The 55672-nt window shown below is 55.7% G+C and carries 57 protein-coding genes and 1 tRNA gene; 30 read left to right on the top strand and 28 right to left on the bottom strand.

What is annotated here, in order from left to right; all coding sequences use genetic code 11:
• The first annotated feature begins 134 nt into the window (after positions 1-134).
• Entirely contained in the window at positions 135-2723 is a 2589-nt protein-coding gene (locus MVB78_RS00975) for a C1 family peptidase (protein ID WP_297486861.1), read from the top strand.
• A 48-nt stretch (positions 2724-2771) separates the two neighbouring features.
• On the opposite strand, the gene MVB78_RS00970 is transcribed toward MVB78_RS00975, so the two are convergent.
• The gene (locus tag MVB78_RS00970) at positions 2772-3920 is read right to left on the bottom strand and encodes an inositol-3-phosphate synthase (RefSeq protein ID WP_297486858.1); all 1149 of its coding nucleotides are present in this window, start codon (positions 3918-3920) and stop codon (positions 2772-2774) included.
• 40 nt (positions 3921-3960) lie between these two features.
• A complete protein-coding gene (locus tag MVB78_RS00965) occupies positions 3961-5259 on the bottom strand; it encodes a bifunctional L-myo-inositol-1-phosphate cytidylyltransferase/CDP-L-myo-inositol myo-inositolphosphotransferase (protein WP_297486967.1) in 1299 nt (432 codons plus the stop codon).
• Positions 5260-5357: 98 nt separating this feature from the next.
• Between MVB78_RS00965 and MVB78_RS00960 the strand changes: the two genes are divergently transcribed.
• Positions 5358-6044, top strand: a complete 687-nt coding sequence (locus MVB78_RS00960) for a TIGR00289 family protein (RefSeq protein ID WP_297486965.1) — start codon at positions 5358-5360, stop codon at positions 6042-6044.
• Between the two features lie 30 nt (positions 6045-6074).
• Positions 6075-6641, top strand: coding sequence for a DUF998 domain-containing protein (locus MVB78_RS00955; protein WP_297486855.1), 567 nt, complete (start codon positions 6075-6077; stop codon positions 6639-6641).
• Positions 6642-6674: 33 nt separating this feature from the next.
• On the opposite strand, the gene MVB78_RS00950 is transcribed toward MVB78_RS00955, so the two are convergent.
• The 3 genes from MVB78_RS00950 to MVB78_RS00940 form a co-directional block, all read right to left on the bottom strand.
• Positions 6675-6762 (bottom strand) — tRNA-Leu (locus tag MVB78_RS00950).
• A gap of 34 nt (positions 6763-6796) precedes the next feature.
• Positions 6797-7483, bottom strand: a complete 687-nt coding sequence (rpiA, locus tag MVB78_RS00945) for a ribose-5-phosphate isomerase RpiA (protein WP_297486852.1) — start codon at positions 7481-7483, stop codon at positions 6797-6799.
• A 4-nt stretch (positions 7484-7487) separates the two neighbouring features.
• Positions 7488-7850, bottom strand: coding sequence for a hypothetical protein (locus MVB78_RS00940; RefSeq protein WP_297486848.1), 363 nt, complete (start codon positions 7848-7850; stop codon positions 7488-7490).
• 151 nt (positions 7851-8001) lie between these two features.
• Between MVB78_RS00940 and minD (MVB78_RS00935) the strand changes: the two genes are divergently transcribed.
• The 4 genes from minD (MVB78_RS00935) to MVB78_RS00920 all read left to right on the top strand — a co-directional run bounded on the left by minD (MVB78_RS00935) (position 8002) and on the right by MVB78_RS00920 (position 10937).
• On the top strand, positions 8002-8781 hold the full coding sequence (minD, locus tag MVB78_RS00935; RefSeq protein ID WP_297486846.1) for a cell division ATPase MinD: 780 nt from the start codon (positions 8002-8004) through the stop codon (positions 8779-8781).
• Complete coding sequence (locus MVB78_RS00930) at positions 8781-9035, top strand: hypothetical protein (RefSeq protein ID WP_297486843.1); 255 nt, start codon at positions 8781-8783, stop codon at positions 9033-9035. The genes minD (MVB78_RS00935) and MVB78_RS00930 overlap by 1 nt, the downstream gene beginning before the upstream one ends.
• A 52-nt stretch (positions 9036-9087) precedes the next feature.
• Positions 9088-9327, top strand: a complete 240-nt coding sequence (locus tag MVB78_RS00925; protein ID WP_297486962.1) for a hypothetical protein — start codon at positions 9088-9090, stop codon at positions 9325-9327.
• Positions 9328-9425: 98 nt separating this feature from the next.
• Positions 9426-10937 carry an AMP phosphorylase gene (locus tag MVB78_RS00920; protein ID WP_297486959.1) on the top strand — a complete coding sequence of 504 codons (1512 nt, stop codon included), beginning with the start codon at positions 9426-9428 and terminating at the stop codon, positions 10935-10937.
• A 23-nt stretch (positions 10938-10960) separates the two neighbouring features.
• Here MVB78_RS00920 and MVB78_RS00915 read toward each other — a convergent pair whose 3' ends face one another.
• Positions 10961-11320 carry a hypothetical protein gene (locus MVB78_RS00915; RefSeq protein ID WP_297486840.1) on the bottom strand — a complete coding sequence of 120 codons (360 nt, stop codon included), beginning with the start codon at positions 11318-11320 and terminating at the stop codon, positions 10961-10963.
• A gap of 39 nt (positions 11321-11359) precedes the next feature.
• On the bottom strand, positions 11360-14950 hold the full coding sequence (locus tag MVB78_RS00910) for an LAGLIDADG family homing endonuclease (RefSeq protein WP_297486954.1): 3591 nt from the start codon (positions 14948-14950) through the stop codon (positions 11360-11362).
• A gap of 69 nt (positions 14951-15019) precedes the next feature.
• On the opposite strand from MVB78_RS00910, the gene minD (MVB78_RS00905) reads away from it, so the two are divergent.
• The 3 genes from minD (MVB78_RS00905) to gcvPB all read left to right on the top strand — a co-directional run bounded on the left by minD (MVB78_RS00905) (position 15020) and on the right by gcvPB (position 18781).
• Positions 15020-15757, top strand: a complete 738-nt coding sequence (gene minD, locus MVB78_RS00905) for a cell division ATPase MinD (protein ID WP_297486835.1) — start codon at positions 15020-15022, stop codon at positions 15755-15757.
• Positions 15758-15900: 143 nt separating this feature from the next.
• Positions 15901-17262, top strand: coding sequence for an aminomethyl-transferring glycine dehydrogenase subunit GcvPA (gene gcvPA / locus MVB78_RS00900; protein WP_297486832.1), 1362 nt, complete (start codon positions 15901-15903; stop codon positions 17260-17262).
• Positions 17263-17272: 10 nt separating this feature from the next.
• Complete coding sequence (gcvPB, locus tag MVB78_RS00895) at positions 17273-18781, top strand: aminomethyl-transferring glycine dehydrogenase subunit GcvPB (protein WP_297486951.1); 1509 nt, start codon at positions 17273-17275, stop codon at positions 18779-18781.
• A 178-nt stretch (positions 18782-18959) separates the two neighbouring features.
• Here the strand turns inward: gcvPB and MVB78_RS00890 are convergent, their stop codons facing one another.
• The gene (locus MVB78_RS00890; protein ID WP_297486829.1) at positions 18960-19283 is read right to left on the bottom strand and encodes a hypothetical protein; all 324 of its coding nucleotides are present in this window, start codon (positions 19281-19283) and stop codon (positions 18960-18962) included.
• A gap of 161 nt (positions 19284-19444) precedes the next feature.
• Between MVB78_RS00890 and MVB78_RS00885 the strand changes: the two genes are divergently transcribed.
• Positions 19445-20332, top strand: coding sequence for an ABC transporter ATP-binding protein (locus tag MVB78_RS00885; protein ID WP_297486949.1), 888 nt, complete (start codon positions 19445-19447; stop codon positions 20330-20332).
• On the top strand, positions 20329-21558 hold the full coding sequence (locus MVB78_RS00880) for an ABC transporter permease (RefSeq protein WP_297486828.1): 1230 nt from the start codon (positions 20329-20331) through the stop codon (positions 21556-21558). Before MVB78_RS00885 ends, MVB78_RS00880 begins: the two co-directional genes overlap by 4 nt.
• Positions 21559-21620: 62 nt before the next feature.
• On the opposite strand, the gene MVB78_RS00875 is transcribed toward MVB78_RS00880, so the two are convergent.
• The 4 genes from MVB78_RS00875 to MVB78_RS00860 are packed head-to-tail and all read right to left on the bottom strand — an operon-like array spanning position 21621 to position 24341.
• On the bottom strand, positions 21621-22484 hold the full coding sequence (locus MVB78_RS00875) for an alpha/beta fold hydrolase (protein ID WP_297486825.1): 864 nt from the start codon (positions 22482-22484) through the stop codon (positions 21621-21623).
• Positions 22481-22699, bottom strand: a complete 219-nt coding sequence (locus tag MVB78_RS00870) for a HepT-like ribonuclease domain-containing protein (protein WP_297486823.1) — start codon at positions 22697-22699, stop codon at positions 22481-22483. Before MVB78_RS00870 ends, MVB78_RS00875 begins: the two co-directional genes overlap by 4 nt.
• Entirely contained in the window at positions 22696-22998 is a 303-nt protein-coding gene (locus MVB78_RS00865; RefSeq protein ID WP_297486821.1) for a nucleotidyltransferase family protein, read from the bottom strand. Before MVB78_RS00865 ends, MVB78_RS00870 begins: the two co-directional genes overlap by 4 nt.
• Positions 22999-23024: 26 nt before the next feature.
• Positions 23025-24341 (bottom strand): MFS transporter, encoded by a 1317-nt coding sequence (locus MVB78_RS00860; protein WP_297486819.1) that lies wholly within the window; start codon positions 24339-24341, stop codon positions 23025-23027.
• A gap of 91 nt (positions 24342-24432) precedes the next feature.
• Between MVB78_RS00860 and MVB78_RS00855 the strand changes: the two genes are divergently transcribed.
• From MVB78_RS00855 to MVB78_RS00830, 6 genes are all read left to right on the top strand, one after another.
• Positions 24433-25224, top strand: a complete 792-nt coding sequence (locus MVB78_RS00855) for a glycerophosphodiester phosphodiesterase family protein (RefSeq protein ID WP_297486817.1) — start codon at positions 24433-24435, stop codon at positions 25222-25224.
• Positions 25169-25909, top strand: coding sequence for a glycerophosphodiester phosphodiesterase family protein (locus tag MVB78_RS00850; RefSeq protein ID WP_297486946.1), 741 nt, complete (start codon positions 25169-25171; stop codon positions 25907-25909). The genes MVB78_RS00855 and MVB78_RS00850 overlap by 56 nt, the downstream gene beginning before the upstream one ends.
• 50 nt (positions 25910-25959) lie before the next feature.
• Positions 25960-27441 carry a glycerol kinase GlpK gene (glpK, locus tag MVB78_RS00845; RefSeq protein WP_297486815.1) on the top strand — a complete coding sequence of 494 codons (1482 nt, stop codon included), beginning with the start codon at positions 25960-25962 and terminating at the stop codon, positions 27439-27441.
• A gap of 180 nt (positions 27442-27621) precedes the next feature.
• On the top strand, positions 27622-29112 hold the full coding sequence (locus MVB78_RS00840; protein ID WP_297486812.1) for an NAD(P)/FAD-dependent oxidoreductase: 1491 nt from the start codon (positions 27622-27624) through the stop codon (positions 29110-29112).
• A complete protein-coding gene (locus tag MVB78_RS00835) occupies positions 29112-30374 on the top strand; it encodes an NAD(P)/FAD-dependent oxidoreductase (RefSeq protein ID WP_297486943.1) in 1263 nt (420 codons plus the stop codon). The genes MVB78_RS00840 and MVB78_RS00835 overlap by 1 nt, the downstream gene beginning before the upstream one ends.
• On the top strand, positions 30371-30721 hold the full coding sequence (locus MVB78_RS00830; protein WP_297486809.1) for a DUF1667 domain-containing protein: 351 nt from the start codon (positions 30371-30373) through the stop codon (positions 30719-30721). The genes MVB78_RS00835 and MVB78_RS00830 overlap by 4 nt, the downstream gene beginning before the upstream one ends.
• Before the next feature lie 4 nt (positions 30722-30725).
• On the opposite strand, the gene MVB78_RS00825 is transcribed toward MVB78_RS00830, so the two are convergent.
• The 4 genes from MVB78_RS00825 to MVB78_RS00810 form a co-directional block, all read right to left on the bottom strand.
• The gene (locus tag MVB78_RS00825) at positions 30726-31532 is read right to left on the bottom strand and encodes a hypothetical protein (RefSeq protein ID WP_297486806.1); all 807 of its coding nucleotides are present in this window, start codon (positions 31530-31532) and stop codon (positions 30726-30728) included.
• A gap of 199 nt (positions 31533-31731) precedes the next feature.
• Positions 31732-33258, bottom strand: coding sequence for a hypothetical protein (locus MVB78_RS00820; protein WP_297486803.1), 1527 nt, complete (start codon positions 33256-33258; stop codon positions 31732-31734).
• A gap of 120 nt (positions 33259-33378) precedes the next feature.
• A complete protein-coding gene (locus MVB78_RS00815; protein ID WP_297486801.1) occupies positions 33379-33603 on the bottom strand; it encodes a hypothetical protein in 225 nt (74 codons plus the stop codon).
• Positions 33604-33636: 33 nt separating this feature from the next.
• Positions 33637-34341: a PrsW family glutamic-type intramembrane protease gene (locus tag MVB78_RS00810; RefSeq protein WP_297486799.1), complete on the bottom strand. Its 705-nt coding sequence runs from the start codon at positions 34339-34341 to the stop codon at positions 33637-33639.
• An 89-nt stretch (positions 34342-34430) separates the two neighbouring features.
• Here MVB78_RS00810 and MVB78_RS00805 point away from each other — a divergent pair, with 89 nt between their 5' ends.
• The 9 genes from MVB78_RS00805 to MVB78_RS00765 all read left to right on the top strand — a co-directional run bounded on the left by MVB78_RS00805 (position 34431) and on the right by MVB78_RS00765 (position 41240).
• Positions 34431-35006, top strand: a complete 576-nt coding sequence (locus tag MVB78_RS00805; RefSeq protein WP_297486797.1) for a hypothetical protein — start codon at positions 34431-34433, stop codon at positions 35004-35006.
• Positions 35007-35097: 91 nt separating this feature from the next.
• A complete protein-coding gene (locus tag MVB78_RS00800) occupies positions 35098-35682 on the top strand; it encodes a 50S ribosomal protein L15e (RefSeq protein WP_297486795.1) in 585 nt (194 codons plus the stop codon).
• A gap of 254 nt (positions 35683-35936) precedes the next feature.
• Positions 35937-36284 carry a 6-carboxytetrahydropterin synthase gene (locus MVB78_RS00795; RefSeq protein WP_297486792.1) on the top strand — a complete coding sequence of 116 codons (348 nt, stop codon included), beginning with the start codon at positions 35937-35939 and terminating at the stop codon, positions 36282-36284.
• A 165-nt stretch (positions 36285-36449) separates the two neighbouring features.
• Positions 36450-37502 (top strand): ATPase, encoded by a 1053-nt coding sequence (locus MVB78_RS00790; RefSeq protein ID WP_297486789.1) that lies wholly within the window; start codon positions 36450-36452, stop codon positions 37500-37502.
• An 83-nt stretch (positions 37503-37585) separates the two neighbouring features.
• Positions 37586-37885, top strand: coding sequence for a type VII toxin-antitoxin system antitoxin protein adenylyltransferase MntA (mntA, locus tag MVB78_RS00785; protein ID WP_297486785.1), 300 nt, complete (start codon positions 37586-37588; stop codon positions 37883-37885).
• Positions 37882-38208 (top strand): DUF86 domain-containing protein, encoded by a 327-nt coding sequence (locus MVB78_RS00780; protein WP_297486782.1) that lies wholly within the window; start codon positions 37882-37884, stop codon positions 38206-38208. The genes mntA and MVB78_RS00780 overlap by 4 nt, the downstream gene beginning before the upstream one ends.
• Positions 38209-38283: 75 nt before the next feature.
• Positions 38284-39891, top strand: a complete 1608-nt coding sequence (locus tag MVB78_RS00775) for a hypothetical protein (RefSeq protein ID WP_297486779.1) — start codon at positions 38284-38286, stop codon at positions 39889-39891.
• Positions 39892-40356: 465 nt separating this feature from the next.
• A complete protein-coding gene (locus MVB78_RS00770) occupies positions 40357-40566 on the top strand; it encodes a hypothetical protein (protein ID WP_297486776.1) in 210 nt (69 codons plus the stop codon).
• A gap of 71 nt (positions 40567-40637) precedes the next feature.
• On the top strand, positions 40638-41240 hold the full coding sequence (locus tag MVB78_RS00765) for a hypothetical protein (RefSeq protein WP_297486773.1): 603 nt from the start codon (positions 40638-40640) through the stop codon (positions 41238-41240).
• A 67-nt stretch (positions 41241-41307) separates the two neighbouring features.
• Here the strand turns inward: MVB78_RS00765 and MVB78_RS00760 are convergent, their stop codons facing one another.
• The 8 genes from MVB78_RS00760 to MVB78_RS00725 form a co-directional block, all read right to left on the bottom strand.
• Positions 41308-41634, bottom strand: coding sequence for a hypothetical protein (locus MVB78_RS00760; protein WP_297486771.1), 327 nt, complete (start codon positions 41632-41634; stop codon positions 41308-41310).
• A gap of 64 nt (positions 41635-41698) precedes the next feature.
• The gene (gene lysA, locus MVB78_RS00755) at positions 41699-42916 is read right to left on the bottom strand and encodes a diaminopimelate decarboxylase (RefSeq protein ID WP_297486769.1); all 1218 of its coding nucleotides are present in this window, start codon (positions 42914-42916) and stop codon (positions 41699-41701) included.
• Between the two features lie 14 nt (positions 42917-42930).
• Entirely contained in the window at positions 42931-43554 is a 624-nt protein-coding gene (locus MVB78_RS00750) for a hypothetical protein (protein ID WP_297486767.1), read from the bottom strand.
• A 45-nt stretch (positions 43555-43599) separates the two neighbouring features.
• Positions 43600-43920, bottom strand: coding sequence for a hypothetical protein (locus MVB78_RS00745; RefSeq protein ID WP_297486763.1), 321 nt, complete (start codon positions 43918-43920; stop codon positions 43600-43602).
• Positions 43921-43929: 9 nt separating this feature from the next.
• Positions 43930-44217, bottom strand: a complete 288-nt coding sequence (locus MVB78_RS00740) for a hypothetical protein (protein WP_297486761.1) — start codon at positions 44215-44217, stop codon at positions 43930-43932.
• A 97-nt stretch (positions 44218-44314) separates the two neighbouring features.
• Entirely contained in the window at positions 44315-44740 is a 426-nt protein-coding gene (locus MVB78_RS00735; protein WP_297486758.1) for a UPF0179 family protein, read from the bottom strand.
• Positions 44741-44767: 27 nt separating this feature from the next.
• On the bottom strand, positions 44768-45808 hold the full coding sequence (locus MVB78_RS00730) for an NAD(P)-dependent glycerol-1-phosphate dehydrogenase (RefSeq protein WP_297486755.1): 1041 nt from the start codon (positions 45806-45808) through the stop codon (positions 44768-44770).
• Positions 45809-45813: 5 nt separating this feature from the next.
• Positions 45814-47202 carry an ATP-binding protein gene (locus MVB78_RS00725; protein ID WP_297486752.1) on the bottom strand — a complete coding sequence of 463 codons (1389 nt, stop codon included), beginning with the start codon at positions 47200-47202 and terminating at the stop codon, positions 45814-45816.
• A gap of 134 nt (positions 47203-47336) precedes the next feature.
• On the opposite strand from MVB78_RS00725, the gene MVB78_RS00720 reads away from it, so the two are divergent.
• The gene (locus tag MVB78_RS00720) at positions 47337-50774 is read left to right on the top strand and encodes a protein kinase (protein ID WP_367270972.1); all 3438 of its coding nucleotides are present in this window, start codon (positions 47337-47339) and stop codon (positions 50772-50774) included.
• Positions 50775-50798: 24 nt separating this feature from the next.
• On the opposite strand, the gene MVB78_RS00715 is transcribed toward MVB78_RS00720, so the two are convergent.
• Genes MVB78_RS00715 through MVB78_RS00710 form a run of 3 tightly spaced genes read right to left on the bottom strand, consistent with a single transcriptional unit; the run spans position 50799 to position 52964 of the window.
• Positions 50799-51500 carry an ATP-binding protein gene (locus MVB78_RS00715; RefSeq protein ID WP_367270971.1) on the bottom strand — a complete coding sequence of 234 codons (702 nt, stop codon included), beginning with the start codon at positions 51498-51500 and terminating at the stop codon, positions 50799-50801.
• Complete coding sequence (locus MVB78_RS11310; protein ID WP_366940171.1) at positions 51478-51873, bottom strand: hypothetical protein; 396 nt, start codon at positions 51871-51873, stop codon at positions 51478-51480. The genes MVB78_RS00715 and MVB78_RS11310 overlap by 23 nt, the downstream gene beginning before the upstream one ends.
• A 38-nt stretch (positions 51874-51911) precedes the next feature.
• A complete protein-coding gene (locus MVB78_RS00710; RefSeq protein ID WP_297486938.1) occupies positions 51912-52964 on the bottom strand; it encodes a M20/M25/M40 family metallo-hydrolase in 1053 nt (350 codons plus the stop codon).
• A gap of 105 nt (positions 52965-53069) precedes the next feature.
• Between MVB78_RS00710 and MVB78_RS00705 the strand changes: the two genes are divergently transcribed.
• Positions 53070-54473: a hypothetical protein gene (locus tag MVB78_RS00705; protein WP_297486750.1), complete on the top strand. Its 1404-nt coding sequence runs from the start codon at positions 53070-53072 to the stop codon at positions 54471-54473.
• Positions 54474-54489: 16 nt separating this feature from the next.
• Here MVB78_RS00705 and MVB78_RS00700 read toward each other — a convergent pair whose 3' ends face one another.
• Entirely contained in the window at positions 54490-55191 is a 702-nt protein-coding gene (locus MVB78_RS00700; protein WP_297486747.1) for a 6-hydroxymethylpterin diphosphokinase MptE-like protein, read from the bottom strand.
• 222 nt (positions 55192-55413) lie between these two features.
• On the opposite strand from MVB78_RS00700, the gene MVB78_RS00695 reads away from it, so the two are divergent.
• On the top strand, positions 55414-55672 hold a 259-nt coding region (locus MVB78_RS00695), incomplete at its 3' end, for a hypothetical protein (RefSeq protein WP_297486743.1).

Raw genomic sequence — 55672 nt, 5'->3', positions numbered from 1 at the left:
TAAACCTTATTGGGGTGCATCCGCGGGGCCCAGGGAGAGCGCGGCGGGATTTCCACCTTCAAGTTGAGAAAGCCTTTTAAATTTTGGAGTGTAAGTGGGTGCTCAGAGGCAGTCCTTGAGGGTTAAGGTGGTTGATGGAGATGAGAAGAGAAGTCATCCCCCTGCTGATCCTGCTGCTCTTATCCGGGGCGGCCTATTCCTCGGCGCAACCTGCCTTTAGTACCGGTGCCGTTGACGTACCCCCCGAGCAGTACTCTGCAATAACGAACTTCCATTTCAAGCCCCTGACCGCGGATAACTACCTTCAACTGATCGAGGCGGCCCCTTCTTACAGTTCCCTGCCGCCGATCCTGAAGGGTGCGCTAATCGCGCTCGCACGGAATGGCCCAAGTGCCTCCCCCTCCATTCCATCCTCGGTCAACAACAGCCTCTACCTGCCTCCAGTAGGCAACCAAGGCTTTATAGGCTCGTGCAACGCTTGGGCATCAACTTATTACGTATGGACGTACATGCTGAGCTGGTTCCGCGGCGAGGAACACCCCAACACCCCCTGGACCGTTATGAACCCAACCTTCACCTACAACCTGATAAACGACGGCCGGGCGACCGACGTCAACGGGGACGGGAGGCTTGACACCTCAGGCACAATAATCGAAGACGCGATGAACCTCATCTCGACAGTTGGGGCCATACCTTACGGGGCCTTCAGGGTTTACAACGGCATTCAGAACGGCAGCTGGGATGGGCCCTGGAACCAGACGTTGGTGAACTGGTACTACAACAACGTCTCCGCCTACAACGACTGGATCCTCAGCGCGATTTCCGTTTGGCCCGGGGAGAGGCAGTGGGCACTTGCACCGGGAAACCGCGGTGACGCCGACATGTACTACTCGGCCTCCCTCGGCGGAAGCCCCCGCTCGGGAGTCGTTTACGTCATCAACATGACGAACGAGACCCAGTTCTCCTACTTGAAGGGACTGCTCGCCACCGGGTACGTGGCAGAGACGTCAATAACGGTCTACGACGACTTCAGAAATTTCAACGGGACGAACGACGTCTACGCCCTCAACGGGAACCACACAGGGAATCCAGGCGGGCATGCGGTGACGATAGTTGGCTACGACGACAACATCACAACCCCCGATGGAAAAGGCGCCCTCCTGATGGTCAACTCCTGGGGGCGCCGCTGGGGGGCAGGGGGCTACTGGTGGCTCACCTACCAGGCCGCAACCGATCCGAACCACAGGCTCTCATCTGGAAGGGCCTACGTCTTCCTCCCGCTGAAGCACCAGCCCTACGAGCCGAGGCTTCTCGCCCTCCTTAGAATCGAGCACCCGAAGAGGGGGGAGGTCATAGGGGGCCTTCTCCCGTTCGACTGCCCCTCTGGCTCCTTCTGCTATCCGCCGCGGGTGAAGGCAGGCTTCGAGGTCGGAAGCGGGAGCTTAGACTCCCCCATCTGGGTCAGGGACTTTTTCAACCTCTACATCGCCTACCACTCCACCCAGTCCGAACTTGGTGAGTACCAGGCCCACCCCTTCCCCGACGAGCCGATAACCCTCGACCTCACGGACAGCCTGAGCGCCCTCTCAAACTCCTCTAAGGTTGACTCTCAGTACGTCCCCTTCTACATCAGGATCGCCGATAAGGATCAGGATGGGGTTACAGGTAGCCTCGACTCGTTCTCAATACTGGTGAACTCAACCTACCTCCACGCCGCCGCCAGTCCGCGGGTGAGCCTTCCCCTCCCAATACCCGAAAACGGGAGCTGGCTTAACGTGAGCGCCGAGGTTCCAGTTCTGGACTACACCGGCTCCACCCCACTCCAGGCGGAGATCATCGGCAACGACTGGGTCTACGTTGAAGTTGGGTCCGTGGTCAACATGAGCGGCGCCCTGCTAAGCTTCGCGGGCCGCTCTTACGCGATGACACTGGATGGCCCCTACCACGCTTTCTACAACGTTACCGGCCTCGATAACGGAACCTACGCCTACAGCGTAACGGTAACGCTGAAGAACGGGAACGAAGTGGTTCTCCCAGAGCGCACCGTCTACGTAAACACCGAGAAAGGCTCCCTAAGCGTCCCGATAGACTCAAGCCAGTGGGAGGACGAAGAAAGCCTTGCCCCAGGGGAGAAGGCCTACATCAACGGGACTTTCGTGTGGAAGGACTTAGAGGATAGCGGAGCCTCGCCCTTCACCGGCAGAGCCTACAACATACGCTCCCTTCAGGTCAGGTACGACCCATCGAGCGGGATGCTCTACATGAAGTTCAATTTAGGGCCTCTCGACGTCCTCGGGAGAGCCCCGGCTCCCCTGCTCAAGGTCTACTTTGACACCAACGGGGATGGAGCGTGGGACTACTACGCGGTGGCCGACCTCGCCAAGGAGGGCGTCTTGAACGGCGTTCCCGCGGTACTCGACCTCTACAACGGCGACGGTGCCCAGGTCGCTACCCCGCAGACTCTCTTCGTCCCGGTCAGGGGGGACTCCTCGGTCTTCATCCAGATCCCTGGGGACGTTCTCTCGATCTCGGGGGGCGAGTCAATCACAGTAAAAGCCGAGCTCTACGAGCACGACGACCTCTACGGCCCACTTGACGAGCTCAACGGAAGCGACGGGAGCGACACGGCAAGCGTTAACCTCCAGCAGGTCCCGCTCTTCTCCAAAGCGGGGATTATCGCGGTGGCTCTCCTGATCATCTTGGCATTGTTCAGAAGGCGCTGAGGCTTCTCTTCATATTTTTCCAAGAGGAAAACAAGAGACTAAAGGAAATCAGAGCCACCTCGGCTTGAGGCCGGCCCACATTCTGACCTTCTCGTGGGCTATTATGCGCGGTATGTTCTTCGCTTCCCTAGGTCCGGGGTTCTTCATATAGAAGGCGTTGACGTCGTAAACAGTTCCGAACTCCCCCCTCTCGACGGCCATCTTCCCGAGCCTGACGAGGTCAACGAGGAGTCCGGCCAAAGCCGGGCTGTCGTTTATCCTCCCTGTAACGACTATCTCATCGTGGGCGCCGTTGAAGCTTATGTACTCGATGTGCATCGCTATGAACTTCTTGTCGTCGAGGGGTTCGAGAAAGCCGGTCGGCTTGATGTAGTGCGGCGCGTTGTAGCCGAGCAGGTCCTCAACGATTGAGCTCTTTGTGAACTCCTTGCTCTTGTTGCGCTCCTTGTCTGTCAAAGCCAAGAAATCCTGGTTGCCGCCTATGTTGAACTGAGCCACGTCGAGGACATAGCGGTTCCTCTGGGCGAGGTGGCTGAGTATGTCAGCGGTGAGCGGTGTCGCGCCGGTGGCGCCGTCGTCGCCGAAGACGACGAGGTTGCTCTCCTTCGCGAGCTCGACGTAGACCGGGTCGTTGGCTATCAAAGTGGGGATGGCGTTTACGAAGGCGGCTCCACCAACTTCCCTGGCGTACTTTGCTGCCGCGTAGACGTAGAGCTGGGTAGCGGTCAGCCTCTCCTTCCTGTTCTCGACGATGGCCTTTTCAAGCTCCTCTCTACTCTCAAAGGGCACGAAAGCTTCTGTGGTACAGACGTTGACAAAGACATCGGGCTTGAGCTCCTTCCACTCGCTCACGAGCCTTTCAACCGCCTCGCTGAGAGTCATCTCGTCGTCGAGGCCAGTCGCTTGAATCGGGAGGTTCCTGAGGCTCCCGAGGTGGACGCCCTTCCTTATGGTTATCCCTCTGAGGCTCTCCGGGGCGTTCCCGTCGTAGAGTCTGACGACCTCGTAGAGATCCCTTCCGACCTTGCTGGAGTCCACGTCGTATGAGCCAACTATCTCTACGTCCTTTATCTTTATCGGGAGCTCGTCCGTCAGTGGAACGCCGTAGGGCTCGAGCTTTCCTGCCTTTATCTTCTCCAATCCACTCGCAAAGATGCTGGCAACGTAGCCCTGTCCGAGTACGACAACCCTTACCATTTTACCACCTCCTTTTCTGGTGTGATATATTTTACAGCAGTTAAATAGTTTTCGATTGAGAAACTTTCTTAGAAATGAAATATGCAGTGATGGCAACTCGAAGGTTCGTTATAAGTGCGAGCAACAGGAACAGGGCCTTTATGGAGGTCTGAACCGGATACAGGAGGAAGAGCATAGTAATGAAGACCCGCTCGTCCCTCTTTCCCGGCAGTTTTCTCAGCGCTGGGATTTCAGAGTAGGCGTCTCTGCAGAAGGCTCCCTTAAACCTTTCCGTGGAGTAGCTTACCATCACCGAGCCGAGTAGCGCCAAAAGGGCAACGGCATACCAGAGCGGTTCCCTCAGCGTCGAATACGCTAAAAAAGCCAGAAAGCTCCCGTCAACGTAGCGGTCGAGGAGGGAATCCACGTAACCGCCGAGTTTGCTCGCCCTCATCTGGGCCCTCGCTAGTTCGCCGTCAACGCCGTCGAGGATTGAGCTCACCTGATAGAGTATTCCGGCGAGGAGAGGGCTAACGAGGGTTAAGATTGCCGAGAGAAGACCGAGGAGGAACGTGAAAGCCGTCATCGCGTTTGGACTTACCCTCTCAACGAGGAGGGAGCTTATCTCGGTTGAGATTTTTCTGTTCAGGTGCCTGCTCACGAAACCATCACCGGTTCCCTTTACCGCGGTTTTGACGAGCATCTTCCCGGCCCTCTTGACGTCTTCCAGCGTATCAACGTCCGTCCATGCAAGGCCGTCCACGAAGGTTACTGGAAGCTTTGCCCTCTCAACAACCTCGCTTAGCGCGTAGTCGCCGTCCCTCTCCTCCTCAAGGGCGGAGGTAACGGCGAATATCCCATCATCGAGGACGAAGAAGCCGGTATCCACTGCGTCCCATTCCTTGAGGTTTTTCCCAATATGTTCAACACGGCCGTTTTTCACTTTCACCTTCGTGGCTTCATCGATGTCAACCCATCCCGGCTTTCTGTCCGCGATGAGGCCTTTTCCCTTTACTGCCCTCTCAACGAAGGCCTCGCTGTAAACGTGGTCGCTCATAACCAGAACGAACCTTCCAGAAACTTTTTCTCCAGCGAGGTGGAGGGAGTGCCCGTTCCCCTTCTCAGGTTCAGGGTTAATTACGAGCTCCGCATCGAAGCCGTGTTTTTCCAGAAACCCGCGGTATAGCGGAGCGTAGCGCTCGTTGGTTACTACCACGAACTTCTTTACACCGTTCCGCTGGAGAAGCGTTATCGTCCTGTAAAGAATCTCTCTCCCGGCTATTCTGAGGAGTCCCTTGGGCTTTCCGCCGAGCCTCGTCCCGAGGCCCGCTGCAAGGACTACTGCCGTTTTGGGAACCATTGGCATCACCTTTTTAAGGCCCTTTGTGGCTTTGGAACTCCGGGGAGAAGTCCAAAATTAAATTAACCTTAAGTAATTTAAAGCTTTCGGTGGTGGAGATGCGCGTTGCCGTCCTGTACTCCGGCGGGAAGGACTCGAACTACGCCCTCTACTGGGCGCTGAAGCAGGGGTTTGAGGTCAAATACCTCGTCTCAATGGTTAGCGAGAGCGAGGAGAGCTACATGTACCACGTGCCGAACATACACCTCACCGAGTTGCAGGCCAAGGCAATAGGAATCCCCCTCGTCAAGGGTTTCACGAGCGGTGAAAAGGAGAAAGAGGTAGAGGACATGAAGGCAGTCCTTGAGGGGCTGAAGGTTGAGGGGATAGTGGCCGGTGCTTTAGCGAGCGAGTACCAGAAGAGGCGCGTGGACAGAGTGGCTAAAGAGCTCGGATTGAGGAGCCTCGCCCCTGCTTGGCACCGCGACCCGGTTGACTACATGAGGGAGATCATCGGGATCTTCGACGTTGTGATAGTTGGCACCGCCGCCTACGGCCTTGATCAGAGCTGGCTCGGCAGGAGGATAGACGAGAAGGCCTTGGATGAGCTGATAAAGCTCCACGAGAAGTACAAGATTCACGTCGCCGGCGAGGGGGGGGAATTCGAGACCTTCGTGAGAGACGCGCCATTTTTCAAAGCCCGAATAGTCTTCGACGAAGTGGAGAAGAAGTGGGACGGGTGCAGCTACTCGGGCGTTTTAGAGGTTAAGATGGCACACCTTGAGCCGAAGGGCAAAGCGTTATAGGATGTTGCGACGATGCACTTCGGTGGTGCCATGAGGAGGTCCCAGCTCTACGCGGGGCTTTTGGCTCCAATCGTGGCCTTCTGCGGCATAGGGGTTGCGGTCTACGTAAACCGCTCCTGGTGGAGGCTCACTGACAACGCGATAAGCGACCTCGGAAAGCTCGGACTGCCCCACAACTGGGTCTTAAACGGCTCGCTCATAGCGACCGCCGTCCTCGGGATCTACTACGCAACCGGCCTCCTTGAGAGGAGCAGAAACGGGGTCGAGCGCGCGGGGGTCTGGATCTTTATCACTGGCCTGGCTTTCTTGGCGGCGATAGGCCTCTTCCCGGAGGGAACATCACCGCACTACTACGTCAGCTGGGCCTTCTTCATAACGGCGGGCCTTGGGTTCCTTATAGCCGGTATTGGGGCTCTAAGCTCAGGAGACCGGTCCTTTGGATGGTTCAGCGTCGCCCTGTTCCTTACCGGATGGGCTTTGGCAACTTGGGCGAAGGCCCACTTCAGGGGCGTCGCCGCTGCCGAGCTCATCGGGGCGGTGACGATAGCCCTCTGGCACTACTCCATGCTCCTCAAAGTGGCTAAGAGCGCCCACTGACGCCCTCTTTAAGCAATCTTCATTCAGAATCGGTGGTGCGGGGGCGGGGATTTGAACCCCGGAACCCCTGCGGGACGGGACCCTGAATCCCGCGCCTTTGACCAGGCTCGGCAACCCCCGCGTCCAGATGAGAGAGGGAGGTGCCACTTATAAATTTAACGTTCGAGCCTCTTAACGCCCTCTTTTCCTCCAACTATCACGACGTCAGCTATATCCGCGAAGATCCCGTTCTCAACCACCCCCGGGATGGTGTTCAGCTCTACCTCCATGTCGAGGGGATCCTCTATCTTGGCGAACCTCGCATCGAGGATGAAGTTTCCGTTTTCGGTGACCACGGGCCCGTCCTTATTTTTGGCCATTCTGAGCTCTGCAGTGGCGTTAAAGATCTCGATTTCCTCAGCAATTGCCCTCCATGCCGCTGGGATGACTTCTATTGGGACGGCCGCCCTTTCACCGAGCCTCGAAACGAGCTTCCCCTCGTCCACGAGGACTATGAACGTGCCAGCCCTGTACTCTATTATCTTCTCCATCGTCAGGGCGGCGCCGCGGCCCTTTATCAGGTTCAGCTCCGGATCGACTTCGTCTGCTCCGTCCACAGCTATGTCTATGGCGTCCGCCTGATCGAGGCTGAGGAGGGGTATGCCGTTCTCTATGGCGAGCAGTCTGGACTGGTAGGAAGTGGGTATGCCGTAGACCTCCAGGCCCTCCTCCCGAACCCTCTTCCCGAGGAGCTCGATGAAGTAGGAGGCGGTCGACCCCGTCCCAAGGCCCACTACCATTTCGTCCTCCACGAACTTTAGGGCCTCCTCCGCGGCCGCCCGCTTCATTGCCTCGACGTCCATGCGATCACCCTCCCGTTGTGTTCAGGGACTGGGCTAAGAGGCTCTGGTTGCTGTAGGGCACCGGACTGAAGTGTATCCCGACGGTGTAAACGAGCATGGTGAAGTAGAGCCAGAACAGGAGCCAGCCCCAGAAAGCCTTCTTCAGAACCGCCCCCCGGAGCTTTGCTTTTTCGACTTCCCTGAGGTCCTCGGGCAGCTTCCCACCCATCAGGCGCAGCACGAAGGCGTCCGTCAGGAAGTACATGAGGGCCCCCACTATCCATGCGGGCTTTGAGTAAAGCGCGAGCCAGCCGCTTACCACCCCTGAAATCGTTCCCCAGAGGTAAACCAAGAGTGCGAACTTGTTGTCCTCTCTCACCCTTTCCACCCAAGATAGCTCAAACCTTCGCTTTAAAACCTTTGCCGGTTTTTCAATCTTTCCAGACCACAAAAGATAAAAGCCATTGTAACTTATGACTGCTATGGTGCACAGTATCGGCTATTACCTGGAATCACAATCAATACGGGAGGTGTAGCTCTTGGAGGGCCGTTCGATAGTTTTTGCCTCTGGAAAAGGGGGTACGGGTAAAACCACGACGGTAGCGAACCTCGGAGTTGCTCTGGCTCAGTTCGGCAAGGAAGTGATTCTAATCGATGCGGATATTACGATGGCCAACCTGAGCCTCGTCCTCGGGATGGAGGACATACCGATAACGCTCCACGACGTCTTAGCAAGGGAAGCGGATCTCAAGGACGCCATCTACGAGGGACCGGCCGGGGTTAAGGTCATACCCGGCGGTCTGAGCCTTGAGAAGATAAAGAAGGCCAAGCCAGAGAGGCTCAGGGAGGTTATAAGGGACATAAGTCAGATGGCGGACTTCATCCTCATAGACGCGCCGGCGGGCCTTGAGATGACGTCGGTCACGGCGCTTCTCATAGGGAAGGAGCTCATAATAGTCACAAACCCCGAGATATCCGCTATCACGGACTCCCTGAAGACGAAGCTCATAGCCGAGAAGCTCGGAACCCTGCCCCTCGGTGCCATACTCAACAGGGTCACCAACGAGAAGACCGAGCTCACCCAGGAGGAGATCGAGGCCATCCTCGAGGTGCCGGTGCTCGCGGTGATCCCGGAGGACCCGGAGGTTAAGCGCGCCTCGGCCTACGGCGTCCCCCTCGTCATCAAGAACCCGACAAGTCCCGCCGCCATCGCCATCAAACAGCTCGCGGCCAAGCTGGCAGGTATCAAATGGGAGCCTCCTCAGCCGGAAAGCCCGATAAAGAGGGTTTTCAAAGCTATATTCGGAGGAAAGAGGTGATGGGGATGCAGGCTATTGTGTGGGCAGCGATCCTCATCGTCCTGCTGTTCACCAACATAATATTCCTGATGCTCTACATCTCGGCAAAGAAGAACCCCTACTACGTTGTCTACGACGAGGAGACCAAATCCGCCTTAAAGCGGCGCGTCACCAACCTCAAGGAGGAGCTTGAGGAGGAGCTCGTGGACTTCGACGTGGACGAGTGGGAGAAGGAGCTCGAAAGCAGCATCGACGAGGAGGTCAAGAACCTCTGATCCCGCGTTAAATTTTTAAGTTACATTTTGTTCTTTAATCTGGGTGGGCGCCATGGTGCTCAGGCTGGCCTACCCGGATAGGGTGGTCATCGTCGAAGGTGGTGAAGTGCTCGTCTTCGACGGGAGGCTCCACAGCGCCCCCCTTGAAGATGTCCTGCGGAGCGCCCATGGAAGCTCTGCCCCCCTTCCCCCCGAGGTCAGAGAGGTGGCTGGGGACGTTGTACGCGCGTTGACTGGCCAGAGCCGGGTCCGCGGCGGTTCGAGAAATCCGCTGAAGGGCCTCGCATGCTGACTCTTCTTTTCTTGGGTTGATACTTGGCCCGTCCGTTTGCGAAGAAGTTATAAAACCCCCTCACCTATTTACCTGATACCCACTTTGGGGGGATGAGAATGAAGGCGAAGGTTAGGATACTGGATGTGTACAGCGGTCGGTATTCGGTCTTTATAAACGAGGAGGAGGCAAGGAAGGCGAAACTGCACCCAGACGACCTCGTCAGGATAGAGTCTGGGAAGAAAGTAGCCTACGGAAGCCTCGTGGTGAGCAACCTTGTGAAGCCAGGAGAGGTCGGGATAAGCAGGGACATGCTCGACCTCCACAACCTATCGGAGGGGGAGTCAGTCCTCGTGCTTCCAGGGGGGCAGCCGGAGAGCGTCAGGTACATAAAGAAGAAGATGCACGGGGAGAAGCTCAGGAAGGTTGAGATAGAGGCCATAGTCAGGGACATCGTGGACAGAAAGCTCAGGGACATTGAAATAAGCTCTTTCGTAACCTCCCTTGAGATAAACGGCCTGGACATGGACGAGATAGCGGCTTTAACCATAGCGATGGCTGAGACGGGCGACATGCTCGACATAGACAGGAAGCCTATAATGGACGTCCACAGCATAGGCGGCGTCCCCGGCAACAAGACAAACATCCTCGTCGTGCCCATAGTGGCTGCCGCCGGCCTGACGATACCTAAGACGAGTTCGAGGGCGATAACCAGCGCCGCTGGAACCGCCGATGTGGTTGAGGTCTTCGCCAACGTCAGCTTTGAGCTCGACGAGATAAAGAGGATAGTCGAGAAAGTGGGAGCCTGCCTCGTCTGGGGAGGGGCTTTGAACCTCGCCCCCGCCGACGACATAACGATAAAATCGGAGCGTGCGCTGAGCGTTGACCCGACCGGTTTGATGCTCGCGAGCATAATGTCAAAGAAGTACGCGATGGGCAGCCAGTACGTCCTCATAGACATCCCCACAGGGAAAGGGGTTAAGGTCGAGACCGTTGACCAGGCGAGGGCCCTCTCAAGGGACTTCATAGAGCTCGGGAAGAGGCTCGGCCAGTACGTTGAGGTCGCGATAACCTACGGTGGCCAGCCGATAGGACACACCGTTGGGCCTGCACTTGAAGCCAGGGAAGCCCTTTCCGCCCTCCAGACTGGCAAAGGGCCGGGGAGTCTCATAGAGAAGGCCACGGGCCTGGCAGGGATCCTCCTTGAGATGGGCGGAGTTGCCCCGACTGGAATGGGAAAGAAGATGGCGAGGGAGATCCTTGAGAGCGGGAAGGCGTGGGAGAAGATGAAGGAGATAATAGAGGCCCAGGGCGGCAACCCGGAGGTAAAGCCGGAGGAGATACCGATTGGCGACAAGACCTACACCTTCACTGCCTCCACGAGCGGCTACGTAACCGGGATAGACAACAGGGGAATAACGGGCATAGCGAAGGCCGCGGGGGCACCCGAGGACAAGGGGGCCGGGATCGAGCTGTACGTCAAAGTCGGCGAGAAGGTCAAGGAAGGGGATCCCCTCTTTACAATCCACGCGGAGAGCGAGGCGAGGCTCGACCAGGCCATAGTGCAGGCCAGGAGAACCGAGCCCATAAGGATAGAGGGGATGGTTCTCCAGAGGATTGGAAATATCTGATTCCCTCTTTTTTTACCGTACCCTTAGCAGTTCGCTAACTCCTTTACGATGCAGTAGATGTCCCTCTCGAACTCAAGGACGGAGCAGCGGTTGCCCGCGATTTTTCCACAGTTCTCTCCCATCAGCTTTACGTGGACTATTAGATCCCCGCCTTCGCCCTTCAGGGTGTACCTGCGGTAGAGCGCGGTGCAATCGTCGCCCTCCGGTTCCTCAACGGACTTAACCTGGAACTCGGCCTTCAGAACGCGGTCGATGCCGTTCACGACCTCCATGGATGTGTCGTAGCTGCCGCCCCCGATGACGATAGGGACGCAGACGTGCTCAATGTCGTGCTTACCGAACTTGTGAAAGCTCTCCGGGATGACAACGACGTTGTACCCCATGCTATCACCCAATTAAAATTGATGGGGAGCTTAAAAAGATTAAGTGCTCGCCCACACCTCTATCCCGGCCTCTATGAGCTTCTTGAGCTCCCTGCCTATGGGGGTGCTCTTGCTGACCTTGACTATCCCCTTCTTGCTCGGTGCGGCCGTGAAGACGTACTGCTCGCCCCCGTAGAACTTCAGGGGCTTCCTCGCGTAGTCGGCGGGGACACGCAGTACTAAGGTCTTTTTCTTCTCCTCAACCTCCACTGGGATCTTTTCCTTCGGCTTCCCCGCCTCCCTCTCTTCAAAGCTCTTGACGTCAATGCTTATCCCTATCCTCTTTTCCAGCTCTGTGATGCGCTTCCCCCTCTTCCCTATTATGGTTGGGATGTCGAACTCATCGGCGTACACAACGGCCTTGTGCGGGCTCACTATCTCGACCTCCGTGTGGACGTCCGGCAGGAACTTCTTTATCTCCTGCTTGAGCCTCTTCTCGGCGAGTTTTAGGGCGGGGGCTTTCTTCGCTGCCCTCACCGGGACGACGCTGACTTCCTCGCCGTAGGTGTATATCTCGTACTCAAGCTCCCCCGTTTCAAAATCGCGGACCTCTATGACAGGCCTCGCGAGATCCTCCTCCCTCATCCCGCTCGGAACCTTGACGAGGTACTCTAAGGTTAGGACCTTGCTCACCTTCCCCCCCTTGATGAATATCACCGTGTCGACGACCTGGGGTATCATGCCAAGCTCGACCCTCCCGATCAGCCTCTGAACCGCGTCTATCGGCTTGGTTGCGTGGACAACCCCAATCATGCCAACCCCGGCCAATCTTAAATCGGAGTATATCTTGAAATCGTTCGTTTTCCTCATCTCGTCGAATATCGTGTAGTCGGGCCTGACCAGGAGGAGCAGGTCCCCTGTCAGCTCCATCTTTCCGTTCAAGGCCGTGTACTGGGTTATCTCCTCGCTCACCTGCAGGTCGCGCGGCTTCTCCATCGTCTTCACGATCTTGCCCATACCCGCGTACCACTCCGCTAAAGCCTGGGCGAAGGTGGAGTTGTGCACAATGACTGGAGCAAAGCCGGCCATGAAGTTGTGGTTGGGCACTGTTATGTCGTAGACCTCAAAGCCCCCTTCGATGACATCTACGGACTCAACCCCGTCCCACAGGATGTTAGGGTCGAGCATAACCCTCAGATGAGCTAAGTGCTCCTCGATGAGCTCGGCCCTGTGGTAGTACTCGGCAGCTACGTCCTCAATGACCTTAGCCAGACGCTCGACGTCGATTTCTGCCCCCCTCAGGAAAAAGCTGACCATTGACTGGGAAACAGCCTTTTGGAAGTTCTGGCCAAGGAAAGCAAAAGCAACGCTCAGGAGTTTTCTAACTTCAGCCGTTAGCTCATTCCATACCCTTGCCTCTTCAGCCAAAAGACCCGTTTCGGATGAAAAGGCGGAGAGCAGCTTGGCTATCGCCGATGGCATTGGCGTTCTCTCCCCTTTGAGCCACTTTGGAGGTGCGCTCGAATCCATACTGTGGCGGCGATAGAAGTCGTTGGAGACCCTCTCGTTGATGAACTTCACGAGCTCCCTCCAGCGGGATAGCTGTCCGGCGTAGCCCATAAGCTTCTTTATGGATCCCTCAAACGATGCGTACCCCCGGTAAAGAGTTAAGAAGTCTTCGTACACTTTCGAGAGCCTCCTCCTGGAATAGCTGTTCTTGTTCGCATCCTCGATTCTCCTGCCGGTCAGGATTCCAAGGGCCCTAACGAGCTCTCCAGCGGGGATAGCGTCGAGGTTCAGGCCTGAAGCCCTCTCAAGGCGCTCGTTAAAGCCTTCGACCTTGAACTTAGGTTTTACGGTCTCGTAGAACCTCCTGATTGACTCCGAATCCCTGATGAGGACGCGGTAGTAGGGCCTTCCCCTTACCTTCTTTTCCCTGACGATTGAAGGTATCCCGAGCCTGAGGAGGAGGTACTGCAGGCCGAGGGCGAAATCCCGACTGGCAGTGGCTATTTCGACCTCTTTTCCTATGCAACCGTTCCCCTCAAAAACTCCCCGGAGGAACGCGGCTATATTTCTCTCGTCGGCCCTCATCACTATTTCCGGAACCCTTATCGAGTGCGCCTTTCTCTTTTCGGGGTATCCGAGTGCCCTAAGGAGTTTTTCTATCGTCTTGGAGTTCCTGACCCTGAGCCTTCCGGGTGCCGCAAAGTAGAACTCGCCCTCAGAGACGCCGAACGTTTTCGAGACGAGTTCCTTAAAGCGCTCTATCAACATCTCATCGAAGCTGTTGAACTCGAAGTTGCTTCCCGAACCCTTGGCCCACATCAGCCCCAAGAACTCAAAGAAGTCCTCGTTTGCCTCAATGTAAGGCGGCATCTCCCTCGAAGCCCTGTGGTTCTTTCCCATGTAGAAGACCGACTCCACTTCCTCGGGCTTAGCCTCATTCAAAGGAATCTTTCTTCCGTCCATCGTTTTGGCGAAGAAGCCCTCACTAACGAGCTCCCCAACCCACAGCTTGTCCGGAAGGCTGCTCCTCACGGCTATTCTCCTGGGCACTGCTATAACCGAGCCCTCTCCGAGCTTCCCTGCGTCACTCCAGACAACAAAACCGCCCTTTATGGTCAGGACTGGGTGGTTTGGACTGAGGGATATCTCCCTCCCCGTGGAGGTTCTAATCCTCACCATGAACTTTTCAGACCTTTTGTAGACCCTGAGAACGGGCTGGGCCTCAAGTCTCTCGTGTGCAAGGGTTACCACCTTCATACCCGGCTTTACATCCCTGATCTGGACGAACGAACCGTCTTCGAGCAGTACTGGTGTTTCGGGGGGTAAGCACTTGCCCTCACCTGGCGCGCCAGCGATCAAAATGCCCTCCGCCTTGCTCTTGAGCCTCTCCAAAAGCTTCTCGCTCAGCTTGTAGTCCTCTATGCCCAGCTTCACTACGGGCCTCACCGCTGTTATCTCCACCCCGTCGGCGAAGGGGGGACGGGCTATGACTATGCGGTAGTTCCTGAGCTGAACGACGGTTGCCCCGGGTTCGTCCATCTCTATGAAGCTCTCTGGGTCCCGCTTTGCCCTCTCCACTATGTCGTCCGCTATCTCCTCGATCTCCTCACTCCTGAGGGCTTCGTTTCCTATTCTGACGAGCTTCCACTCTCCCGGTCTGCCTTTCTTGGCGAGTGGCACCACCCCGGCCTTCAGGTGGACGCTCATCGTCTCCTCGTCGAAGAAGTCCTCAAGGCGGTGCCTTATCTCCTTCCTCGCGGTCAGGTATATGACGCCTATACCCTTGGCCGCGGCGATATCGCGCTGAACCTGATCCCCGGTGATGAGGGTTGCTTTGAGCTCCCTCGCGGTCTCGCGCACCATGTTGTCAATCTCGCCAGCTGTTGCCCGCCTTATCTGCCAGAGCTCCGGCCTCTCACCGTAAAACTCTAAGAGGATGTCACCCCGATCCGCCATGGAGCGGAGCTTTTTCAATTCCTCAAGGCCTGTGTGGCCTATTGCCTTCCCCTCGTTGGCCTGATGTTCTATCTCTGCCACGACGGCCTCCGGAACGACGACCTTCACCCTCTCGTTCATCGTTGAGAGGAACTGCGTCAGGCGGCCGTCAACTATCACGCTCGTATCGGGGACGAAAACCTTCATCTCTCCCACCAAGTTGAGCCTTGGCTAAAGGTTCATAAAGGTTTAGGAAAAATAGGATGGGGTGGAATGATGGGCCGGCTCATCTCGATAGCCTCCGGGAAGGGTGGAACCGGGAAGACAACGACAACCGCCAACCTCTCGATAGCCCTCGGGAAGATGGGCAAGAAGGTCCTCGCGGTGGACGCCGACCTGACTATGGCGAACCTCAGCCTCGTCATGGGCATAGACGACGCCGAGACGACCATACACGACGTGCTCGCGGGCGATGCGGACATTGAGGGCTCCATCTACCACACCAGCTATGAAAACGTTGATCTAATCCCGGCTGCCATAGACTGGGAGCACGTCCGGAAGGCTGACCCGAGGAAGCTCCCGGGCACGATAAAACCCCTGAGGGGAGATTACGACTTCGTTATCATCGACTGCCCCGCAGGGCTCCAGATGGACGCTATGAACGCGATGCTCAGTGGCGACGAGGTGATCCTGATAACCAACCCTGAGATATCCTGCATAACCGACACCATGAAGGTTGGTATAGTCCTCAAAAAGGCAGGGCTTGCCGTCCTCGGCTTTGTTCTCAACCGCTACGGCAGGACTGACAACGACATACCCCCCGATGCCGCGGAAGACGTGATGGAGCTCCCCCTTCTCGTGGTGGTTCCTGAGGATCCGAAGGTCAGGGAGGCCACGCTTGAGGGCGTTCCGGTGGTTGAATACGACCCCGACTCAGAGGGCGCCAAGGCCTTTATGAAACTCGCCGAGGAGGTGCTCAAGATAGCGGGGCTCAAGGCGCGGGTCATGTATTGAACCGCCTGAGGCAGAGCTCCCGATTTCTCCAGGGTCGCTTTAGTTTCGATGCCGCGGGGCGATTTTTCAGGCGGGGGCACAAAGCATATATTCTCCCGGGCTGACTTTCAATGAGCATCTTAAAGCTCAGAGGGTGATGGGTAATGGGCAAACACTACCTTCCAAACCTCCCCCAGATGGAGGAGATGCTCCGGGAAATCGGCTTTTCTTCAATCGATGACCTGTTCTCCGATGTCCCTGAGGGAATGGTCAAGGAGTTCGATCTGCCGGAGGGCAAGAGCGAGTACGAGGTCTTCACCGAGATGAATGAAATCCTGAGCAGGAACAAGACAGTCCTTGATATGCCGAGCTTTCTCGGGGCTGGAGCGTACTTCCACTACGTTCCGGCTCACGTTAAGTACCTCATCGAGAGGAGCGAGTTCCTAACCGCTTACACCCCCTACCAGCCGGAGATAAGCCAGGGCATGCTCCAGGCCCTCTTCGAATACCAGAGTATGATGGCCGAGCTCTACGGTTTGCCGGTTGTCAACTCCTCGATGTACGACTGGGGAAGCGCCATAGCGGAAGCGGCTTTAATGACGGTCAGACTCCACAAGGGAAAGAGGAAGCGCTTCGTTATTCCAAAGGCCCTCAGTCCTGAAAGGAAGGCTGTCATAAGGACGTATACAAGAGGAGCGGGCCTTGAGATTGTAGAAGTTCCTTGGGACGAGAAGGGCCGGCTTGACCTTGAAGCTCTCAAGAACGTGGTTGAAGACGCGGCCGGTGTCTACGTTGAGATGAGCAACTTCTTCGGCCTGGTCGAGGAGAACGTGAGAGAGGTAGGTGAGATAGCGCACGATGCGGGGGCTTACTTCGTGGTCGGTGCAGACCCGACGATGCTCGGGATTTTTGAGGCACCGGGAGAGCTCGGAGCAGACATAGCGGTTGGGGAGGCCTCTTTCCTTGGGAGTCCGATGAACTTCGGCGGGCCCAGGGCCGGGGTCTTCGCCGTCAGGAACGACAGAAAGCTGGTAAGGCAGATGCCCGGCAGGATAATCGGCATGACGAAAGACGCCGACGGAAGGAGGGCCTTCGTGATGACCCTGCAAACGAGGGAGCAGCACATCAGGCGGGCAAAGGCGACATCGAACATCTGCTCGAACGAGGCTTTGGTCGCGGTCGCTTCTGCTATACACCTGGCCAGCCTCGGGCCGAAGGGACTGAGGGAGCTCGGTGAGGTCATACTCAAGAACACCTCCTATCTGAGGAAGCGCCTTTCTGAGGTTGCAGAGGTTCCCTTTGATGGGCTCTACTTTAAGGACGTGCCGGTTCGCTTCGACGTCCCATACGACGTCATCCACGAGAGACTCCTTGAGAGGGGAGTACACGGCGGCTACTACATAGGCGGGCACTTCCCGGAGCTCGGGGAGACGGCGCTCTTCGCGGCAACCGAAACGACGAGAAAGGAGTGGGTTGACGGCCTTATCAAGGCTCTCGGAGAGATAATAGGCGAGGCAGAGGTGTGAGGTGGTGGAGATGTTCATGCAGGCAAAATGGGACGAACCCCTTATCTTCGAGCTCTCCCGCCCGGGAAGGGTCGGGTATACACTTCCGAAGCCGATTGAAGACGTAGAAGTCGAGATCCCCGAGAAGCTGAGGAGGAAGAGCAGGCTCGACCTTCCCGAGCTGAGCGAGCCCGAGGTAGTCAAGCACTATACAAGGCTGAGCGAGATGAACTACGGCGTTGACTCCGGGATTTATCCCCTCGGTTCATGCACCATGAAGTACAACCCCAAGATAAACGAGGAGATAGCCTCTCACCCCGGCGTGGCCTACGTCCACCCATATCAGGACGAGAGGACAGTCCAGGGAGCGCTGAAGATAATGTGGGAGCTGGAGGGATGGCTGAGGGAGATAACAGGTATGGACCGCTTCACGCTCCAGCCTTCCGCCGGGGCCCACGGTGAGTTCACAGGTGTGAGCATAATAAGGGCATACCACCTCGACCGCGGCGACACTCAGAGGACGGAGATGATCGTTCCTGATTCAGCCCACGGGACGAATCCTGCTTCCTCGGCGATGGCGGGTTTCAGGGTCGTTGAAATACCTTCGAACGAGAACGGAACCGTTGATTTGGAGGCCCTTGAGAACGCCGTGAGCGAGAGAACCGCTGGGCTGATGCTCACCAACCCCAACACCCTCGGCATCTTCGAGGACGAGATACTCGAGATAGCGGAGATAGTCCACAAAGCTGGAGGCCTGCTCTACTACGACGGCGCAAACCTAAACGCCCTCCTCGGGAAGGCGAGGCCGGGGGACATGGGCTTCGACGTCGTCCACCTCAACCTCCACAAGACCTTCTCAACCCCGCACGGCGGGGGAGGCCCTGGAAGCGGGCCCGTCGGCGTCAAGGACTTCCTCAAGGACTACCTCCCAGTCCCGCTGGTGGGCTATGACGAGGAGAACGACCGCTATTACTTAGACTACGACGTGCCAAAGAGCATCGGCAAGGTGAAGGAGTTCTACGGCAACTTCGCCGTCCTCGTCAAGGCCCTCACCTACCTCAAGATCTTGGGGAGGGAAGGGCTAAGGAACACGAGCGAGGTGGCGGTGCTAAACGCCAACTACATAACGAGAAAGCTGAAAGGAACCAGAGGTTACGAGCTGCCTGGTAAGGAGCTGAGGAAGCACGAGACCGTCTTCTCGGCCGAGCCCATGAAGAAGGAAACCGGCGTCAAGGCCCTTGATATAGCGAAGAGGCTCCTCGACCTTGGAATGCACGCGCCAACTATTTACTTCCCGCTGATAGTGCACGAGGCCCTGATGATAGAGCCGACCGAGTCGGCGAGCAGGGAGGAGCTCGACGCCTACGTAGATGCGTTAAAGAGGATAAGCGAGGAGGCCTACAGCGATCCGGAGCTGGTTAAGGGCGCGCCCCACAGCACCGCCGTCAGAAGGGTGGACGACGTCTTAGCGGTCAAGAGGCCAGTAATCAGCTGGCGCATGTACCGCGAGCTGAAGGAGAGGGGCGGGATCGACATCTAATCCCCCTTCCCTTTTGGGTCCGCCAGTGCCAGTCTCATCATCCATCAGACCGGTAAACGCTCTTCATCCCCTCCGCCGTTTCGGAGGTTGATTTTTAAAAGGTTCCCCCTATCCAGGAGGGGCCGATGACGAGCGTTAGCCACGCTGACCGGTGAGGAGAAGAGGGTTAGCCGAGGCCTCAGTAGAGCTTCCCTCCCTCCTCCCTAAGCTTTTCGCGCTCCCTTTCAAGCTTCTTCTTGTCCTCAAAGACCTTGGCCCTGTAGTGGTAGCCCACCCTGCTCGCTATCGTTGTGAGGGTGTTCATGAACCTGCCGAAGTAGGCGGCTATTACGCTGGCGATCACAAGGATGAGCAGGAACGTCAGCAGCTCCTCCCTCGTAAAGTGCCCCATCTTTACGAGGTTGTAGCCCAAGAGTGCGAAGATGCCGACTATAGACCCGGCTCCCAAAACTATCAGGAGAACTGTGTAGCCGTACCTCTCCATAAAGAGGTCGAAGTCCATTCTATCACCGGATTATCATTCACCGTGGGATATTTATGCTTTTTGGGAGAATAACAACAGGGGGTCGTCCATCTTAAGTTTCTCTATCCTGTTTACTCTGAATTCCAGAGTTTCACGGGGCTTTATATCCTTTGGGAGCGTAGTGTATAGTGGTGAAGTTGATGAGGGCCATTGAAGTTAGGGGCCTGAGGAAGAGCTACGGGAACTTCATTGCGCTCAACGGAATAAACCTCGACGTCGATGAGGGGGAGGTGTTCGCGCTCCTCGGGCCCAACGGTGCCGGAAAAACAACGCTCATAAGGATCCTCGCCGAGGGACTCTCCTACGACTCAGGCGAGATAAGGGTCTTTGGGGAATCCCTCTCAAAGAAGACCGCCCGTCTCATCGGCTATGCCCCCCAGGAGAGTTTGGCCTACGACGACCTGACAGTCAGGGAAAACCTTGAGTTCTACGCCGACCTCTACGACGTCCCTGGAAAGAGGGTGGACGAGCTCATCGAGAGGTTTAAGCTCCCGGCCAAAAAGAAGGCTAAGGAGCTGAGCGGTGGCTTCAAAAAGAGGTTGAACCTCGCGGTTGCCCTCCTCTACGACCCGAGGGTACTGGTTCTCGACGAGCCTTCAACAGGCCTTGACGTGCCCTCTAAAAGGGAGCTGTGGGAGCTGATAAAGGAGTTTAGAGAGGAGGGGAAAACTGTTCTGCTGGCGACTCATTACATGGAGGAGGCGGAAGCTTTGGCCGACAGGGTGGCGATAATGAACGAGGGGCAGGTGATAGCGGTCGGAACCCCCGAGGAGCTCAAAAGGCTCGCTGGCAACGAGAGCGTTATCCACGTCGAGGGGATTCTTCGGGGAACTGAGGCAATACTCAGGGAGTTCAGGGCCATAGAGAGGGAAAACGTTCTCAGGGTCTCCGTTGAGGATGCAAGAAAGGCACTGCCTAAAGTAGTCGAGGCCCTAGTGGAGGGCGGGAGCGAGATCAGGAGTATTCGGATTGAGGAGCCGAGCCTTGAGGACGTGTTCCTCAAGCTGACCGGGAGGGGATTGGAATGAAGGCGAGGGCCGTTAAGGGCATAGTCGTGAAGGACTTGAGGGAGACGAGAAGGGACAGAATGGCCGTGTTCTGGATATTCGTCTTCCCGCTCATGTGGGTGACCCTGCTCGGGGCCATATGGGGCGGTTCGAGTCCCCCGGTGGTGGTTCACGTTGGGGCAGTTTACTTCAACGAGAGCGCCCCCTTCACGGCGTCAACGCTGATCGGCATAATGGAGAACGTGAGCGTTGACGGCCAGAGGATTTTCCGCATAACCAGGTATCCAGACGAGAGCGCCGGACTGAAAGCCGTAAAAGCAGGAAGGGTTGACGTTCTGTTGCTTTTCCCTCAGGGATTCGGTGAGAACGTGAGCAGTGGTTTACAGGGAAAGGTTTACGCTTACTTCGACAGGAGCGACCCCCAGAAGTACCAGATAGCGAGCGGGGTCGTGAAGGGCTTCTTCTCGGAGTTCGAGAGGGAAATGGCCTACAGAAAGCTCAACATCACTCTCGGATACGTTGAAGCTTATCTGCCAAAGAACCTCTCCGCAAACCTCTCGCCTTCCATGCTAAGGGCGTACATGATGGGGCTGATAGACCCCATAAGCCTCAGGGAGGAGGCGGTCAAGGGGGAGAGGCCATCACCGATAAAGTTCTACGTGACGAGCTTCATAGGCATCCAGTTCCTATTCGCAACGATGCTGACGGTTTCGAACCTTCTATTCGAGGAGATCGAGAAGGGAACGCTGAGGAGGATCGCCGCCTCACCCGCCACCGCCTGGGACTTCCTCGTGGGCAAGATGCTCTCGACCTTCATAGTGATAACGGCGAGCATACTGATAGGGATAGGCTACTCCAAGGCGGTGTTTAAGGAGACTGTCTTCCCCGGCCCCACGGGATGGCTCATAATAGCTCTTTCAGCGGTCTTCTCGATGAGCCTGGGTCTGGCGATAGCGATGGGAACAAGGAGCATGAAGGCAACGAACGCCCTCGTGAACCTGCTCTCGATGCCCCTGCTCTTCTTAGCTGCCATAGTCATTCCAGAAAGCATACTGCCCAGGTGGGCGAGGCCGATAGCGGACTACTTCCCGCTCGGCACGGCAGTCAAGGATCTCCGGCTCCTGGAGATCTACCACAGGCCTCCGAGTGAGGTCTTTCCGGATGTCGTGTGGATTGCAATAAACTCCCTGGTGATGCTCCTGATAGTGGTGCTCCTGTACAACTGGGCAATTAAGAGGCTCCAGTGACCTTTTTCACCCCAATAAAAGGACTTGGGAACCTCCAAAAAAGATGAGGGCTCAAGTGCCCCTCAGAGGTATTTCCTGAAGAACTCTCCCACTTTGGCCTTCCATTCCTCAGGGTGGAGCTTGAGCGTCCTCACGTGGGGGGCATCAGTGACCCAGAGCTCGACGTCCGGGTTGACCCCCCTGTTTTTCTCGTAGAAGGCCCTAACCTCATCCACTTTAATGAGGGGGTCGCTGTCGCCCTGTATCAGGAGGAGCGGTTTTCTGACCTTATCGGCGTAGTCCATTACGTTGAGCTCTCTTGCACCGCTGACGAGCTTTGTGAGGGGCTTGACGAAGGTGTAGAGCCACTCCGGGAGGTTTGCAAAGTACTTCAGGCCCCTCGCCCCCGTCCTGTCCATGTCTATTGGGGGTGAATCGGCGACGCCGCAGCAGACCCCGTTTATCTCAGCGAGGGCCCTTATCGTCAGCACCGCGCCCATGGAGAAGCCAACGAGTCCTATCCTCTTCGCCCTCTCCGGGTGGTTCTCGACCAGCCACTCAACGGCCCCCCTAACGTCCTCGATTTCCCTATCGCCGACCGTCGTGTAGTTTCCCTCGCTCTTTCCGTGGGCACGGAAGTCGAAGGTCAGGACGTTGTAGCCCTCCTTCAGCAGGAACTCGGTGACGGGCTTCATGTAGACGTCGTCCCACCTGCTCCTCGTGTAGCCGTGGAGAGGTATAACCGTCTTCTCGCTCCCGTTGTCTATCCACCAGCCACTGAGCTTGAGCCCGTCCCCGCTCTCGAAGGTTACGTCCTCGTAGTCGAAGCCAAGATCTTTAGGCGTCCAGTCCCCTATAAAGCGCGGGGGCTTGACCATCTTGTAAGCGACGAAGATCACGAATAGGAAGAATAGCAAAACGAGGATTATCACGATCTGTGCAATCATCTCTCATCACCCTCCCCTTTGGGGATCTTCTTGAGCGCATCCTTCAGCGGAGGAAGATCCTTGACGACGGTTATCCAGACGGTTTTGGGGTTTACACCAAAATATCCATGAATCAGCCGGTCTCTCCTCCCGGCTATTGCCCTCCAGGGTATCTCGGGGTACTTTTCACGAACCTCTGGAGGCACGGCTTTTGCGGCTTGATCGCAGCGTCTCATATCCCCACTGCCTCCCTCTTCACGCTCTTCCACAGCTCCCGTCTTAGGGAGTCCTGGGGGATGACGTCCACTTCAATCCCGAGCAGGTCTGAGAGGTAAACCTGGAGCATCGAAATCGTCAATAACCCCGCAGGTTTTTCGAACTCGACGAGAAGGTCGAGGTCGCCGTCTTTTCCCTGCTCTCCTCGGGCATAGGACCCGAAAATCTCAATGGTGCGAACGCCGTACTTCGATTTTAGTTCGTCCATGTGCTCCCGGAGGATTTCCCTTATCTCTTTAAGGATTCTCACCTTCTTCACCCAAAGAAATTGTGGGGGAGAGATATTTAACCCTTCTCAACGTCGAGGTGCTTCATGCTCCATATCAGGGGGAGGGCGATTATTATGAAGAGGGCACCCACTGGGAAGAGGATCCTGTAGTTGAAGTTGGCCTCGGTGAAGCTTGCCCCGCCGGTCAAGTAGACTATGATGCCGCCGGTTATTGCCGCGATGAAGACCGGGAAGGATTTTGCGGCCTCAAAGACGCCGTAGTAGATGCCGTTGAGCTCCTCGCGCTGGTACTTGCTGAGCATGTCGCCGACCACGGGCCATGAGGTCGCCACGAAGATGCCCCATCCTATGCCCCCCAGTCCAATGAGGACCATCATCTGGCCGAAGGTGTGGACGAACCAGCCAATGAGGAAGGGCACGAGGAACACCACGCCCCCGACGAGTATTGACTTCCTCCTCCCGATCCTGTCGTAGAGGGGCCCGCCGGTGACCGCACCTATGAGAACGGTAACGTTGAAGAGGGCCATGAGGACGTTGCCGGCTGCCGTGACCTTCTCGGTGTTGAGGACCGACCTGAGGATACCGAACATGAAGACGGCTATGAATTCAAAGCTCAGCCAGAACAGTATCTGAACTAGGTAGAAGTTGGTGAACTCCCTGTCCCTGAAGATCTCCCCTAAATAGCTCCAGAGGCTTATCTCAGCCTGAGCCGCCGGTTTCTCTGGCTCCTTTATGTAGAAGTATATGTACGCCGCCGAGATGAGGAGCATGAGGCCGACGACTATGAAGGGTATCACGAGGTAGTTGGCCTCTATCATTGCCTCTATCTGATCCCCTGCTTTGGGGTACAGGTGTGAGGCCTTGGCGGCGAGGAAGGCTATCGAGCCGAAGAGGACGAGGTTGCCCATCCACTCGAATAGCGTTATTACCCCGCTGGCAGTCCCCCTGGCACCGCTGTGAACCACCTCTGGAAGGAGGGCGCGGTAGAGCGGTGAGTAGAAGTACAGCGAGAAGAAGAAGAACGCCAACGCGAGTGCAAAGACCACTATGCTGGCGTGGGCTATGTAGACGGTGTATATGGTGGCGGTCGCCAAAGCGCCGAGGATGCCGCCGACGAGTATCAGGGGCTTTCTCTTGCCGTGCTTTGAGCTGTGAACGTCGCTGTAGTAGCCGGAGAGTATGGGGACTATGCTTCCTATGAGACCCTGAAGGGACAGGATGGTTCCGATGATCAGGGGGGAGTAGGTGTAGGAGTGCTCTATCAGTTTAAAGGAGTACCCCTTGTTCAGCGCCCAGCCGGTGCTCATGCTGAAGCCCAAGAACGCGAGGCCCAAGATAACGCTCCATTTAAACCTCTTCTCATCGTTGGACACAGGGATCACCCCACGGTATAAATTATAGCATAACAGGTTTGGGCGGGGAAGCTTTTAAGGGTTTTCAGCCCATCTTTGGGCGGCAGGGGAGATGCCACCTATGGACAGTGAAAAACTTTTCATACTCGGTCACAGGGGCTTTAGGGGAGAACTTGAGAACACGATTCCGGCTTTTCGAAGGGCGCTGAGGTACGCAGACGGAGTGGAGTTCGACGTCAGGATGACTGCTGACGGAAAGCTCGTCGTCCACCACGATGAGGGCTTTCGCTCAGGTGGCAGAACCTACCGGCTTAGGAACCTCACCCTCGCGGAGCTCAGGCGGCTTCACCCCCTCGGGAAGATGATACCCACCGTTGACGGCGTTGTGAGGAGCTTTCCAAGTGCTGTCTTTGACGTGGACGTTAAGGAAGCGGAAACGTCTGAGGGGGTAGTAAGAACTCTCGAACGGGCTGGGGCTGTTGAACGGGCCATTTTCTCGGCGGATTCACCTGAGATAATCCTCTCCCTTCTCCGTGAGTGCCCAGACTGCAGGGTGGGCTTCTCCATAGTCGGCTACTCTTCCATTCCCTGGATCCCGAGACTTAAGGGCTTGCACTCCCTCCACGTACCCATCGACGCTGTCTCCTATATAGGCTACAACGCCGTGGTCTCGCTCATGAGAGTCCTCCGAAAGCGCGGGCTTCGGATCTACCTCTGGAACTACGAGATGGACGAGCTTTCGTGGGTTCCGAGGTTCCTCCCCTTCGTCGACGCCGTAATCTCCGACGACCCGGCGAGGCTAAGAAAGGTTTTTTACGGCGAGCGAGAAGGTCACTACGGTGATCTGCATGGGAGGCAAGATCTTGGTGCTCGGTCACAGGGGGTACTCAGCCAAATACCCTGAGAACACCCTCTTGGCCTTCAAAAAGGCCATCGAGGCAGGAGCCGATGGAGTCGAGCTCGACGTCTGGCTCACGAAGGACGGGGAAGTCGTTGTAATCCACGACGAGACCGTTGACAGGACGAGCAACGGGAGCGGTAGAGTCAAGGAGATGACCTTGGAAGAGCTTAAAGGGCTCGACTTCGGAAACGGGGAGAGGATACCAACTTTGGAGGAGGTCTTTGAGGCCCTTCCCAGGGAGGCAATCATAAACGTCGAGATTAAGGACGCGGATGCCGTCGAGAGAACTGCTGAGATAGTAAGGGCCCACAGCCCGGAGAGGGTTGTAGTTTCATCGTTCCATCTCGATGCCCTTGAAAAGTACAGAAAGCTCGACCCGGAAACGAGGATAGGAATACTCATCGACCGCGAGGAGACGATAGCAAAACTGCCGGAGCTGATGCCCAGGGTAAGCCCCTGGTCAATCAACGCGCCGATAGACGCTTTAGCCATCCTCGGCGTCGAGAAGACCGTTGGGGCCCTCCAGATGGTCAAGAAAGCTGGCTTAAAGGTTCTCCTCTGGCCACTCAACGAGGAGCTCTACTACCAGAACGACAACCTCATCAGGCTGGGCGGGCTCTTCGATGGGGTTATAGCCAACGACGTCGAGAGGATGATCAGCTACCTCAGTTCCCTTGGTCTCAGGTGAGACCGAATCCCTAATATATCCTCCCGCCTTTCTTAATTCTTGGTGGTGGCATGGAGAAGTTCGTACTCTCACTCGACGAGGGGACTACCTCAGCTCGGGCGATACTCTTCGACAGGGAGAGCAACGTCCTCGGACTCGGTCAGTACGAGTTTCCGCAGCACTATCCAAAGCCCGGCTGGGTGGAGCACGACCCGGAGGAGATATGGGAGGCGCAGCTGAGGGCGATAAGGACGGCCATTGAGAGGGCAAAGATTGAGCCGGCGCAGATAACCGCCATGGGCGTTACCAACCAGCGCGAGACGACGATAGTCTGGGACAAAAGCGGAAGGCCGCTCTACAACGCCATAGTCTGGCAGTGCAGGAGGACGGCTGAGATGGTGGAGGAGGTAAAGCGCGAGTACGGAAGCCTCATCAAGGAGAAGACCGGTCTCGTGCCCGATGCATACTTTTCCGCGAGCAAGCTCAAGTGGCTCCTCGACAACGTGCCCGGCCTGAGGGAGAAAGCTGAGAGGGGTGAGGCCCTCTTCGGGACGGTGGATACCTTCCTAATCTACCGCCTCACCGGTGAGCACGTCACCGACTACTCCAACGCCTCCAGGACGATGCTCTTCAACATCAAAAAGCTGGAGTGGGACGACGAGCTACTTGAGCTCTTCGACATTCCGGAGGGCGTTCTCCCTGAGGTGAGGGAGTCGAGCGAGGTCTACGGCTACACGAAGAGGGGCGTAATCGGTGCCGAAATCCCGGTGGGCGGAGACGCCGGCGACCAGCAGGCCGCGCTCTTCGGACAGGCGGCTTTCGAGACTGGAATGGTGAAGGCAACCTACGGGACCGGGAGCTTCATCCTCGCAAACACAGGGAAGACCGTCCGCTATTCCGACAACCTGCTCACAACTATTGCATGGGGCCTCAACGGGAAGGTCACCTACGCCCTCGAAGGGAGCGTTTTCGTAACAGGCGCCGCGGTTCAGTGGCTCAGGGACGGAATAAGGATAATCAAACACGCCTCCGAAACGGAAGGGCTCGCAAGAAAGCTGAGGAGCAACGAGGGGGTTTACTTCGTGCCGGCCTTCGTCGGCCTCGGGGCACCCTACTGGGATCAGTTCGCGCGCGGGCTGATAATCGGCATAACGCGCGGAACGGGCAGGGAGCACCTCGCCAGGGCCACCCTCGAGGCCATAGCATACCTTACGCGCGACGTTATCGAGGAGATGGAGAAACTCGTTGGCATAAAGGAGCTCCGCGTTGATGGCGGTGCAACCTCAAACGATTTCCTGATGCAGTTCCAGGCGGACGTACTGAAGAGGCGCGTCGTCAGGCCCGTGGTTAAGGAAACAACTGCTTTGGGGGCCGCCTACTTGGCCGGCCTTGCCGTTGGCTACTGGGAAAGCTTGGCGGAGATAAAGGAGCTCTGGAGGGCGGAGAAAGTCTTTGAGCCGAAGATGGACGATGAGACAAGGGAGAAGCTCTACCGCGGGTGGAAGGAAGCTGTGAGGAGGGCCATGGGCTGGGCGAAGGTGGTTGGCCGCTGATTCCCACTTCATGCTCCTTCATTTTCATAGTTCACCTATGTGCATTTGTTAGATGTTCAGGGCTGTCCTGCCTTTTTATGTCTAAAACCGTTCTCTCGCTCCTTTTAGACCAAACTAAAGGTTAAAGAAAGCTTTAAAACATGCAAAGCCCTTTCTAATACTCAGTTTGGGGTGGTAACGATGAAGAGAAAGGTCGCCGTAATAGGCGCTGGAATAAGCGGGGCAAGCATAGCGCGGGTTCTCAGTAAATACGGGAACCTGGAGGTTCATCTCATCGAGAGGGCCCCCGATGTGGGCTGGGGCGTGAGCAAGGCCAACACAGCTTTGATCCACGGTGGCTACGACGACGACCCGGACAAGTACCCGACGAGGGCGAGGCTCTGCATAAGAGGGAACCGGCTCTGGCACCGCTGGGTCAAGGAGCTCCAGATAGCCCACGTCTGGAACGGAGCTTTAATAGTGGCAACCAGGGAGGAAGACTTTGACGAGCTGGAGAAGCTTTTGGAGCGCGGGAGAAGGAACGGCGTTCCGGAGATGAGGATCGTTGAGGGGGACGAGCTCTTCCACCTTGAGCCCGGCCTCACGAGGGAAGCTCTTGGAGCACTCTGGGTTCCCATAGTCGGCCAGATAGCGCCGATTCCAGCGGTTATAGCGCTCGTCGAGAACGCCGTAGCGAACGGCGTAAAGACCCACCTTGAAACCGAGGTTAGGGGAATTAAGGTCGAGAACGGCGAGGTTAAAGGTGTTGAAACCAACAACGGCTTCATAGAGGCAGATGTGGTAATCAACGCAGCCGGCCTCTACGCGGACGAGATAGCGAGGATGGCGGGAATAGACTACTTCGAGATCCGCCCGAGGAAAGGAGAGTACTGGATCTTTGACGACGACGTTCCCGGCCCGAGAAGGGTTCTCTTTCCAACCCCGACCCCGATAAGCAAGGGAATCGTCGTTACGACCGAGGTGAGTGGGCACCTCATGATAGGACCGAACGCTCAAGACTTACCCCCGGAAGAGAAGGACAACTTAGCAACAACAAAGGAGGGCCTTGAGGGGGTCTGGGAGGGGGCAAAGAAGCTCTGGCCACAGCTACCTCCGAGGAGCAAGGTGATAAGAACCTTTGCCGGCTTAAGGCCAGAACCGACCGGCGGAGACTTCATCATAAAGGCGGAAGAAGGGGTCTGGGGGTTCATAAACGTCGCCGGAATACGCTCCCCGGGACTCACGAGCGCCCCTGCCATAGCCTACGAGGTTGCAGAGATAATCCAGCGCGACCTCGGTATTAAGCTGGTCGAGAAGTCCAACTGGAACCCATACAGGAGGGAGATAACCCACTTCTTCATGCTACCGCCCGAGAAGGCGAACGAGCTCGTAAAGCGGAACCCGACCTACGGAAAGATAGTCTGCAGGTGCAACAGCGTCAGCGAGGGGGACATCTTAGAGGCCATTGAGAGGATGAAGTTCATAGGCGTTAAGACGCCGAGCGTCGATTCCGTGAAGTTCAGGACGAAAGCTACCACCGGAACATGTCAGGGGAGCTTCTGCAGGCCGAGGATAGTCCAGCTTTTAGCGAGGGAATACGGCGTCGAGCCATGGAAGGTCACGCTGAAGGGCAGGGGAAGCGAGATTGGAATAGGCGATGTGAAGGCTCTCCTGAGGGGGGATGAGGCATGATGAAGCCCTTCCCGGAGGTTCCAATGCTGAGTTACGACGTGGTCGTCATCGGGGGCGGACCGGCGGGCATGGCCTCGGCAATAAAAGCGAAGGAGCTCGGTTTGAAAGTTCTCCTGCTCGATGAGAACGACTACCTCGGGGGTATTTTACCGCAGTGCATCCATCCGGGCTTTGGGATACACTACTTCAGGGAAGAGCTCACCGGGCCGGAGTTCGCAGCAAGGCTGGCGAAGAGGCTCGTTGAGCTCGGCGTCGAATACAGAACCTCGGCGAGGGTTCTCGAAATCAGGAACTACTCCGACCTCGAAAAGTTCGTGCTCTTCACGTCTCCAAGTGGGATCTATGGGGTCTGGGCGAAGGCAGTAATCTACGCGGCTGGAGCCCGCGAAAGGCACGCCTTCGAGATCGGAATCGTGGGCGATAGGGTTTCGGGAATCTACACCGCGGGAGAGGCGCAGACGCTCATGGACATCTACGGCGTTCTGCCCGGGAAAGAGATAGTCATAGTCGGCTCCGGCGACGTCGGCCTGATAATGGCGCGCCGTTTTGCCCTTGAGGGGGCGAAGGTGAAGGCCGTGATAGAGCTCATGCCCTATCCAGGCGGTTTGGCGAGGAACGTCATGATACTCCGCGATTTCAACATTCCGCTCTACCTGAGCCACAAGGTAGTGGAAGTCAGGGGAAAGGGAAGGGTGGAGCGCGTTAAGGTTGTCAGGGTCGACGAAAACCTGAAAGAAATCCCGGGAAGCGAGTTCTGGATCGAGGCAGACACGCTCGTAATCTCGGCGGGCTTGGTTCCCGCAGTGAAGAAGCTGAAGAAGATTGGCGTTGAAATAGACCCTGCAACCGCTGGTCCAGTGGTCAACGACAGGCTTGAGACGAGCGTCCCTGGGATATTCGTTGCAGGAAACTCACTCGTTATCAACGACCTCGTTGATTACGTTGCCGAGCAGGGTGAGCTTGCCGCCGAAGGAGCTAAAGAGTTCATAGAGAACGGTGGGATCGAGAGCAGGAAGTGGATAAAGGTCGAGACGGGCGAAAACGTCCGCCTCGTAGTTCCTCACTACCTGAGCGGTGAAAGAGACGTCCACCTCTACCTCCGCGTTTCGAAACCTATGGAAGACGTTGAGCTGAGGATTCCCGAGATAGGCAAGAGACTCAAGCTCCCGGTCGTCAAGCCGGCCGAGATGATAAGGCTCAAGCTGAAGGCAGAGGAGATCAGAAACGCCGAGAAGCTCACAGTGGAGGTGGTGAGGCCATGAAGGAGATCTACCGCTTCACCTGCATCGTCTGCCCGCTCGGCTGTTCAATTGAGGTCGAGGTTGAGGACGGAAAAGTCCTTGAGGTCAGGGGGCACACCTGTCCGCGCGGTGAGGAGTGGGCCGTCCAGGAGGTCATAAGTCCGAAGAGGGTCGTGATGACGGTCATTCCGGTCGAGAACGGGGCACTGCCGACTGTGAGCGTGAAAACAGCTGAGCCGATCCCAAAGGAGAAGATACCTGAGCTGATGAGGTTCTTGGCGGAGATAAAGATAAAGGCGCCTGTAAATATCGGCGACGTCGTTGCCGAGTGGGACGGGGTAAAGATAGTGGCGACGAGGGGCGCTTAGCCCCTCACTCAAATATTTCCTCAAAGTCCTTTGCGCTTTCTATTCCCTTGGGCGCCTTGATTTCAACGGGCTTGTTGATGTCCGAGAGGGAAACCTTCTCGTGTACTGTCATGAAGAGGGCGTCCTTGCCCCCGTTGAGGCCCTTCCCCGTTATGACGAGCTTCATGTAAGTCTCGATGGAAGTCGGCGTCCCGTCATCCCTGAAGTGGACTTCTACCCAGCCCGACTTCGTGGTGACGTTCACAATCCTCTCGCCGTTGACGTCCCAGAGCTTCTCTAAGTATCCCGTCTGGTTGGTGGCGTTCGCGAACTCCCAGAAAGTAACGTTTACCCTGAAGGCGTAGCCGTTGGAGAGCTTCTCTATGGTGACGTCCTTCTCCTTGAGGAGGTCGTTGATGTAGTTCAGGTTGAGAGAGGCCCTGATCCGGGAGTAGAGGTCGTTGGCATGGGAGACGTTGTACCACCTCCCGTCCACCCTGAAGTAGGCCCTGGAGCCGTTGATGAAGTAGGGCCAGTTCATGCCGATGTCAAAGCCCATCATGTGGGTCTTTATGCTCATGTTGCCCTCTTCGAGCCCGGCTGTGGTGTTGAAGAGGCCGATGAGCTGCCCCGATACCGTAATGTTAACCGTTCTGTTGGTCTTTGGGTCGGGGAAGTGCATTCTTATCGAGAACTCATCATTATAGTGGGCCGTTTCTATGTTCTGGAGGGCGTTGAGGACCTTTTCCTTGGTGAGGCCGACCTGATTCCCTATGCATCCGCTTGCAAGTACCACGATGCCGACGAAGAGCAACGCCAGCAGCTTCCTCACTTTTCCACCTCCGGCGTCATGAACTCCCGGCAGCCCTTTAAATACTTTTCCCCTTCAAATTTTGCGTACGATTTGTTGAAGTTTGCAAAAGATGAAAAAGTAACCGTTGATAAGCACTCAAAGGCCCCACCTAAAATTCCAACCCAATAGAGTCTCTCGATTCTGGCTTTGGCATCGTGAAAAGAAAAAGGCGAAAAGCTCACCCGGACGGCCTTGGGAGCTTCACCTTGGCGTTGACGTCCCAGAACCTTCCCAGCAGATCATAGCTGACCGAGAGCTCTGTGAGCCCCGTCTGTACCGTGTAGACCTTGTAGGAGGCGTGAATTCTGTAGGAAATGGGGAGGAGGTTCTTTGTAAAGTTGGCGTCAATATAACCCTCAAAGCCGGAGATGCCTGTGTTTCCTGTCCCAATCTGTATCTGTATCGCACCCACCGTTGTCTTGCCGGAGTAGGGGTTGAAGGGGAGGAAGGTCATTGAGGTGTTCGTCAGGTTCATGTGGATCCTGTACCCGCTCCCCGTCTTCTCAAGGGTGAAGTTTGAATGGAGGAGCACGGCAGTCAGGATGCTCTGGCCCAGGTGGGGGTACCTGAGGTATCCTCTCTCCAGCGGGCTTAGGTTTTCAATGCTCACCTCTAAGGATGGAAGGAACGAAACTCCGGAAACGACTTTGAGGATTCCGTTCTCATCGTAGATCGTGTAGTTCATTGCCTTCATTTCGCCCAGTACGGGGTTGTGGATGGAAGCAAGGACGCGCGAGACGGAGCCGTTGCCGTTTACCCAGCTTGAGACCCTGACTGAGCACACAGTGTTAATGGTTTCGTTTGTCAGGAGAGTAGCCGTCCCGTTCGTCAAAAGATAGCTGCCCAAGCCCTGGGAGTAGGTCACGTTTAGGGTGAGCTCTGACCTGTAGGATCTCATGCCCTCCAGCTGGGCCAGGAGCCTCTCCCTATTGAGGAGCAGTTTAAGGCCCTTCGGCTGGGTTATCCTCACGGGTTCGTTTACCTTCGTGAGCTTGAGGGACTCGTCCGCCGTCATGTTCAGGGAAAAGCCTCCCCGTGAGGCCGAAAGGCTTAAGTGCTCCCTGATCAGGTAGGGGGTTCCGTTCTCGGTCAGGTTGACCTCGATCCATCCTCCCACCAGCTTTGCACTCATTCCCATTGGCTTGATCCAGGAGGCATTGGTTAAGTACCCGGTGGTAACGTTCATGCGGAAGTAGTAGCCCTTCCCGTTCTTCTCTATCTTCACGCTCTTGTTTTTCAGAAGATCCTCGATGTACTGGAGCTCCAGTAGAATGTTGCTCCCGCCGGTGACCCCGGTGCCGAGGCTGATCTTCTCGTTTCCTTCCAAAGCGCTGACGTTGGCCTTCTGCCATCCGTCCGGGAGCTTCAGGTAAAGCCTGCTCCCGTTGAGGAAGTAGGGCATGGAGGAGCTCAGGTTTACCCCGGGGGGTGTTGCGCGCACGTTGAAGCTGATGTTGCCCACTGAAAGCCCCCTGGTCCTGTCGAACAGCCCCCGCATCCTTATAACCCCACTCTCCCTTCCGCTGAGGTTAAAATTGGGGTAGCTGTAGGAGGCGTTTATGAAGACCGAGGCTGAGTACTCGCCGGTTTTGAGGTTGTGGATGGCCTTCAGGACTTTGTCCTGCGACAGGCTGGTTCCGCTTCCGACGCAGCCCCCGGCTAGGACTACAGAGAGGATCAGCAGGGCAGCCACGAGACGCCTCATGTTATCATCCTCCATGTTTTCCGTGAATACTTCTGGGAGGGCACTTAAATATTTTTCCTGTTCATATTTTGAATACGATCTTTTGTCGTACGCAAAAATTGAAGGGGAGCCTCGATGGAGTCAGGTGCCTGCCAGCGAGTCCAGCTTCTGGAGGAATATCCTGATGTCAGTCCTGAAGGGTTCCCCAGCTCCCCTGCCGATCTCCTCAATCCTAAGGCGCAGTTCCTCGACGTCGGAGACGGCTTTCAGCAGGGGCATGATCTCCTCCCTGAGCCTGTCGTAGTACTCCACGTAGGGTCTGGCCTCAAAGAGCGCTTCCTCAACGAGCTCCCTCAGATCGTCCACGCGATCACCCCCGCAGCTTTCCCAAGGCTCACCTCACCACCCCCACCTGAAGACGTAGTAGAGGCGCTTCTTTATATCCTCCTCGATGCCGAGAAGGGTGAGGTAGCGGAGGATGGCGAGGTTCATGAGCAGGAGGAAGATCAGGATCACGTTGTAAGCAGGAACTGCCATGCTCAGGAAGGCGAAGTAGTCCCAGAGGAAGTGGAGGAACATTGCCGTTGTGAGGAAGCCCCAGATGCCCTCAGCCCTGCCCTCAGACATCAGTCCGTAGCCGACCCCGACTATGGCCGTCCAGGTTGCATGGGCGAGGGGGGTTAGAAAGGCCCTCAGCACGGTCGTCTCTAAGCCGTAGCCGAGACCGTAGAGGAGGTTCTCGGTGGCCGCGAATCCAAGTCCCGCGGCGACGCCGTACACCACACCGTCCATTATCCCGTCCATCTGGCCCCTCCTGAAGGGCAGGAGTATAGCGAGGGCCTTTGATGGTTCCTCCACAGTTCCCGCCACGAAGGCCATCCAGGTTATGCTCCCTGGGAACAGAAGCGCCATTCCCCCCCACTTCGGGGTCAGAACGCTCTCAATGATGAGCGCTATCCCCACCGAGAGCGTTGCACCCAGTATGAAGGTTCCTATCACGTACCTCCTCGGCTCGGGCTCCAGCCTGTCCTGATGGTAGAAGTACCACAGGATGATGAGGGCCGGGACGTAGGCGAAGAAGACTATCGCGGCCAGTACGTTCATGCCACCACCTTACACCCTTTTCCCCGACCCCTTTTAACCCTTCCCGCAAAGTATATCTACCCCGATGATCAACTTCTCAAGGTGAGATGATGAGGGGGAAGGTGCTCGCGATATCTCTCATCCTCTTCGTCTCCTTTGCTCTCGTCTCCGTCTTCTGGAGTCAGATAGCCGAGAGGGCCAACCCTTCTCCCCCGAGGCTTGAGAACCTCACCCTGCGCCCCGGGCTTGTGGGAGGGCCCGAGGTTGACGGCGTCTACACCGTTGAGGGGCCGATAATAGACTCCTGCGCAGTTGCGTACACCTACACCACCACCGGGTCGGGGCAAGTCGAGGTCTACGAGCTGGACGATGCTGCGTACTCCTACCTGAGGACGGGCCGCCGCGGAAACGAGACCTGCCGGCAGGGGATGAAAGAGGGAACGGTAATCCTGAAGTTCGACCAGCCGATGGAGTCCCTCTCCGTCTCCGTCTGGATCGGAAGAACCGCGGAGGACGGGGACAGCGTCTACTTCCAGCTCCTCGGCACATGGCGCTTCGCCGACAACGCCTCGGCCGTCTTCATAAGGCCGTCGCCTGAGAAGGACTTCAAGCTGATGAGCCTGAAGGAGCTCTCCGCCCTCGTGAACTCCAGCGGCCTCTACGGTATCCCGGGGCGCAACCCTTAAAAACTGATCCTCCAACTCGGCTCGACTTGGCGGGGTAACCCGCGGGATGTTCCCGTAAGGGAGAACCACAAGCAGCGAAGGGGTGAAGGGAATGGGCATGTACAAGTACATTAGGGAAGCCTGGAAGAACCCCAAGGAGAGCTACGTTGGAGACCTCCTGAAGGTCAGGATGATAAGATGGCGCCGTGAGCCCGTTGTCGTGCGCGTCGAGAGACCGACGAGGCTCGACCGCGCGAGGAACCTCGGCTACCAGGCGAAGCAGGGCTACATCATAGCCCGCGTCCGCGTGAGGAAGGGCGGAAGGAAGAGGCCCAGGTGGAAGGGCGGAAGGAAGCCGAGCAAGATGGGTATGATCAAGTATTCGCCAAAGAAGAGCCTCCAGTGGATCGCTGAAGAGAAGGCCGCGAGGAAGTTCCCGAACCTTGAGGTTCTCAACTCCTACTGGGTTGGCGAGGACGGGATGTACAGGTGGTTTGAGGTCATTCTCGTTGACCCGCACCACCCGGTCGTAAAGAACGACCCGAAGATAGCCTGGATAGCCGGAAAGGCCCACAAGGGCAGGGTCTTCCGCGGTCTGACGAGCGCCGGAAAGAGGAGCCGCGGCCTGCTCAACAAGGGCAAGGGAGCCGAGAAGATAAGGCCCAGCATAAGGGCCAACAAGGGCAAGGGCAAGTGAGTCCTCATCCCCTTCTTTCCGGATTTCAATTGCCTACGATGGAGGCGTCCAGGAAAGCCATCGTAAAGGGACGGGGGGACAATATTGACGAGATCATCAAGCATGCCTTAGGGTCGGTAAAGTCTGATAAACCCGGGCATGTGCTGGGGGCCGAGCTTTATGAAACGTGGACGGGATTTTTGGGAGCTGGAACCCGGAGAGTCTGTGCTTCTTAGGCGCGGTCTTAAAAATCCTGGTCCCCTGGAGGAATCCCTATGAAATCCCGCGTCGTTGAGCGCTTCAAGTTCGAGGCGGCCCACGCGGTAAGCATAGACGGCCAGACCGAGGAGACACACGGGCACACCTTCAGGCTTGAGGTAGCGGTTGAGGGCCCGCTTAAAGACGGCTACGTCATGGACTTCCTCGGGCTGAGGGCTATCTTTGAGGAAGTCATCGAGAAGCTCGACCACCGGAACCTGAACGGGCTCTTCGAGAATCCCACGACGGAGAACATTGCCCTCTGGATAGCCGGGGAAGTAGAGAAGAAACTCCCCAAAGGGGTTAAGCTCCACCGCCTTGTGCTCTGGGAGGGTGAAGAGAACGGGGTGGAGTTTGAGTTTTAGGCGAAAGTCTTAAAAAGATTCTAATCAGAATCATTCTTATGAGAATCATTCCAAGAAGAATTGAGTTTGACAACCTAAAGGCGCCAGGCTGGAATCTTCGCAAACAGGAACGGAACCGTTATTGACATCAACTCTAAAAGGCAGCTCTCCTATGACGAATTCAGAATGGAGTTCATCAAGCGGCTTGGAGAAGGGGTTACCGTCATAGACGAGTTTCACAGACTGCCGAGGGAGTTTTTAGACACCCTCCACGCATACTCACCCGAGGGTGAGGTGATACTGATAACCTCAACCCTCTGGCTGGCGATGAGGCTTCTGGGCGAGAGGGAGAGCCCGCTCCTCGGCATAGTGGTTCCAGTAAGAATAGGCCTCATAGACGAGAGGGAAATCTTAGCGGAGCTCTCGAAGGAAATTGAAGGAAAAGAGCTGGTGGAAGCTTCGGTCTACCTCCGCGAACCGGTTTTGGTTCCGCTCTACCGACCATCGCTGAGGGAGTTCTTAACAGACTACTTTCACTCCTCAGGTGCCCTCGTGAGGGAGATAGTTGGGGAGGCCTTCTCCGAGGAGGAGCTGAGGCTCTCAGAGGTTTATCTGGCAGTCCTGCACTCAATAGCTGACGGGAAGTCTAAGAGCACCGAGATAGGAAACTACCTCCTATCCGGGGGGCTGATCGAGGCCCCGTCGAGCGTTCAAAAGTATTTGAAAGTTCTGACCGCCATGGGTTTGGTTAGAAAGAAGCCGATACACGGGAAGAAGAAGCGCTTCCGCTATTCCATAGCCTCTCCACTGCTCGACCTCCACTTCTACCTTGAGGCGAAATATGCCTACACGGAGCTTGAGACGCCGAGGGAGTTCATCAGAAGAGCGATAGACGAAAAGCTGCCCAGGCACGTGGAGGGCTTTGTCGAAAGCCTTCTCGCCAAAATCTACGGCCTAAGGCCGGTGAGCGTGGAAATGCCTGAGCTTGAGCTCGACATTGCCTTAGAGGGTTTCAAAAAGCTTGAACTCGTTGGGGAAGTTAAGTGGAAGAACCGCGTTAAGAGGGAGGAAGTGAGAAGGATAGAGGAAAAGCTTGGGAAGTTCAACTGCAGAAAAGTCCTCATCGTGCCAAGCGTTGAAGTCCTTGAAAGGGAACCGGAGGGGATTGATGTCCTGACACCGGAGGAGCTGCTGAAGCTGGCAAAGGAGAGCCTTAAAGGGAAGCCTTCATCCGGTTGAGGTATCTTTGAGTGCTCGAAGATCGTTAAAGTGTGACTGATTGGAAGAAAAAACTTTTTGGGAGTTTGGACTAATATTAGGCGATGACCATGTTGACCCTTGACGAAATCGAGAAGATCCTGAGGACACACCGGCGGGAGCTTGAGGAGAGATTTAGGATTAAGGAGATAGGGGTCTTTGGTTCCTACGTCCGTGGTGAAGCGACCGAGGAGAGCGATGTAGATATTCTCGTGGACTTTTACGAGGTTCCTTCTCTGCTGGAGTTCATTGAGCTTGAGGAGCACCTTGAGAAACTCCTCGGTATAAAGGTAGATCTCGTCATGAAGTCCGCCCTAAAGCCTAAGATTGGGGAGCACGTGAAGAGGGAGGTCATCTACGTATGAAGCGAACCCATGAGGATTACCTGAAAGATATGCTGGACGCCATTGCGTCCATAGAGGAGTTTACTTCAGACATGAGCTTTGAGGACTTTTTGAATGACAGAAAAACCCAGTTTGCAGTCATCAGGGCTCTTGAGATAATCGGGGAAGCGGCAAAGGCCATTCCTGAGGACTTCAAGAAGGAACATCCTGAAGTCCCGTGGAGGGAAATGGCAAGGATGAGGGACAAGCTGATACACGCCTACTTCGGCGTTGATCTTCGCGTCGTGTGGAAGACGCTAAAAGAAGACGTTCCGTTTCTGAAGAGGTTTCTCTCGGGACTTTAACATCCAATTTTCCAGTCCCCCGGAGGAAAAACCTTAAGTCCTCAAGTTCTTACCACTGGCCAAGGGGTGTAAAAAATGGTGCCGTTCCCGTATAGCGAAGTGTCCGAGGGAAAAGAGCATGATGCGTACCTCGCTGCAGAGGAACTTAGAACAAAACCTGACGGGAGAGGACTGTTACTGCCGCCCGTGAAAAAAGAGTCCGTAATAGGAATCCGAAGCATTTGGGACAAAATTGATAGTCCTGCAACACAAGATGCTGTAGGAGATATGTACGACAGCGTTCCCTACGGCATCCTTAGGCACTACATAAAGACGTGGCTCCAGCTGAAGCACAGGTCAGAGGCCGGAAACGTAATATTCGCGGCAGCAGTTAAACACAATGGCGAACCGCTGCTAGCAGGTGGGCGCCTGGGAATGTATCTCCACGACTGGGAGAACTTGGACCCGAAGAAGGCATTGGAAGACGCGAAACAGGCAATATTGCACGACTGGGCGTTTTCAGATGCACCTCTTGAGAAGAAGAAGCAGATGATACGTGAGCTGGAAATCCTGCTCCCGCACGCCATTGAAACGGCAGATCTCATCGGAAAGTATGCAAAACACGTGCATACACATATATACTGGAACGACAAACGGAAGAAATGGCAACTTACAGCTAGGCTCTTTATGAATCATATCAGCAGAGGAACTGCTGACCCGCGGATGGAGGTGTACCAGCTCTTCGGGCCGGAAGCGATAAAGAAGATACATAAGATGCACAGAATAATATACGAGCTGACGAAGCCTGTTTCCCGCGTGGTGTTTGAACGGCCCAGCGGAGTAGAAGAGTTCCTGGACGAAAGAGAAAAGGAAGAAGTAGAAAGAGAGGTACAGGAGCTCCTGAAAAGGCTTCAGGAGCCTGAAACAGCACCACAAAGACGAGAAGTACAGAAACCGCAGCCAGTGCAAACCACGACAAAGGTGACGCCACAAAGAGCGCCAGCACCGCCAGCAAAACGCAATCCGCTGGAGGTCAGAAGAGAGAAGGACGTAATTAGGATTGAGGACGTGGACTCGAAAAGAGCAGAGGTGCACCCGGAAACTGGCCTGCCAATAATAAGAAATGGAGAACAGATTGTGGTCTTGCCACCACACAAGCACCCGAAGGAGATACCGAACCTCTATCCTGAGGCAGTGCCACCCTACGCGATATACATGTTCCACGCGCTCGCAGATGAGGGCGTCACAGACCCGCACAAACTAAAAGAGGGCATCCAAAAGGCGAGAGAGCTACTCAAAGAATATAGAGAGGAACTACAGAAGAGTAAGGACGTGCGCACTGCGGCAGACAAAATTTTAAGTAAAATACGTGAAGAGAAAAGCAAAACAAACCAGAAGCACATACAAGAGGCTCTTGATATTCTTGCCCATTCAATCCGTAGCCACAAATTCGAGGTGATGCTCCACCTGCCAGACTACACCACAGATCATGCAGTAATTGACATTGCAGGGAGTGAGGTGCAGTTGGCAGAGGCAGAAAAACTGGTAGAAGACATGGCAAAGAATCCGGAGAAGTACGGTATAGACTGGAGCAAGGAAGAAGCCACCGAAAAAATGTACGAGCTCCTGAAAAAGCACTTCAGGCGCCCAGGATACAAGGTAGTCGGATTCACGCACGTGAAGAGAACGAGGGATCGGGTGTGAGGCCAAGGTATAAATAGGTCGAAGTAGTATTTGGAACAGTCTCTAAAGGTGGTGTGCATGACCCCCATATCCTCTGAGATAGCTCGAAAACAAGGTAACTCTGTGGATGGGAATCCTAACAAAGTGCACTTTGGATCTCAGGTAATTGGGAGGAGGCGTGGTAGAGTGCGCCCAATACGCCCCCTGGTAGCTCCCTGTCCTGATGGGTTTTTTGAGTAATTTCTAAAAACATATCTTATCCTCCTACTCCTCTTCAAGCAGGTGTGTTAGGGGGACCCTTACATTGGGATGAGCAGCCTCCACGCAAAGGCGGACAAGTACATAGACGTGAAAGGGAAGATAACAGACGGATTGACGATAGAGGTGAAAGCTGGAGCGAATACCTGGTCCGTGAAGGTGGGGTGATCCCACCCTTTCATTTTTATACCACCGGAGCGTAGTTAGAAGTAGTAGAGGTGGAGAAGAATGGTACCTTTTCCCGCAGAGAGGAAGTTTCCGCTTGATCGAGAAGCGCGAGGAAAGTCTATGAGCGCGATAAGGATCAGCCATGAGTTCAGCTACAATCCCGACGGCGGGGGGGTGCTCCTACCTCCCCTGAAGGACGAGTACAAGAAAAATAGGGGCTGGTGGAAAAAACGTTCACTACCCATGGGAAGGCACAAGTGTAGAGGATGAAGCAGTGGGGCTTGAGTATCACCCCATTACAACCATATACAGGCTAATCGGGACTATGACTAATCGGGACTATGAAGTATAAACTGCCGTCGTATAAGGCAGATGTAATTCAATACGCAATACTACCCTTCGAAAAAGATTATGAAGAGGAAGCCAAGAAAAAATGGAGAGATAGCCCAATTACGGAGATAAGAGAATTTGTGAATAACGACACCCTCACACGGCTCAAGAGCCTTGACGAGTTCTTACAGAATAAGGAAAAGATGAAAAGGTTCCAATATGAACTCGAAGATGAGCTGAAACGTTCTGGCATCCCAGAGGAGCATGCGAAGATGTTGGCAGATCTGGCACCCGTATTCGTGAAAGCTTCGAAAGCGTGGGCAGAGATAACGAAGAGGGCGTGGGAAGATATGCGGAGGAGGGGAGAAAAATTATCGCCGTATGAAGCGGCTGAAAAGATGTATGTGGATGACCCAGACCCGCTCGGCTATCTGGATCTCTACGCCAAGCCAGAAGAGATTGAAGCCATACACCAGGCGCACGTGGCGCTGTATCACCTTCTGCCAAGGATGTTCAAGGAGAAGAGCGGTGTAATGGATTACCTGGATGAGGAGAGGGCGAAGCGGCTGGAGGAGGAAGTCCTCCCCATAGTGCGGCGCTCAAAACCAGCCTAACCCGACTGCCGTTTCTTACCCGTTCTGGGCCCGTTCTGGGAAAACAGACTCCGCCCGGGCCTGAAAGTCAGAGCTCGTTGAAGTCTATCTCGTACGAAACCGAACCATTGAAGTTCTGGGCCTCCTTAAAGCGGGCTATGAGGGCGCTCAGTGTCTCCACAAGGGCCCCCCTAACCTCGCCCATGAGCTTCTCCGCCTCCTCCCTGCTCTGGAGCTCAAAGGTTCTCTCCCTGAGTTCGCTCAGCTTGATCTCCTCCCCCTTCACCCTGAGGGCCGGATCGACCCCCTGGAGGACGTTCTGGAGCTCCTCGTCGAACTCCAGCTCCCTCACCTTCACCCTGTAAGCTCCCGAGAGGAGGTCGTACTCCCTATCGAACACTATCCTCATCTTCATGCTACCACCGCACCTTCTTTGACCGAAAACTAAATAACGGTTTTGGCCGGCCGGTACCCCAACCTCACGGCCCTTCCGGGAAGGGCACGACGACCTCCCTTCCCTTAGGGCGCAGGTTGTAGTTGTTCGCCATAACGTAGCCGTATGCACCCGCGTTCAGGATGGCAAGGTAGTCCCCCTCCTCGACTTTTGGAAGGGGCCTGTCAACGGCGAATATGTCCCCGCTCTCGCATATGTTCCCAACCACGGTCGCGGTCACGGTCTCCTCAGCGGCCACCCTGTTGCAGACGACGACCTCGTGGTAGTAGTTGTAGAGGGCCGGGGAGTTGAAGACGTTGAGCCCCGCGTCCACCCCGACGAATATTCTGCCGTTCTTCTCCTCCACGGTGTTTACCTGGACTACTAAGATCCCGGCGTCGCTCACTAAGTATGTTCCGGGCTCAACGATCACCTTCGCCCTTCCGAAGCCGCGCTCATCCAGGTGCTCTTTAACGCGGGAGAAGAAATCGTAAAGCGGGAACTCCGGTTCGTCTTCGCTGTGGGGAACCCCGTAGCCCCCGCCCAAGTCTATTGTCTCGATCCGGTAGCCGAGCCTTTCCTCGGCGCGCGCGGCAACGTCAAGCAGGTTCCTCAGGGCAGGGAAGTACCTCTCGACCTTGGGCCCGGTCCAGTCCGAGCCAACGTGATGGTGGAGGCACGAGAGGGTGTAGTCCTTCTCCTCGATCAGATCGAAGGCCTCGTCCACCCTGTTCAGGGGTATCCCGAACTTAACGGGCAGGCTCCCTATCTCGCTCCCCCCGGTGGTTGTCTTTTCAACGCGGCCGATGCCTACCCCGGTGTTTACCCTGAGGCCCACCTTCCTGAAGGGCTCCCCCCTGAACCTCCTGATGGACGAGAGGGAGTCGAAGTTGACGAGTATCTCGGTGCCGGAGAGGAATTCGAGGTCACCGTTGCTGAGGGACGTACCCGTGAAGATTATGTCCCCGTCCCCGAACCCCACCTCCCACGCCAACTTCACCTCGCCGGGGGACGTGGCGTCTATCTTTCCACCGAGTTCCCGTATTGTCTCAAGGACGTGGACGTTGTTGTTGGCCTTCATCGCGTAGTGGATCTCCCACTCCTTAAAGCCGGCCTTTCTCAGCGCGTCGGCCATCCTGAGGTAGTTGTCCTCTACCCTCTTCAGGTTGTAGACGTAAACTGGAGTGCCGTACTTCCTCGCCAGCTCAACGACCGGCTCCTCCCCAATGAACAGTTCGTTTCCCCTAACCGTCAGGTGGCCCATTCTCTCCCACCACATCACAGCTCCCTCCCTTTCCGTACTGAAAAGAAGGTCACCGCAAAAATGAGCGCCAGGAGAACGGATGAGAGCCCGTAGTAGGCCCAGATCCTGCCGAAGTAGAACCCAAAGAAGGACGAGAGGTAGAGACCCACGAACAGGCCGACTATGTAGTGCATTTGGGGCCTGCTCACGTACCTCTCGAGTATCGAGTACCCCATGTGGTGGTAGAACCAGAAGCCGGCGGAGTCAAGGAGGACTATAACGAGGGCCAGAACCCTGTCGGGCGAATAGCCCAAGATGGCCAGCGGTATGGCAAAGACGAGGCAGTACACGCCGAGGTACTCGGAGATTATGTTGCCCATGGTGATCTGGTCATCGAACTCGTGCTTTCTCAGCCTCGCGAGCTCCCCGCTTGCGTTTGCGTATATGATGGTTGAGTACAGGAAGCCCATGGCGCTGATGAAGAGGAACACTAAGGGGATCCTCAGCCTGACCTGGACTTCTGGGCTCCCCGTCAGGAGCAGACCTATGAAGAAGAAAACCACCGCCGCCATAAAGGATGTGAAGTCAACGCTTATCGAGGTCTCCTCCATGTAGAGGTCCTCTCCAAACCCCCGGCCGCGGTCACCCTCCGTTTCCACCTTGCTCTCACCGACACGATAACGTTCGTACTGATGTTTAAATAATTAACTCCCTTCCTCACCCTCCTCTCGCACCTGCTCCATGATGTAGCCGATCAGGTTGTGAACCCCCAAGAAGTCGAGGATGGCGGTGATTCCCTGGAGGTAGACCCCGGCCATCAGGTAGAATATCGCGAGGAAGAGGTCTATGCCGAGGTAGACGAGGGCCACCTTGATGGCCGGCCGGTTCTCCTTCCAGACCCCGAGGGCGAGGATGAGGTCGAGGGCGACGAAGGGAAGGTACACCCAGGGAGATTTCATGGACTGATAGGAGTTCACCGCCGCCTGAAAGAGCAGGACGCCGGCCGCGAGCTTGAGTCTGGCCATTTGAACCACCTAATAGACGTGGGCCTTAGAGCTTTCGAGGAGCTTCATGAGCTTCATCAGCCCTTCGAGCTCCTCCTTCGAGAGGTGCTCCTCCGCCTCGTCCTCGGGGTTCAGGCTGGAGAGCCGTTCCCTGATCTTCAGCAGGTCGTCGAGATCCTCCTGGAGCTCGTTCGCGCGCTGTATGAATTCGAGCATTGTGTACGGTGATTCGAAGGACCGGCTCTGGTTGGCGACTATGGCCACCTTTAGATCCGCTATCGTCCCGTCCAGCATGTCGAGGAGTTCCTTCACCTTCATGTTTCAGACTCCCGGGAACCCGTTAATAAGGGTTGTCTCCCATTGAAAAACGGGCCTCAAAGAACGGGGAAAGAGAAAGGGAAACTCGGGGTTAGGCTCAGCCCTCCCTCGTCACCGTCACCAGCTTGTACCTGCGTCCGTTGCACTCGACGTCGTCGAGAATCTCCTTCACCTTCACGTGGTCTCCCTCGAAGAGCCCCTCCGGCCTCGCGAGCTCGGCCTTTTTCGGGTCGTCGCAGTCCACGAACTTAAGGGTGAGCATTGAGCCGGGTATGGCTGCGCGGGGCTCCACAAGAACCTGTATCGGCGGTTCAACGACCTCGACGACGCGGACCTTCCCCTCGTGGAGCGGACAGGAGTGCTCTATGTTCCTAACCCTCAGTATGCGGTACCTCCTTCCGGGTTCGAGGTTTCCGACGCACACCCTTGCCAGCTTGCAGCTCTTGCACGGTTCAGCGGGTCCGTAATAGATGAACTCAAGACCCGGTTTCGCCAGTTTTTCACCAACCAGTGTGATGACCAATTCAAACACCTCCGTGAAGTATGATCGTCATATCACTCCCGTAATCCGGGCCGCCTCCTCGGCGGCCTCCCAAGTGAGCCCGTCCTTCCCGAGTATCGTGTAGCGCTCGGGCCTTATCGTGTGGGCTATCGTGAGGGCCTTTATCACGATCTCGGGTTCCACCCCGAGTTCGTACGCAGTGGTTGGAGCGCCCACCTTCTTTAATGTTTCCCTGATGCGCTCCCACTTGAGGCCGTGGAGGTAGGCGGTTATTATGGCTCCCACGCCGACCTGCTCGCCGTGCAGGGCCGGCTTCTCAAGGAGCATGTCGAGGGCGTGGCTGAACAGGTGCTCGGCACCGCTGGCGGGCCTTGAAGAGCCCGCTATGCTCATCGCGACGCCGCTGGAAATGAGACCCTTCACCACTTTCCTCACGGACTCCTCGTTGCCGAGCCTTATTATGTCGGCGTTCTTTATGACCATCTTGGCGCTCATGAGGGAGAGCGAAGCGGCGTACTCGCTGTAGTACTCGCCCTTAAGCCTGTGGGCTAACTGCCAGTCCTTTACCGCTGTGAGGTTGCTTATTATGTCCCCCACACCAGCCGCGAGGTAGCGGTAGGGTGCGGTTTTGATAACCCTCACATCCGCTATGACCGCTATCGGGGGCCTCGCCTTCACCGAGGTCTTCGAGCCGAGGTCTTTTATGGACGCGTTGGCGCTCGCTATACCGTCGTGGGAAGCCGTCGTCGGGAAGCTGATGAAGGGCAGCTTCAGACGGTAGGAGGCTAACTTGGCGACGTCTATTATGCTCCCGCCGCCGACCGCTATGAGCCAGTCGGCTTTGAGCTCCCTCGCAAGCCCCATAACCCTCCCGACTTCCCCCATCGTGGCCCCCCTAACGACAACTCCAGAAGCCTCGAACTCCTGGGAGAGGTTCTCCTCAACCTCCTCCCCGGCTATCTTTCTTGTCTTGGGGCCGTAGAGAACGAGAACTTTTTTCCCCAGCTTGAGCCTCTTCGCAACGTTCACGGCTTCTCCAGCTAAGTTCTCACCGAGGAGGACTTCCCGCGGTAGCTCCATCAGGTGCACCTTTCTCACCTTAACTTAGCTAAGGCGCCCGAGCTTAAAAATTGATTGGAAGATGGGTGTGAGGATGGCCCGCCACCTCTCAGAACGTCCTCCATATCCCAGACGGTGTAACCCCTGCTCCTGAGTTCCTCCTTCCCCTCGACTTTCCTCGCGATGAGTCCGAGTTTAAACCCCCCATCGAACCTAACGAGCTTTGATTTCCTTTCGAGTGCCTTTAAAACCCTTCCTGCGTCCTTCCTGCCCAGATCCTTCCACGTGGCCTCTACCAAATAGGCGGTTCTCCCGTCTATCGCCACGATGTCTATCTCCTCCCCCTTATACCACCACCTGCCGATTTTCTCAAACTCAATTGGCCTCTTTACGACTAAGAACTCCCTCGCAAGTTCCTCGAAGCGAACCGGGAAGACCTTATAGAGGTCATCTAACTTAGCAGTCCCGAGGGAAATCTGATCGAGCTGGGGATAGGTGAGAGTGAACCACGTGAGCAGAGAGGGATCGGCTATGCTGTAGAGGGTTGCCTTCCTGCTTCCCAAGATGGGGGTTTCCTTCTCAATCAGCCCGAGCCGCATGAGGGTCTCCACGTAGGGGTAGACACTCCCCGCGGGGAGGCCTACGAAGTTGGCAATCTCCTCAAGGCGTCTGTTTCCACTCGCCATTGCCCGGAGAATGGAGAAGTAGGTTTTCAGCTCCCTAAGTTCCTCAGTGAGGATGACGTAGGGTTCGTCGTAGAAGAAGCCGTAGTCGCTCAGGAACTCCTCCTTTACAAAGGCTTCGACGCTTTCGTAGCGCGAGGCGAGTCTCAGGTAAGGTGGAATCCCGCCGACGAGCATGTAAGCTTTAATCCCGTACTCAGGGTCTTTGAAGAACTTTAGGGCGCTGGTGTAGCCGAGGGGATTTAAATGGATGCTCCTCGTCCTCCTGCCGTAGAGCGGTGAGGCGTGGCTTAGAACGTCGTCCCACATCATTCCAAGGAGCGAGCCAGAAAGGACGAGCATGACGTTTTTCTCGCTCAAAATCCCATCCCAGACCCTCTGGAGATCGCTGAGGATCTTTCTGTCGGATTTTATCGCATAGGTGAACTCGTCGAGGACTACGAGCGAGTCATCAATCCTTTCGGCGAGGTAAATGAGAAGGTCGAGCCAGTTGTCCGTTTCAAGCTTGAGGATAAGTCCATCTCCCAGGAACTCCGAGAGGGCCTTCTTGAACTCGGCCATCTGAACGGTTTTAACCGCCTCCGGAAAGGTGAAGAAGAAAGTCCTCTTTCCCTTTGAGAATTCCCTTAAGAGCCTCGTCTTTCCGATCCTCCTCCTGCCGTAGAGCACCACAAAGGACGGCCTGTTTTCCCACTCCCTCTCAAGAATCTCCATCTCTCGCTCGCGGTCTATGAACTTCATCTAACCACCATTATATCTAAGCACGATTATATATAAATGCGTTTCGATTAAAGGAAGCAACAGAATGGGAGCCTTGCGCCTAACCGAAATTTCTAAATACCTCGATGCCCAAGATTGAAGGACAATCACCGGTGGTGGTCATCGTGTCGTACTGGGTGAAGACATACAACTGGGTGGCTGTCCATGATGCCACAATGTATAAAGGGGACGTATTAATAGCTGGTGGAGATGTCATTGGGGGCTGTATAACACGCCTTACCACAAAAGGAGAAGTCAAATGGCAAAAGTCATACAGGGGGAGCAATTTTTACTCCCTTGCAGTGGCCCCAAAGGGGGATATAATTGTATCTGGTTCCATTAGGGATTCCAATGATAACTACACCGTTGGGGTTCTGAGGCTTGATGAGGAGGGAAATGTAAAATGGGCTAAAACCTACGGGCTTGGAGAAGCTAAGGCAGTTGTCATGGGTAGGAACGGCGATGTAATCGTCGCGGGCTACGTGGAGAAGAAAGACAAAAAGGACGCCTTCGTCGCCCGCTTAGACGGGGACGGGAAAGTTAAGTGGTTCAAGACCTACGGCGGTGAAAAAGACGACGGCTTCAACGACGTGAAGATTGCTCCCAACGGTGATGTTATCGTGGCCGGTTACACTCGGAGCTTCGGCGCTGGTGGTAGGGATGCTTGGGTTCTTAGGCTGGATAAAGAGGGTAACGTGAAGTGGCAGAAGACTTACGGAGGAAGCTACTTGGATGAGGCTAACGCGGTTGCAATCGCTCCTAATGGTGACGTTATCGTGGCCGGCTCCACTCGGAGCTTCGGCCCTGGTTTGGGAGACGTTTGGGTTCTCAGGCTTGACGCTGATGGGAACGTGAAGTGGCAGAAAACCTACGGAGGAAGCGATAATGAGTGGGCCAATGCAATTGCTATCGCTGATAATGGTGATATTATCGTAGCTGGAGGGACTTACAGCTTCGGCGCTGGTGACAGGGACGCTTGGGTTCTCAGGCTTGACGAGAACGGGAACGTTAAATGGCAGAAAACCTATGGAGGAAGCCGTAATGATGAGGCTGCATCTGTCCTCTTGGATGAGGGAGGCAATATTATAATAGCGGGCAATACAGCAAGTTTTGGGTCAAAATGGTGGGATATCTGGGTTCTCCGTCTCCCGCCGGATGGAGATTTGGAGGGGTTCTCCCGTGATTCAAACGCAATAGTAATGGAGAGCAATGCAAAAGTTGCTGACTCGGACGTTACGGTGACAGCATCCGGAATAGAGAAAGAGATCGAGGTTGAAGAAGAGACTTTTAAGGAGGAGACAATCTACGAAGAGAAAGAAGTCTGGGAAACGGTTGGCTTACTCAGGAAGAAGAAAGTCAAAAAGACTGTGAAAGTCCCGAAGACGATTAGAGTCCCCAAGAAAGTCAAGGTAAAGAAGAAGGTCTTTGAGCCAATAGAAGGCGTCCCTGTGAAAACTTCCATAGTGGAAGGGAGCACCAAGATCAGGGTTCAGTATGATTCTGAAGTTGAGGAACTCACAAACTTCTGGAGGGCCATTGGAAGGAGAGAGTACCAAAAAGTCTGGGATTACCTAACCAGAGCAAGGAAAAAGCTTGGGGAAGAGTTTGATACAACCCTGATTGATTTCATAATTGATTTTAGCGTCCTTATTTCAAAGGGGGATGAAAAAAAGAATGAAGCTGACGTCTTTATAGTTGCATCAAACCGCGGCATCCCCGACGTGGATATCAAAGTGAAGCCCGAAAATGATAGGCACTTTTCCTCCCCAGCGAATGAGATACCATTGAAGCTTAAAGCCGGTGAAAGTATTGTGAAGGTCATTCGAGCGCAGAAAAAAAGCGATTTAGGGTGGGGATGGTTTGATGTTGTATTTGAATTGCCAGCGATTGATTACAAGACAAAAGTAGATGCAAGGCTTGTCTCATCTGGAGAGCTTGGAGAGCTTTACTTAACCCTTGCAAGCAAAACAAGGGATTACAAAGAGAAGTTAAGGTTCTTGAATCAGGCTATTAAGGAGGGTTCAAAAGAGGCAAAGGAAGAAGCCAAGAAAGTTTTGGTCAATGTTATCCCAGGGGAGCTTTCCACCTCAGTCCCCAGATTTATTGAGGACTTGGAATCGACTGTCAAGCTTACCCTTACCAACAACCTCGCCGACTCCCTCAAGGCAACCCTTGACCTCTCCGGGAACGACTTCTTCGAGCTTGAGGAGGAAAACCTTGAGTTCCCCGAGCTCAAGAGGGGTCAAAAGGTCTCCAAGAGCATTACCGTAAAGCCCAAGTACGCCGGAAAATTCGACTTCAGAATCAAGATTAAAGCCATCGTAAACGGCCTCGAAATCGAGGCCGAGAAGGTTATCCCCGTTGAAGTTGAGGAAAAAGCTATTGCACCCCCTGTCCAGCCATCCACTCCGGCCGCTCCTGCCTACACCCCAGCCCAGTTCACACCATCCCCGACGACGCCCAAGACATTCCCGCTGGAGCTGGCTGAGCTCTACACCGACGTCGACTTCATAGGCAAAGGCGGCTTTGCGAGGGTCTTCAAGGCCAAGAGAAAGCGGGACGGAAAAGTTGTAGCGATAAAAATTCCGATAAGTCTCGACCCGGCAACTGGAAAGTCCTTCCTGCGCGAGATAGAGAACTGGACGAAGCTCAAGCACCCGAACATTGTGAGGGTCTACGACTACAACATTCTTCCAGTTCCGTTCTTCGAGATGGAGTACTGCGAGGACTCGCTTGAAAACCTCCTGAGGAGGAGGGGCTATCTCCCGCCAATGGAGGCCGCGAGAATCGTCTTTGACATCGCTGAAGGATTAAAGTACGCACACTCGAAGAGGGTAATCCACCGCGACCTCAAACCGAGCAACATCCTCCTCAAGAGCGGGATCCCGAAGATAAGCGACTGGGGGCTCAGCAAAGTCCTGAAGGAGAGCCGCTCGAGCACGTTCGCGAGCTTCACTCCCTACTACGCCGCCCCCGAGCAGATAAGCAAATCGAAGTTCGGCTCAACGGACGAGAGAACCGACATCTGGCAGTTGGGGGTTATCTTCTACCAGCTTGTGACGGGGAAGCTTCCCTTCGAGGGCGAGGACTTTGTGGAGGTCAGCTCCTCGATAGTCTATGAAACCCCCGAAAGGCCGAGCGAGCTCAACCCCGATGCTGAGCCCCTTGACGACATTATAATGCGTTGCCTCGCCAAGAGGAGGGAGGAGCGCTACGAGAGCACAGCCGAGCTTCAGGGTGAGCTCGCACTGTTCTTAGGAATGGAGTACAGGAGGAGCCTGAAGAAATCTGTCGGGGATAGGGATCTGTCGAGGAGCGCCTACTACACTGGGGAGCTGCTGCTCGTGAACCTCAAGATAGGCGACTTAGCGGGGGCCTACAAGTACGCCGGCGACCTCGCTCACTACGCGAGTGGGGAGGTGATCGAGGAAATCAAAGCGTTGAAGGACCAGATAAAGGCACGCCTTGAGGAGGGCCTCGACATTCCGCCGGAGCTCGTGGAGAAAGCTGACGTAATAGTCCACAAGGTTAAGCTCGGCTGGAGGGAGGTTTAAAAGCACCCCCAGTAACTGGTGCCCTCACTTAAACGCGAGCTCCACTAATGGGTCTGGAATGAAGTATCCCTCCACGGTCTTTTCGAGGTAGCCGTAGCGGACGAGGTTGTTGAGGACGTTGGAGAAGTTCTTGTCGTCTATTTTCTTGCCCTCGAGGAGTTCAACAGCCTCCTTGATTTCCCGCCAGCGGTGCCTGCCGTTTGCTACAGCCTTCATGGCCAGTTCGTAGCGGGGCGAAAGTTCTTTCAGCTTTGAGAACTCGCTGACTACGAGCCTCTTGGCATCTTCCTTGAGCTTTTTGAGGGCTTCCCTGTGGGAGAGGCCGAGGTAGCGGTTGTAGCCGTAGAGGGTGAGCCAGCCGACTATCCCATCGAGTTCGTCAACGGCCTCTTCGAGTTCTTCAGCCCTAACTTCGAGGCCTATCTCATCAAAGCCCTTCCTGAGGAAATCGAGGCTCTGGCGTCTCTCAAAACGCTTCAGCTTTATCTCCACGTGTGCCCTCCCGAAGAGGGCCGACTCCGGATCGTGGATGCGCAGGAAGTCCTCAAGAAGGCCAACTTCAGAACCGGTGAGGATAAAGCTGACGTTTTCAAGTTCATCGGTTGCCCACGCTATAAGCTCAGCGTACCTGGCGCTGGAGAACCTCAGGTACTGTGCCTCATCTATGGCTATAACAAACCTCCCACCGAGGGAGTTTATCCGCTCAAGAACTTCGGAAAGGTTCACCCCCTTTAGCCACGCTCAGTTCAAGGCCTGCTCCGGCAATACGGACGCCTCTGATTCCCTTTATTGCCTCCCTAATCCTCTCACAGGGGAAGGCCTTGAGGTAGCCTTTGAGGATAACTTCCGCGAGTGCGCTCTGGGGAACGCTCCCGAGCTGTGAATAAACCCTCCTGGCATCGATCTTGACACTTTTTACCGGGCTCTCGTTCAGGGTCACGTTCAGAAGTGAACTCTTCCCGAGGCGCCTTATCCCGAGGAGGACAACGAGGGGAACACCTTTTTTGATGGAACGCTCAACGGTTGAGAGCTCGTCCTCCCGGTCGTAGAGCTCTTCCCTCTTCCTCTTGGGCTTTGGATTGAAGAGCATACCCCCCACCAGTTACTGGTGGGGGATATTAGCTAATAGGCCTTACCTCACCCGCCGCTGTAGATCTCGTTGAGAACCTTGAGGAACTCGCTGGCAGTAACTACGTCCCTCACATCGATGTGCTCGTTCTTGGTGTGGGAGATGTCGAGGTTCCCGGGGCCGAAGACTATGGTTTTCGTCCCGTTGTACATGAAGTTTATCGCGTCCGTCCAGCTCCTCATTCCACCGAACTCGTCTATTTCAGTTCTCTCCATAGCCTTCTTGGCGAGCTGGACTATCTCCTCGTCCGGCTCAAGCTCGTAGCCGTCCCATATCTCGGTGTACTCGTATTTGAGTGTGTACTCGTCGAGTATCGGGTCGAGAAGGTCGAGTATGTCCTCAACTTCCTGGTTCGGGAGAAGCCTCGCCTCCAAGCGGCCCCTGCAGAGCGCTGGAATCAGATAGACCGGGTTCTCGCAGAGGAGCTCCTGAATGCCTATGTGCGGGTCAAAGTACTTCCCCTTCTGCTTGAAGGGTTCGAGGGCCTTGAGCTCCTCCAGCATCTTGTAGGTCTCGTCTATGGCGTTGACCCCGCTCTCGGGGCACGCTCCATGGGCCTCCTTCCCATCCACCTCGAAATAAGCTTCAATGTTGCCGGCGTGGGCTATGTGAACCTCCAAATCGGTCGGCTCAAGAACGACGGCCATCTTCGGCCGGTAGCGCTCCATGAAGAGGGCGCTTCCCCTTCCCCCTAACTCCTCGTCGCTGACGAAGACCACTCCGACGTTCAGGTCTTTGTTCTCCCTCCTCAGGCTCTCCATCATGAGGAGTATCGCGGCCGCGCCGCCCTTTATGTCGCTCGCCCCGGTTCCGTAGAGTATGTTGCCCCTGACGAACGGCTCGGCCCTTACCGGAATCGTGTCAACGTGAACCTCGTAGAAGAGCTCCGCGTCGGGGTTAACGACGAGGTCTATTACCTCCCCGTCGCTCTCGATGTGGACGTCGTAGTGGAGTCTGTGGAGGAACTCCATGATGTGGAGCATTATCCTGTCTTCCCTGCCGGAGGGTGAGGGGATTTTCAAAAGCTGAAGGAGTATGTCCTTAGCGCGCTCGGTCTTCATTCGGGTCACCTAACCCCCCTACCACCTCCCGCTTATAAACCTCTCCATGGCAAAGTTTAATATACTCTAACCCCAGTCTAAGGCAGGACGATTGGAGGTAAAGTTATGAGGAAATACGGCCTGTTGCTCGCTCTTCTCTTAGTGGCGGGGACTTTGACCGCCGGCCTCTCCGCCGCCGGTGGCTTTCAGGAGGGCCAGAGAAACGAGTACTGGATTCAATGGGATGGGGGGGCCAACGTAACCCTCAACACAACCCTCTACGGCCCGACAGATCTCCTGAACAAAACGAAGGAGAGCATCGTGCAGGCGGGGCTTGAAAAGGCCGAGAAGCTGTTCATCAGCCAGGCGACGCAGAAGCTCGCTGGAGAGGGCCTGACCCTCAAGAACGCGACGGCTGAGATAATAGGCTACAACTCCACCGGCCCATTGGAGACCGTGGTTAGGGGCTACGTCCCGAACTTCGCCAAGTACTACTCCTACGACGGCGTCTGGGAGGTGACCCTCGACGTCCTGCGGGTGGCCGATCTGGCCCAGATAGACCCAACCAAGCTCAACGGGAGCGTCATGCTCGAAAACACGTTCATCGTTCACCTGCCCCTGGGTGCCACCTTAAAGGTTCTCCCCGGAAACTACACGGCAAAATCGCACGGGAGCTACGTCAGCATAAACGTTACCAGAGAGGGGAACACGGTGACGATAAGGTCGACGATATACTTCGCGAAGGGCGTCACCTACGCGGACATCCAGGCTATATACGGGAAGCCGAGAACCTTTGTAATCCAGTACGCCGGGAGAAGCGGCTCCGAGAACTCGACGACGTGGAAGATGGCGATATTCAACAACATAACGGTGGAGAAGAACCAGACAGTCTTCGACAGCGTTGAGGAGTACAAGGAGCCCGAATCGTACATAAGCTACCTGAAGTTCCAGATAACCTACCAGGGTGTAGAGAAGGCTGAAAACAGCCTCTATCAGAAGTACGCCCAGCAGTTCCAGGAACAGGGCGTAACCGTGAAAGCTGGGAAGGTCAGGATACTGAACCTCAACTCCACCGGCCCGCTGGTCGTCAGGTACCACTTCATCCTCCAGAACTTCACTAAGGAAGTCAACGGGAGCTACGTCTACGCCTACGACCCAAAGCTTGAGCTCGGAACGATGCAGTTCCTCAACAGGCTCGACGCCAACCTCAACGAGACCAAGGTCACGAGGTTCACCCTTCCGGAGGGGGCGAAGTTCACCGAGCTTCCAGAGGACGTGCACGTCACCCTCAACGGGAACAGCGTCTCCATGACCGTGGAGAAGGTCAGCGACCGGGAGGTTGTCATCAGGAGCAGCGTCTTCCTCCGCTACGGGACGCCCTTAAAAGACTACCAGGCCCTAATGGGGAAGATCCCGGACAGGGTCGAGTTCAAGTACGAGCTTCCGAGCGGGGGAAAGAAGGGCATCTGCGGCCCGGCCTTTGCCGTTGCCCTGATAGTCCTGCCGGCTTTGCTGTACAGGAAGAGGTGAAGGAGGGGGTCAATCATCAGGGGCTGGCGTATACCAGCCTCGCCCTCCCGTTTTTCTCCAGCCATTCGAGGAGCTCCCGTGCAAAGGCGAACTTCTTCCTCTTGCTCTCCCAGGCCGGCGAGTGATCCTTCAGGAAGGGCTTGCTCCACTTCCCAACGGTCTCTCCAAAATCGAAGCCGACAAGGGTTATCTCCCTCGCCCCCAAGGCCTCCGCAAGGAAAGCCGCCCTGTCGCCGTCGGTGAAACCGCCGAAGTTGTAGACGATGTCGAGCGGTTCCGTCTGGCACGTCCCGAGGATCCTTGAGAAGAGCTGGACGTAGGCCTTGAGCTTGTTAACGTTGTCCCCGTGGGCATGGATTACCATGAAAGCCCCTCCCTCGTTCGCTATCTTGAGGTCGGGAACCCTGCCGTCGAGGTCTGTCACGATTACGTCGGGAGCTATGCCCTTCTCAAGAAGGGCCGAGGTCGCTCCATCCGCCGCTATAAGCGTCCCATCCAAGAAGTCGAACTCCTTCAAAGCCACCTCAAGGCTCGGGCCTGCGCCGAAGACGTAGGCTTTTTTCCCGATGACCGCCGAGAGCTCCTCCCTGAGGATGTACTCATCGCTTTCAAGGAGGAGAGCGCGAAGGAGGTGGGAAGCTTCCCTGTCCTTCTCGACCGAGTAACCCATTTCGCGGACTATCCTGAGGTAGAACGGCCTCCACTGCTCCCAGTTCATGAGGGGGGACTGGAAGGCGGACTTTATTAACCTTTGCCAGGCTAACACTTCGGAAAGATTTACATGGGAGTAAAATAAAAATCGTTGACGATTATACAAGGCTAATAACAAAATGTTTAAAACCCTGATATGCATAAAGAGACTTCGGGTGAAACCCGTGAAGAGGAGCAACGCTGCGGTTTTGATAGTGTTTTTAGTTCTTTTTTCGGTAGTGGCCAGCGGATGCCTCGGAGGAGGGGGCACCACGAGCTCAAGCCCATCAGCGAGTTCAAGCCCGAGCTCAAGCTCGTCATCGAGCTCAGCCTCCTCCAGTTCGAGCAGCTCAACGTCGTCCACAACGACGTCCAGCGCGGTCTCAAGCACGATAATAATAGGGCTGACCTCCTCCCCGCCTTGAAAGGCGAGGGTTCCAACGGTTTAACCCCTCGCCAAGGGCGGTTCGGTTTACGGGCACTCATCCACCTACTTCTGTTACCGGTTT

The sequence above is a fragment of the Thermococcus sp. genome (assembly GCF_026991495.1).
Classification (GTDB): Archaea; Methanobacteriota_B; Thermococci; order Thermococcales; family Thermococcaceae; genus Thermococcus.
This window is presented reverse-complemented; position numbering and strand designations above follow the sequence as displayed.

Bases quoted from the DNA above. Each gene is read 5' to 3' on its own strand.
- MVB78_RS00975 (WP_297486861.1), top strand. From the start codon at position 135: ATGGAGATGAGAAGAGAAGTCATCCCCCTGCTGATCCTGCTGCTCTTA.
- MVB78_RS00970 (WP_297486858.1), bottom strand. From the start codon at position 3,920: ATGGTAAGGGTTGTCGTACTCGGACAGGGCTACGTTGCCAGCATCTTT.
- MVB78_RS00965 (WP_297486967.1), bottom strand. From the start codon at position 5,259: ATGGTTCCCAAAACGGCAGTAGTCCTTGCAGCGGGCCTCGGGACGAGG.
- MVB78_RS00960 (WP_297486965.1), top strand. From the start codon at position 5,358: ATGCGCGTTGCCGTCCTGTACTCCGGCGGGAAGGACTCGAACTACGCC.
- MVB78_RS00955 (WP_297486855.1), top strand. From the start codon at position 6,075: ATGAGGAGGTCCCAGCTCTACGCGGGGCTTTTGGCTCCAATCGTGGCC.
- rpiA (WP_297486852.1), bottom strand. From the start codon at position 7,483: ATGGACGTCGAGGCAATGAAGCGGGCGGCCGCGGAGGAGGCCCTAAAG.
- MVB78_RS00930 (WP_297486843.1), top strand. From the start codon at position 8,781: ATGGGGATGCAGGCTATTGTGTGGGCAGCGATCCTCATCGTCCTGCTG.
- MVB78_RS00925 (WP_297486962.1), top strand. From the start codon at position 9,088: ATGGTGCTCAGGCTGGCCTACCCGGATAGGGTGGTCATCGTCGAAGGT.
- MVB78_RS00920 (WP_297486959.1), top strand. From the start codon at position 9,426: ATGAAGGCGAAGGTTAGGATACTGGATGTGTACAGCGGTCGGTATTCG.
- MVB78_RS00915 (WP_297486840.1), bottom strand. From the start codon at position 11,320: ATGGGGTACAACGTCGTTGTCATCCCGGAGAGCTTTCACAAGTTCGGT.
- MVB78_RS00910 (WP_297486954.1), bottom strand. From the start codon at position 14,950: ATGAAGGTTTTCGTCCCCGATACGAGCGTGATAGTTGACGGCCGCCTG.
- minD (WP_297486835.1), top strand. From the start codon at position 15,020: ATGGGCCGGCTCATCTCGATAGCCTCCGGGAAGGGTGGAACCGGGAAG.
- gcvPA (WP_297486832.1), top strand. From the start codon at position 15,901: ATGGGCAAACACTACCTTCCAAACCTCCCCCAGATGGAGGAGATGCTC.
- gcvPB (WP_297486951.1), top strand. From the start codon at position 17,273: ATGTTCATGCAGGCAAAATGGGACGAACCCCTTATCTTCGAGCTCTCC.
- MVB78_RS00890 (WP_297486829.1), bottom strand. From the start codon at position 19,283: ATGGACTTCGACCTCTTTATGGAGAGGTACGGCTACACAGTTCTCCTG.
- MVB78_RS00885 (WP_297486949.1), top strand. From the start codon at position 19,445: ATGAGGGCCATTGAAGTTAGGGGCCTGAGGAAGAGCTACGGGAACTTC.
- MVB78_RS00880 (WP_297486828.1), top strand. From the start codon at position 20,329: ATGAAGGCGAGGGCCGTTAAGGGCATAGTCGTGAAGGACTTGAGGGAG.
- MVB78_RS00875 (WP_297486825.1), bottom strand. From the start codon at position 22,484: ATGATTGCACAGATCGTGATAATCCTCGTTTTGCTATTCTTCCTATTC.
- MVB78_RS00870 (WP_297486823.1), bottom strand. From the start codon at position 22,699: ATGAGACGCTGCGATCAAGCCGCAAAAGCCGTGCCTCCAGAGGTTCGT.
- MVB78_RS00855 (WP_297486817.1), top strand. From the start codon at position 24,433: ATGCCACCTATGGACAGTGAAAAACTTTTCATACTCGGTCACAGGGGC.
- MVB78_RS00850 (WP_297486946.1), top strand. From the start codon at position 25,169: ATGGGAGGCAAGATCTTGGTGCTCGGTCACAGGGGGTACTCAGCCAAA.
- glpK (WP_297486815.1), top strand. From the start codon at position 25,960: ATGGAGAAGTTCGTACTCTCACTCGACGAGGGGACTACCTCAGCTCGG.
- MVB78_RS00840 (WP_297486812.1), top strand. From the start codon at position 27,622: ATGAAGAGAAAGGTCGCCGTAATAGGCGCTGGAATAAGCGGGGCAAGC.
- MVB78_RS00835 (WP_297486943.1), top strand. From the start codon at position 29,112: ATGAAGCCCTTCCCGGAGGTTCCAATGCTGAGTTACGACGTGGTCGTC.
- MVB78_RS00830 (WP_297486809.1), top strand. From the start codon at position 30,371: ATGAAGGAGATCTACCGCTTCACCTGCATCGTCTGCCCGCTCGGCTGT.
- MVB78_RS00820 (WP_297486803.1), bottom strand. From the start codon at position 33,258: ATGAGGCGTCTCGTGGCTGCCCTGCTGATCCTCTCTGTAGTCCTAGCC.
- MVB78_RS00810 (WP_297486799.1), bottom strand. From the start codon at position 34,341: ATGAACGTACTGGCCGCGATAGTCTTCTTCGCCTACGTCCCGGCCCTC.
- MVB78_RS00805 (WP_297486797.1), top strand. From the start codon at position 34,431: ATGAGGGGGAAGGTGCTCGCGATATCTCTCATCCTCTTCGTCTCCTTT.
- MVB78_RS00800 (WP_297486795.1), top strand. From the start codon at position 35,098: ATGGGCATGTACAAGTACATTAGGGAAGCCTGGAAGAACCCCAAGGAG.
- MVB78_RS00795 (WP_297486792.1), top strand. From the start codon at position 35,937: ATGAAATCCCGCGTCGTTGAGCGCTTCAAGTTCGAGGCGGCCCACGCG.
- MVB78_RS00790 (WP_297486789.1), top strand. From the start codon at position 36,450: ATGGAGTTCATCAAGCGGCTTGGAGAAGGGGTTACCGTCATAGACGAG.
- mntA (WP_297486785.1), top strand. From the start codon at position 37,586: ATGACCATGTTGACCCTTGACGAAATCGAGAAGATCCTGAGGACACAC.
- MVB78_RS00780 (WP_297486782.1), top strand. From the start codon at position 37,882: ATGAAGCGAACCCATGAGGATTACCTGAAAGATATGCTGGACGCCATT.
- MVB78_RS00775 (WP_297486779.1), top strand. From the start codon at position 38,284: ATGGTGCCGTTCCCGTATAGCGAAGTGTCCGAGGGAAAAGAGCATGAT.
- MVB78_RS00770 (WP_297486776.1), top strand. From the start codon at position 40,357: ATGGTACCTTTTCCCGCAGAGAGGAAGTTTCCGCTTGATCGAGAAGCG.
- MVB78_RS00765 (WP_297486773.1), top strand. From the start codon at position 40,638: ATGAAGTATAAACTGCCGTCGTATAAGGCAGATGTAATTCAATACGCA.
- MVB78_RS00760 (WP_297486771.1), bottom strand. From the start codon at position 41,634: ATGAAGATGAGGATAGTGTTCGATAGGGAGTACGACCTCCTCTCGGGA.
- lysA (WP_297486769.1), bottom strand. From the start codon at position 42,916: ATGGGCCACCTGACGGTTAGGGGAAACGAACTGTTCATTGGGGAGGAG.
- MVB78_RS00745 (WP_297486763.1), bottom strand. From the start codon at position 43,920: ATGGCCAGACTCAAGCTCGCGGCCGGCGTCCTGCTCTTTCAGGCGGCG.
- MVB78_RS00740 (WP_297486761.1), bottom strand. From the start codon at position 44,217: ATGAAGGTGAAGGAACTCCTCGACATGCTGGACGGGACGATAGCGGAT.
- MVB78_RS00725 (WP_297486752.1), bottom strand. From the start codon at position 47,202: ATGAAGTTCATAGACCGCGAGCGAGAGATGGAGATTCTTGAGAGGGAG.
- MVB78_RS00710 (WP_297486938.1), bottom strand. From the start codon at position 52,964: ATGAAGACCGAGCGCGCTAAGGACATACTCCTTCAGCTTTTGAAAATC.
- MVB78_RS00705 (WP_297486750.1), top strand. From the start codon at position 53,070: ATGAGGAAATACGGCCTGTTGCTCGCTCTTCTCTTAGTGGCGGGGACT.
- MVB78_RS00700 (WP_297486747.1), bottom strand. From the start codon at position 55,191: ATGAACTGGGAGCAGTGGAGGCCGTTCTACCTCAGGATAGTCCGCGAA.